Genomic DNA, 55,671 nt, shown 5'->3' with positions numbered 1-55,671 from the left:
GCCGGTTGGGCGATCCATCGGGGATCGTGGGCCGTGTGACCCTGGGTGCGTCAGTCTTGAGGACCTTAAGAATGTCACCGTCTCTCAGCGTGGTCGCCGACAACGACCTGAAAGTCGTCCCCCCCAAGAACGAGACCGTGGCCGAGCGGGTGCGCCGGCTGCAGTCGGAGGCGAAGCAACTCGCCAAGGACCATGTGAAGTCGCTGTCGGCCGCGATGGTCGAACTGGAGCAGCTCGCCGCGGAGATCGCCGAGGGCGGCGACGCCTACGCCCCGGGCGTTCGCGAGGTGGCGCGCCAGCTCGCCGAGGATCTGGACAGTCGCGCGCATACCCTCGACGCCATCGCCGCGCGCACCTGATCCCTTGTCGACGGCCGGCCTGAAGCCCTCCTGCGCCGCGTCGGCGTGATGACGAAGACGATACTCGCCAACGTGCGATGCCGGCGCCAATCTTCCGCGACGTCATAGGCAGGACGTCAAGCCGGTCCGGCACGACCCGGGCCTGGAGGAAGGCGATGAGGAACGACGGTGTCCGGTTTGCGGTCAACCTGGCGATCCTGACCGCGCATCGGCTGGGCGAACCCCGCGTGCTGGAGCTCTCCCCGGATCAGCTTCGCGACCTGCGGGACTCTGCGGATCCCGTCGACTGGGCGCCTGGCGTCCCGGACTGGGCGGGTGGGCCTGGAGCCCGATACCGCGACCTTCGTGTCGCCGAGGCGGCCGGTTCGGTGGGGAGGGTCCTCGCATGGGATCGCGCCCGTGAGACCGAGATGGTGCAGCTCATCCCCTGGTGACCGAGAGCGGGTGACGGAGACCCGGCGGGTGGGAACCGGCGGGTAGGAAAAAGGGCGACGCCTTCGCGCCGCCCTTTCCAAATTCGCAGATCGATCGAAGTCAGAAGACTTCGAACAGTCCCGCGCCGCCCATGCCGCCGCCGATGCACATGGAGACGACCACGTGCTTGGCGCCGCGGCGCTTGCCTTCCTGCAGGACATGGCCCGCCAGGCGCGCGCCGGTCATGCCGAAGGGGTGGCCGATGGCGATGGAGCCGCCGTTCACGTTGTACTTGGCCGGGTCGATGCCCAGCTTGTCGCGGCTGTAGAGGCATTGCGAGGCGAAGGCCTCGTTCAACTCCCACAGGTCGATGTCGTCGACCTTCAGGCCATGCCGTTCCAGCAGGCGCGGGATCGCGAAGACGGGGCCGATGCCCATTTCATCGGGCTCGCAGCCAGCGACGGCCCAGCCCTTGAACACGCCCAGCGGCGAGAGGCCGCGACGCTCGGCTTCCTTGCCTTCCATGATCACAACGGCGGCGGCGCCGTCGGAGAGCTGGCTGGCGTTGCCGGCGGTGACGAAGTTGCCCGCGCCCTTCACCGGCTCGAGCTTGGCAAGGCCTTCGGCCGTCGTGTCGGGCCGGTTGCACTCGTCACGGTCGACGACGTAGTCGACGATCGACTCGGCCTTGGTGGCCTTGTCGACGACCTTCATCTTGGTCTTCATCGGGACGATTTCGTCGGCGAACTTGTTCGACTGCTGGGCGGCCGCCATGCGGCGCTGGCTCTCCAGGGAGTATTCGTCCTGGTACTCGCGGCTGAGGTTGTAGCGCTTGGCCACGATGTCGGCGGTGTCGATCATCGCCATGAAGATGTCGGGCGCGACCTTCAGCAGCTCGGGGTCGAAATTGTCCTTGCCCGCGCCCATGTTCGGCATCGAGATCGACTCGACGCCGCCGGCGACCACCGCGTTCGCGCCGTCGTTGCGGACGTAGTTCGCGGCCATCGCGATCGTCTGCAGGCCCGACGAGCAGAAGCGGTTCACCGTCACGCCCGAGGTGGTGATCGGCAGGCCGCCCAGCAGGCCCGCCTGGCGAGCGATGTTGCCGCCGCCGTGGGCCACGTTGCCCATGACCACGTCCTCGATGTCGGCCGGATCGACGCCCGACTTGGCGACCGCGTGCTTCACGGCGTGGGCCGCCATCGACACGGTGGGGGTCATGTTGAACCCGCCCCGGCCGGACTTGGCCAGGCCCGTGCGGGCATAGGAGACGACGACGGCTTCACGCATTGAATATCCTCCCAACGATGGGTTTTGAGGCCCCGGTCGGGGCTGATGTTGGTCGGGCGCACCATATGCGCGGAGAGGCGCGGTTGGCCAGAGCGTGCGAAAGGGAATCGGGATTCCGATTAAAGCGCCCGCGTCGCAGGGATCTCGCTTGCGTGGCCATCGGCGAAACCCGCTTCCCCTTTCGCGCGCCGCGCACTAGGGGAGCGAAACGATCCGCACCCTTGCGCATGGGGAGTCCGCATGGCGGCCGCTGGGCCCTTCCGTTCCGCCGCCGTGGCGCTGGGGCTGGCGCTTGCCGTCGCCGGTTGCGGCCGCGACGTGGGCGGGGACGCGCCCCCCGAACGCGGCGATCAGGCGGTGGTCCGGGTGGACGGGCAGACTGTCTGGGCCTCGGACGTGAAGCGCGAGGCGGTGGCCCAGGGCCTCATCGGCGAGGGGGAGCCGCTGGATGCGTCGTCCGACCTGTTCCGTCGGATGATGGACGAGGTGGTCGACCAGAAGCTGCTGGCCGCCGAGGCGCGTCGGCGCAAGCTGGACGAGGACCCGGTGGCCCGCCGCCGGCTGCTCGCGGCCGAGGATCGGGTGCTGGGCGACATGCTGGTGCAGGCGACGGTCGCCGACGCCGTCACCGAGGACAACATCCGTCGTCTCTACGAGGAGCAGGAGAAGCTGGCGCGGCGCTCGGAGGAGATCCACGCCCGGCAGATCGTGCTCGCCACCGTCGCCGAGGCCGAACAGGTGAGAAAGCTGATCGCGGCCGGCGCTTCGTTCGAGGCCCTGGCGATGGAGCGGTCGCGCGACGCGGCCACCCGCTTCAATGGCGGGGACCTGGGCTACTTCACCCTGGACGTCATGCCCGAGCCCTACGAGGCGGCGCTCAAGGGCGCCCAGAAGGGGCAGATCGTGGGACCGGCCCCCGTCGAGGGCGGCTTCGCCCTGATCAAGGTCGAGGACGTGCGCCCCGAGCAGCCGATCGCCCTGGAGGCCGCCCGCCCTCAGATCGTCCGTTTTCTCACCTACGACCGCATCCGCGACCTGCTCGAGACGTTGAGGTCCAAGGCCAAGGTGGAAAGCCTGACCAAGCCCAACCCCGACGCGCTCCGCCCCGTCCCCCCCGCCGATGCCTCGAAGGCGCCGGCCCCCAAGACCACGCCTGCGCCCCAGCCTGCGTCCCCGCCCGCCGCCAAGGAGGCCGCCCGATGAGCCGAAAGCCCGCCAAGCCGCCGGTCACGCCCAAGGCCGGAACCGGAGCCGCAAAGGCGGTCTCGGCGTCGAAGGCCGCCCTGGTCGCCGCGAAGCCGGTGGAAGTGGTCGGTCAGACGATCGAACGCGCGCTCGACCCGCTGGCCAGCGCCTTGAAGCGCGCGGCGCTCAAGCGCGCCGACAAGTTCTCGCGGGCGTTCGACAATCCGGACAAGGCGGCGGCGAAGGTCGATGCGGCGAAAGTCGACAAGGCGGCCATGCCCGTTTCCCCCCTGGCCGTCCCGTTCCCCCGGGTGAAGCCGGTGCGCGGGGTGACCTTGGCGACCGCGAGGGCCGGTTTCTACAAGCACGATCGCGAGGATCTGCTGGTGATGGCCTTTCCCCAGGGCGCGAGCTGCGCGGGGGTCTTCACCCGGCATGGTGTGGGCTCGGCGCCGGTCGACTGGTGCAAGCGCCACCTGGAAGCCAGCAAGGGCGAGGGGGTGAAGGCGCTGGTGGTCAACGCCGGCTGCGCCAACTCCTTCACCGGACGGCCCGGAGCCGACGCGGTGCGCCGGGTCGCCTCGGCCGTGGGCAAGCGGTTCGACTGCCGCCAGCGCGACGTGATGGTGGCCTCGACCGGAGTCATCGGCGTGCTGCTGGACGACGCCCGGATCACCGCGCGCCTGCCCGAGGCCGGGCAGCGCCTGTCGGATGATGGCTGGGGCGCAGCGGCCCGCGCCATCATGACCACCGACACCTTCCCGAAGGGCGCTTACGCCGAGGCCGACATCGACGGGACGACGGTGCGGATCGCCGGCATCTGCAAGGGTTCGGGCATGATCGCGCCCGACATGGCGACCATGCTGGCCTTCGTGGCCACCGACGCCGCGATCTCGCCCGGCGCTCTGCAGGCGCTGTGCAACCTCTACACCCGCAACACCTTCAATGCGGTCACGGTGGACGGGGACCGCTCGACCAACGACACGCTGCTGCTGTTCGCCACCGGCCAGTCCGGCGCGCCGAAGATCAGCCGCGCGGGCGACCGCCGCCTGGCCGACTTCCGCGACAAGCTGGAGGGCGTGCTGATGGATCTGGCGCATCAGCTCGTCCGCGACGGCGAGGGCGCGACCAAGTTCATCAAGATCACCGTGACCGGCGCCGAGACGGCGGCGTCGGCGCGGAAGATCGCCCGCTCGGTCGCCGACAGCCCGCTGGTGAAGACCGCCTTCGCCGGCGAGGACGCCAACTGGGGTCGGATCGTCATGGCCGTGGGCAAGGCCGACGAGCCGATCGACCGCGACTCGATGAGCGTGAAGTTCGGACCGCACTGGGCGGCCCAGGACGGTCTGATCGCGGCCAGCTACGACGAGGCCAGGATGAGCGCCTACATGAAGAACGCCGAGCTGGAGGTCACCATCGACGTCGGCGTGGGGCGCGCCAGCTCGACCGTCTGGACCTGCGATCTCACCAAGCGGTACGTCGAGATCAACGGCGACTACCGTAGCTAGCGGCCGTTGGGGACCGTCCGGCCCCCAACGGCCGCTGGAGGCGGCTGCGGCGCCGCGCGGCGGGCGGGCCTGCGACAGTATGTCAGGCGCCCGGAGCGGGACCGTTAACTCGCCGGCGCCCCGGCATGGCCACCATGTCGGTCCATGAGTGCGACCCCTGCGACCAGTTCCCTCACGGAAGGCCAGACGGCGGCGCGTCGCCTGGTCGTGCTGGGCCTCGCGGCGGTGTTCCTTGTCGTGATGGGGGCGCTGGCGCTGCTCGCGGCAGGATCGAAGGCTCTCGACGCGCTCCAGGCCCGCGAGGACCGCGCCCTCGTGACGGGGCTGATCGACCGGCGCCTGCACCGCATGGTCACGGACCTGACCACGTCGACCGTCTGGAACCAGGCCTATCGCGAGCTGCGCCCGGGAGGCGACCCGCGCTGGCTGGACGAGGAGATCGGCAGCTATTTCGCGAACAATCGCGGCCACGACCTGACCCTCGCGCTCGACGCCGCGGGCCGCCCCTTCTACGCCTGGGATCGCGGGGGCCGCAGCGCCCCAGGCGCCTATCCCGAGTTCCTGGCCGACGCGTCCGCGATCATCCGGCAGGCGCGGGTGCTGGAAGCCGGCCGCGGCAGCCGGCCGCCGAACCTCGCCCCCACCGATCCGGCCCTTTCCGAGACCGCCTCCGGGCTGGTCCGATCGGGCGGCGCCATCTACTTCGTGGCGGCCTCCACCGTCACGCCGGAAACCCCGGCGATCGCGCGACAGCCGGGCCCTGCGGCGCTGCTGGTGTCGGCGCAGAGGGTGGAGCGCGAGCTTCCGGCCCTTATGGACAACGTCGGGCTGACGGGGGTCCGCATCGAACACCACGCCTTCGACTCCCCGGCCAGCATCAGCCTCCGCGGCGCCGACGGCCGGATCGTGGGCGGCGTGGCCTGGACCCCGCGCCATCCGGGGCTCGAGGTGCTGGCCGACGCCGCTCCGGTCCTGGCGGGGGGCTTCATCCTGCTGCTGGCGGTGATGGGGGCGCTGGGATGGCAGATCCGGCGGGTGGTCCGGCAGTTCGACGTCTATGAACGGGGACACGCGGCCGCGCTGTACGAACTGGCCTACGCCCGCGACCGGGCCGAGAGCGCCAACGTCGCCAAGAGCCAGTTCCTGGCCAACATGAGCCATGAGATCCGCACACCGCTCAACGGCGTCCTGGGCATGGCCCAGGTTCTGGCCCGCAGCGACCTGTCGCCGGCCGACCAGGAGAAGGTGCGCCTGATCCGCGCCTCGGGCGAGACCCTGCTGGGACTGCTCAACGACCTGCTCGACCTGTCCAAGGTGGAGGCGGGGCGGATGGAGCTTCATCTCCATGAATTCGATCTGGAGGCCGAGGTCGAGGCGGCGACACGGACCTTCGCCACCCTGGCCGCGCAGAAGGACGTCGACTTCGCCATCGATATCGAACGATCGGCCCGCGGGGTCTGGTGCGGCGATGCGGGGCGAATCCGCCAGGTCCTGGCCAACCTCGTCTCCAACGCCGTGAAGTTCACGGCGGAGGGAGAGGTGCGGGTGAGCATCCGCCGCAGCGACGCCGGCCTGGCGATCGCGGTCACTGACAGCGGCTCGGGCATCGCGCGCGATCGCATCTCCCAGCTCTTCCAGCGGTTCTCGCAGGCCGACCCGACGGCCACGCGCAAGCACGGGGGCTCGGGCCTGGGCCTCGCCATCGTGCGCGAACTGGTCGAGCTGATGGGCGGGCGCGTATCGGTGGCCAGCGCCGAAGGGCGCGGATCGGCCTTCACCGTGGAGATTCCGCTGGAGTGGGTCGGTCCCTCGGCGTCGGTTGCGGCCGAACCCGAGACGCAGCGCGAGCTGCCGCCTGTGCGCATCCTCGCGGCCGAGGACAACCGAACCAACCAGCTCCTGCTGGCGGCGATGCTGGAACCCCTGGGCGCGGAAATCCGCCTGGCGGTCGACGGCGCCGAGGCGGTGGCCGCGTTCCAGGCCGAGCGCTTCGATCTGATCCTGATGGACATCCAGATGCCGGTCACGAACGGGGTGGACGCCGCGCGGGCGATCCGGACGCTGGAGGCCGAGCGCGGCCTGGCGCCGACACCCATCCTGGCGCTGTCGGCCAACGTCATGCCGCACCAGATCGAGGAGTATCGAATGGCCGGCATGAACGGCTTCGTGGCCAAGCCGATCGAGATGGCCGTTCTGATCGAGGCGATCGAGCGCGCCCTGACCGAACGCGACGCCGCCCGGCGGGCGGCGGCCTGACCTGCCTCTCAGGGAGTTGTCTCCCAGCGCGAAGCCGCTGGCTTTTCGAACCGCGAACGAACGCGAAAGAACGCGAAGAGGCGCGCTAGCGCCCTCAGAAAACCGCCAAGAGCGCCAAGGCGTCCTGAGCCGGCCCGGGCCTCTTGGCGGTCGTCTTCCCGTGCCTGCGGCGCGCCTCCTCGCGTTCTTTCGCGTTCGTTCGCGGTTCCAAGGACGCTTCATCCGCACGTCGGGTGGCGGACCGATCCTCAGTCGCCCTTCAGCTTGCGGTCGAAGAAGTCCAGGGCGGCCATCGCGCGGTGCATGCGGTTGGCCGGCGTCCAGCCGCCGCGGTGGCGCAGGCCCGGATAGACCATCGTCTCGAACGGCTTGCCGTCGGCCTGGAGGGCGAACATCACCCGCGTGGAATGGTCGAAGGTGACGTTGTCGTCGGCCATGCCGTGGATCAGCAGCAGCGCGCCGGGCTTCAGGCGGTCCAGCCGCGCGACGACCTCGGAGGCGGCGTAGCCCTGCGGGTTCTCGGACGGCTTGCCCATGAAGCGTTCGGTGTAGTGGGTGTCGTAGAGCGTCCAGTCGGTGACCGGCGCGCCCGAGACGCCGGCCTTGAAGGGGCTGTCCGGCGCGGTGAGCAGCAGGAGCGTCATGTAGCCGCCGTACGACCAGCCGGTGACGCCGATCCGCTCCGCGTCCACATAGGGCAGGGTCTTGAGGTAGGCCGCGCCCGCGAGCTGGTCGTCCACCTCGAACTGGCCCAGCCGGCGGTCGATGGCGGTCTTAAACGCCACCGAGCGGTGGCCGACGCCGCGGTTGTCGAGCCGGAAGAGGATGTAGCCGGCGTCGAGCAGGATCTGGTCCTCGGGCGTGTGCCAGTTGGACGCCACGCGCGGGCCCGAGGGGCCGCCGTAGACCTGGACGATCACCGGATATTTCCGCGCGGGGTCGAACCCGGGGGGCGTGCGCATCGACCACCACAGGTCGCTGCCGTCGGCCGCCTTGACCACCCCGAACTCGGGCGTGCGCAGGCGCCCGGTGTAGGGCCAGTAGGGATGGCCCGGCTTCAGGGCGTTCTCCTCGATCCAGCGCACGCGGGTCCCGTCGGCGCGGTAGAGCGCGGTCTGCGGCGGGGTCCTGGGGTCCTCGTAGGTCCCGGCGAAGGCGCCGCCCCGGTCGGCGACGGTGACGGTCCACCAGCCGCCGGCCGGCGTCAGCGGCGTGGGCTCGCCCGCGCGGGCGTACGAGGCGCGCCAGACGCGCCGCTCGCCCGGCGTCTCCCGGAAAGCGGAGAAGACGACGCTCTTCGTGGCCTCGTCCACGCCCTCGATCTCGTGGACCGGCCAGTCGCCCCGGGTGACCTGGCGGATCAGCCGCCCGTCGCGCCCGTGCAGGTAGATGTGGCGGTGGCCCGAACGCTCGGACGACCACAGGAACGAGCCGTCGGCCAGGGGCCGGAAGTCGTCGGTGAGTCCCACCCAGTGCGGGCTGGTCTCGGTGAGGATCACCCGGCTGCGCCCGGTGGCCGGATCGACGGCCAGCAGGTCCAGCCGCCGCTGGTCCCGGCTCTGGCGCTGGACGTAGAGGGCGCCCCCGTCCTTCGCCCAGGCGACGCGGCCGAGGTAGATATCGGTGTCGGCGCCCAGGTCGACCTTCACCCGTGGGCTGTCCAGCGGCTGGACGTAAAGGTCGACCGCGGCGTTCGGCCGTCCGGCGCGTGGATACCTCTGCGGGACCACGCGTGCGCCCGTGGCGTTCACTTCGGGCCGCTCGACCACGTCGACGCCGGTCTGGTCCACGAAGGCGACGGCGACGGCGCGCTCGTCGGGGCTCCACCAGTAGCCGGTGTGGCGGTCCATCTCCTCCTGGGCGATGAACTCGGCCGTGCCCCAGGAGCGCAGCTCGGTTCCCCCCGTGGTCAGGGCGCGCTCGCCGCCGCCGGCCGTGGGCGTGACATGGAGGTTGTCGTCGCGGACGTAGGAGACGTAGGTCCCGCGGGGCGAGATCTTGGCGTCGATCTCGTCGCCGGGCGTGCGGGTGAGCTGGCGGGCCTGGCGCGCCGCCACGTCGTAGACCCAGACATCGCCCTCGACGGGCGCCAGGATCAGCCGGCCCCGCCGGTCCCAGGCATAGTCCACCACGCCGCGGGTCGCGACGCCGGCCCGCTCGCGGCGCGCCTTCTCGGCCTCGGAGAGCTCGCGCTCGGGCGGGGCGAGCTGCTTGCCGTCCAGCAACAGGCGCGGCTCGCCGCCGGCGACGTCGGCGATCCAGAGGTCGCTGACCGTCAGGTCGTCGTCCCGCGTCTTGATATAGGTGACCGAGAGGCCGTCGGGCGACAGCTTCACCCCGCGGGCGCGGGGGCCCGAGATGTCGGGGCTTTCGAAGATCCGCCGGGGCGAAAGTTGCTCGCCCGGGTTCCCGGCCGGAGTCTGAACCTGGGTTTGAGCATGGACGGGGGCGGCGACCACGAGGGCCGCAAGCGCGGCGGCAAGACGTTTCATGCCGGCCGTTGAACAGGGTCGGGCCGCGCTTGACAACCGGGCTTTCGCGCAAGGGTCGTGCCGGTGCGACCGAGCCGCTTGAACATGACCAGGGTCTGTGTCACCTCCCGCAGCATGAGCGAGACGACGTCCGACACGCCGCCCGACCGGCTGAGCGTGGATCCCAACAGCCCCTACTACGACGCCGACGTCCTGGCGCGGAACGTGGGCGTGCGCTTCAAGGGACAGGACAGGACGAACGTCGAGGAATACTGCGTCAGCGAGGGCTGGGTGCGCCTGTCGGTCGGCGCGGCCAAGGATCGCCGGGGCAATGCCCTGACGCTCAAGCTCCAGGGCCCGGTCGAGCCCTATTACCGCGAAGGCTGAGCCGCGCCGGCCAGCGTCGTGAGCGCCCTATGACTGGGCCACGAACCCATACGAAAGGCACGAGCGGCCTGGCCTGAGCGCCGAGCTTCCGCGCGAGCGGAGGCTCTGTCATGCAAGCCACGGAAGGATTCGGAAGGCCGCGGCTTCCATGCCTTCCGTGGTTCTTTCGTGTGGGTTCGTGGCCGATTCCCGTGGGCGTTACCGCGCCCCTTCGGCCCGGAGGAACGAGAGCACCGCGCCCGCGTCCACGTCGCGCGCCACGAAGGCGTCGCCCAGGGCGTGGGCGAGGATGAAGTTGAGGCGACCGCCCTCGGCCTTCTTGTCCTGCCCCATGTGCGCCACGAGGCGGGCGGCCTCGAACGGATGGCCCGCGACCTCGGCCAGCGTGGTCGGCAACCCCGAAGCGGCGATGCCGGCGACGGCGCGCGCCGCGTCCTGGCCCGGGCAGAGGCCCTGGTCTGCGGAGAAGCGGAAAGCCAGGGCCATGCCGGCGCCCACGGCCTCCCCGTGCAGCAGGGCGTCTCCGTAACCGGTCTCGGCCTCCAGGGCGTGGCCGAAGGTGTGCCCCAGGTTGAGGAGCGCGCGACGACCCTGCTCCTTCTCGTCCTCGGCGACGATCTCGGCCTTCATCTCGACCGACCGCGCCACGGCGTGGCCGAGGGCGTCGGGAGCCAGCGCGAACAGGGCCTCGCGATTGCGACCCTGTTCCAGCCACTCGAAGAAGCCGCGGTCGCCCAGGAGGCCGTACTTGATGATCTCGGCGTAGCCGGCGCGCATCTCGCGGACGGGCAGGGTGGCCAGCACCGAAAGGTCCGCCAGGACCAGGCGCGGCTGGTGGAAGGCGCCGATCAGGTTCTTGCCGCGCGGGGTGTCGATGGCCGTCTTGCCGCCCACCGAGGAATCCACCTGGGCCAGCAGGGTTGTGGGGATCTGCACGAAGTCGATCCCGCGCTTGTAGATCGAGGCGGCGAACCCGGCGAGGTCGCCCACGACGCCGCCACCGAAGGCGGTGATCAGGTCGCCGCGGTCCAGCGCCAGCGCCAGCAGACGGTCGCTGAGGTCGGCTAGGCCCTCGAACGACTTGGTCTGCTCGCCCGGCGGCACGATCACGGGCAGCGCCTCGACACCCGCAGCCGCGAGAGCCGCGGTGAGGCGGGCGCCGTGCAGCGCCCAGACCGTCTCGTCGCTGACCACGGCGGTCCGGCCGCGCTTCAGCAGCGGGGCCATCAGGCGGCCCGCCTGATCCAGCAGGCCGTCGCCGACGAGGACGTCATAGGCGCGCTCGCCCAGGCCGACGGGGACGCTGCGGCTCATTCCGCGGTCTCGCGGAAGTGGGCGTTCAGGGCCTCGATCACCTGGGCGACGGTGATGTGGTGGGCGGTGTCCCCGGTCTCCACCACGACGTCGGCCTCGGCGTAGATCGGATAGCGGACCTCGGCCTGGGCCTTGAGAACGTCCAGTGGGTCCTTGTCGGCGATGAGCGGGCGGGTGTCCTTGCGACCGATCCGCCGGGCCAGGACGTCCAGGTCGGCCTTCAACCAGACCGAGATGGCGCGCGTCTTGATCAGGGCGCGGGTGTCGTCGTTCATGAAGGCGCCGCCGCCGGTGGCCAGGACATGGGGCGGCCCCTCCAGCAGACGCGCGATCACGCGGCGCTCGCCGTCGCGGAAGGCAGGTTCGCCCAGGGCCGAGAAGATCTCGGAGATCGAGCGGCCGGCGGCTGCCTCGACCTCGGAATCCGCGTCGCGGAACGGCAGGCCGAGCGTGGTGGCCAGGCGCCGGCCCACGCTGGACTTGCCGACGCCCATGAGACCCACGAGCGCGATGGTGCGGCGGCGAAGCGGTTCGTGCGGATCCATGAGCGTGGCAGGCTTTACACGAGGCTGCGCCCTCGCGCCAACCGGCGCACTCGGGTTAGGCTCGAACCCATGTCGCGTCTGATGCCCCTCGCCGCCGCTCTCGTCCTCGCCGCCTCGACCGCGAGCGTTCCCGCCCGCGCCCAGGTCCTGGCCCAGATCGAGGTGCAGGTGAGCGAACTCGCCGCCCCCGATGCGTTCTCCACACCCGGCCGCGATACCGGCCTGCCGCGGGATCTCTGGCGGGGAACCCCGATGGGCACGGCGAGGACGGTCCTGCCGATGCTGGCGGGCAAGCCGCTCTCCCCGGCGTCGGCGGCGCTGGCGCTTCGTGTCCTGGCGACGGGCGCGCCGGGTCCCGAAGGGGCGCCGGGTGACGAGGCGCTGGCCGGCGCGCGGGCTGGGGCGCTGCTGGCGCTGGGCGACTTCACGGCCGCCGCCCGCGTCCTCGATCGGGCGCCGGGCCAGGACCGCAACCCGGACGTGGCGCGCGCCGCCGCCGAGGCGGCGCTGCTGGCTGACCAGTCCCGCCGGGCGTGCGCCATCGCCGATGGCCTCGCCAGCGGGCGCGGCGACATCTACTGGCTGCGGCTGCGCGCCTTCTGCCAGGCCGAAGCGGAGCAGACGGCCCAGGCGCAGCTCACCTTCGATCTCGCCCAGGCGCAGTCGCGCGACGCGATCTATGGCCGGCTGATGGCCGCCAGGCTCCACGGCTCGGCGGCGGGGGCCGCGTCGCTGCGCAACGGCCTGGACCTCGCCCTGTCGCGGTCGCTGGGCCTGGATCTCTCGGCCGCCAAGCCCGCACCGGCGGTGGCGGCGGCGCTGTCGGGCGAGGCGCCCGCGCCGCCCGTCTTCGACACCTCGGCGATCGACGCCGAGATCGGCGGGTTGGGAGGGGCCATCGCCGCCGGACCGCCGCCGCCGGGCGCCGTCTCGGCCCTGATCGCCGCGGCGCTCGACGCCGATCCCAAGACCCGGACGAGGATGCAGTCGGCGGCGCTCCTGGCGGCGGCGCTGTCGGGCGAGCTGCCGGCGGCCGATCGGGGCCGCATCGCGGCGTTCGCGGTGGCCGAGGGCAAGGCGCCCGCGGGCCGCAACCTGGCCCTGGAGGCGGCGGCCGAGGACCGAAGGGTGGGCGAGGTGGCGCTGCTCGCGCTGTGGACCAGCGCCGAGGCGGGGGCGACGGGCCCGGCGCTGGCCGACCGTGCGCGCATCGTCCGCGCGCTGGCCCGGGCCGGACTCATGGGCGAGGCGCGGTCGTTCGCGCTGGAAGGCCTGGCGGGGCTGAAGTGAGCACGGGCGGTTGGCCTGACGCCTTCCTGGAGATGATGGCCGTCGAGCGGGCGGCCGCACGCAACACCCTGAACGCCTACGCCCGGGACCTGGAGGACGCCTCCGGTTTCCTCGCCCGACGCGGTCGGGCGCTGGGTGACGCCGCCGCCGAAGACGTGGAGGCCTATTTCACCGACCTCGGCGCCCGCGGGTTGTCGCCGGCCACGGCCGCGCGCCGGCGCGCGGCGCTGCGTCAGTTCTATCGGTTCGTGCTGTCCGAAGGCTGGCGCGACGACGACCCGTGCCGTCGCGTCGAGGCGCCCCGGCAGGGCCGGCCGCTGCCGAAGGTGCTGAGCCGCGAGGAGATGGACCGGCTCATCGCAGCAGCGGGCGCGCGGGACGGTCCCCACGGACGCGCCGAGGGGTTGCGGCTGGTCTGCATGGTCGAGCTGGCCTACGCCTCGGGCCTGCGGATCTCGGAGCTGACGTCGCTGCCGCTGGCCGCGCTGGCCCGTGACCCGGCCTATCTCATCGTGAAGGGCAAGGGCGGGAAGGAGCGGTTGGCGCCGCTGAACGACGCGGCCCGCGCCGCGGTGAAGGCCTATCTGGAGGTCCGTAAGGCCTTCCTGCCCAAGGGAGATGCGGACAATCCCTGGCTGTTCCCCTCACGGGGCAAGGCCCGGCGCCTCACGCCCCGGCGTTTCGGCCAGTTGCTGGACGAAGCCGCGGCGGCCTGTGGCGTCGATCCCGAGCGGGTCAGCCCGCACGTGCTGCGGCACGCCTTCGCCACCCACCTGCTGGAGGGCGGCGCTGACCTGCGGGTGGTGCAGACCCTGCTGGGCCACGCCGACATCGCCACGACCCAGGTCTACACCCATGTGGCCTCGGACCGGCTGCGCGAGGTGGTGGCGACGAAGCACCCACTGGCCAAGAAGTGACGCCTTCGCGCCCCCACCGTCGGCTTCGCCGCCACCTCCCCCGCTGACGCGGGGGAGGAGCTGAGCGGTGGAGGGGGCCTCAGCCGGTGATGCGGTAGCGCCGGTCGCCATCGGGGCAGACGCGGACGTAGCGCATGTCGCGGCCATAGGCGTCGACCGGCGCGGGGGCCAGGCGGCAGCCTTCGCGGGTGTAGTAGCTGTTGTCGTAGGCCGACGAGAACCGGCGGCGGCCTTCGCGATAGGGCATGGTCTCGTCGTAGGTGAAGTACGGGCCCCGGCTGTCGCAGCGATACTTGCGGTCGCTGGAGCTGCCGATGGCGGCGCCCAGGCCCGCGCCGACCACCCCGCCCAGGACCGCGCCTTCGGTCCGTACGCCGCTGGAGGCGACCTGCGAGCCCAGGACCGCGCCGGCCAGGGCGCCGATGAGGCCGCCGGCCACGGTGTTGGTGTTGCTGTCGCAGCGGATGTTGGTCGAGGCGTGCTGGCCATAGTAGCCGGCGTAGGGCGGGGGCTGGTTGCCCGTCCAGTAGGCCTCGTCCCAGACCGGGCGGGCGTAGATGCGCGCATAGGCGCCCGAGCCGTGGCGGCGATCGTAGATCTGGCGCGCGCGCTCCCACTCGGCCAGGCGGCGGTCGTAGTCGCGCCGCGCGGCGCGGTGGTCGCGACGGGCCTCGCGGTAGTCGGCCCGCGTATCCTCGTATTGCGCCCGCTGGGCCTCGTAGCGTTCGCGCTGGGCCTCGTACTCGCGTTGCTGGCGCTGATAGTCGTCGGTGGGGCGGTAGGGCTGGGCGGCGGCCGGCAGGGCCGTCGCGATCGCCAGCGCCGAGGCCAGACCGATCCGGGTGGACGTCTTCATGGGGAAACTCCCTGTCGTTCTCGTGGCGGCCAAACGGCCAAGCCCCGCCGGGCGTTCCGTCGCGCGATCCCGGCCGTGGGCTTCCGCGCTTGTGACGGGGGCCGATCACGCCTAATTTCCGCGGCTTCCCGGGGCCCGCCCCACACGACGGATTCCTGAATGGCCGCCCACTACCTCGAGTTCGAGCGCCCCATCGCCGACCTCGAAGCCAAGATCGAAGAGCTGTCGCGGCTTTCCGCCAAGGCGAACGCCGGTTCGTTCGACGAGGAGATCGAAGCGTTGCGGACACGGGTCCAGGATCTTCGCCGCGAGGCCTATGCGAACCTCGACGCCTGGCAGAAGACGCAGGTGGCCCGGCATCCCGACCGGCCGCACTTCATCGACTACGCCGCCGCCCTGATCGATGAGTTCCAGGAGCTGCGCGGCGACCGCAAGTTCGCCGACGATCCGGCGATCCTGGGCGGCGTCGGCCGGTTCCGGGGCCGCGCCGTCGTCGTGATGGGCAACGAGAAGGGCCGGGACACCGCCAGCCGCGTGAAGCACAACTTCGGCTATGCCCGGCCCGAGGCTTATCGCAAGACCGTGCGGCTGATGGAGCTGGCCGAGCGCTTCTCGCTGCCGGTGCTGAGCTTCGTGGACACGCCCGCGGCCTATCCGGGGATCGCATCCGAAGAGCGGGGCGTGGCCGAGGCCATCGCGCGCTCGACCGAGAAGGCGCTGATGCTGGGCGTGCCGATGGTGGCGGTCATCACGGGCGAGGGCGGGTCGGGCGGCGCCATCGCCACCGCCTGCGGCAGCCGCGTGCTGATCATGGAGCACGCCATCTATTCGGTGATCCCGCCCGAGGGGGCGAACTCCATCCTATGGCGTGGGGCGAGGACGGCGGCCGAGGCCGCCAACGCCATGAAGATCACGGCCCAGGATCTCCTGAAGATGAAGGTGGTGGATCGGATCATTCCCGAGCCGCCGGGCGGCGCACATGCCGACTCCGAAACGGCGATCGCCGCCGTGGGCGACGCCGTCGAGGAGGAGCTGGCCGGTCTGGACGGCCTGTCCCCCGACGAACTCCGCGCGCGCCGCGCCGACCGCTTCTACGCCATCGGCCGCAGCGGGCTGCAGTAGCCCTACCTCCCCCGCGCCCATCCCAAGAGATGTCATCCCGGACGGCCCGCAGGGCCGATCCGGGACCCAGCTTCAGCGCGCGGCTCCTGGGTCCCGGCTCTCCGCTCCGCTGCGGCCGGGATGACGGGAGTAGGAACGAAAGAAGCCGCCGGGTCGCCCCGGCGGCTTCGTCGTTTCCGACTTCAGGCGTCGCTTAGAAGCGGGCCGTCAGACCGACCTGCATGTAGCGGCCGATGAAGTCGTAGGTGCCGTAGGCGTTGGCCGAGTTGGTCGCGGCCAGCGGCGGCTTCGTGTCGAACACGTTGCGGACCACGAAGCGCAGACGGGCCTGGTCCAGCACGCCCATGCCGTAGTTCTCGGTCAGCTCGTCGAGCTTCACGGTCACCGACAGGTCATGCAGGAAGTAGTCGTCCACCTTCAGCGGCGTACGGGTTTCGAGCGTGAAGTCGTTGTTGAAGCGCGACTCGTCGATCCAGTTGGTGGTCCACACGAGCGCGAGCGGACCGCGGGAATAGGCCGTTTCCAGCTTCCAGCGCCACTTGGCGTTGCCGATCTCGCCCTGGTCACGGTTCAGGTCGAAGCCGAGGCCGGTGATCGAGGTCTGCTGCTTCTCGACGTGGAACACGTCGAAGTCGAAGGAGATGCGGCCCGGATCGCCATTCAGCCAGGTCGAGAAGACGCCGTCGAGGACGTCCGCCAGGTCGGACTGGTAGTTGATGCCGGCGGTGAACCCTTCGAAGTTGGTGTAGCCGGCGTTGATGTAGCCCTGGCGCGGGCCAGAGGCCGTCTGGCCGTTGCCGACCGCTTCGCCATTGGTCAGGACCTGACCCTGACGGTTCGCCGCGAGCGCCGAGGTGCCCCGTTCGAAGCGGCCGCAAGCGTCAGGCGGGGAGTCGGGCGAGTCGTAGCAAACCTGCAGAATGGCCGCGAGGTTGAAGTTGTTGATCGCGCCGCGCAGATCGATGTCGACCCAGTCGAAGCTGATCGCCAGGCCCGGGATGAAGCTCGGCTGGTAGACGAAGCCGATCGTCCACTGGTCGGCCAGCTCGTTGCCCAGGTTCGGGTTGCCCGCGGTGCTGCCCTGGACCGTGGCGGCCTGGACCTGCGAGGTCAGCGAGAAGTTCGCCGGCAGGCCGAGGGCCTGGAAGGCGGCTTCACAGTTCGCGCGACGGATCGCGGGGCTGGGTCCGCTGTTGATGTTGCGGAAGTCGCAGGGGTCGTTCGCCGTGACGAAGCTGGTCGCCGTGGGCAGGAACAGCTCGGTGATCGCCGGGGCGCGGAACGAGCGGGCCTTCTGGGCCCGGAGCATCAGATCCTTCACCGGATACCAGCGGCCGCCGTAGCTCCAGGCGTCGTCCTTGCCGGCGGTCGAGTGATCGACCTTCCGGTAGGCGCCCTCGAATTCCAGGCGGTGCATGAGCGGGAAGGTGAAGTCACCGCCGAAGACCGGCAGCAGCGATTCCCCGTAGAACTCCTTGGTGTTGAACTTGCCCGTCAGCGGCGTGATGGCCGCCGAACGGCCGACGCCGCGCTCCATCGGGTCGTTGGGGTTGAAGTCCGACTTCTCGTAGCGGGCTTCGAAGCCGACGTTGAAGCTCCACATCCCGGCCGGAAGCTGGAACAGCTCGCCGCCGAAGTTGCCTTCGTACAGGGTCTGGATGCTCTTGTACTCGGACTCGAACTGGACGCCGATGTAGTTCAGCGCCGCCTGGCTGGGGGCGCCGTCGCCGAACATGTTCAGCGGGGCGCAGCCGGCGGCCCGCGCCGTGGCGCTGCGGCAGACGATGGCGCCGCTGGCGTCGCGAATCACGTCGACCGCTTCGAGGAAGCGGGTCTGGATGATGTTCGGCGACTCGAACGAGCCCTTCGAGATGCCCTGGGCGTAGGCCAGGTTCCAGTTGAAGTTCCGGTCCGCGAGCTGGAAGTCGCCGTCGACCGACAGGACCCCGCGGAAGGTGTCACCTTCGGCCCGGGTCTTGTTGTTGCCGATGTCGACCGACGCGCGTTGCAGCCAGAAGATGCCTTCGCCGGGGTTGGCGGCGTCGGCGACCAGGTTGTTGGCCGGGTCGAGCAGGGCGGCGCGGGTCGCGGCCGGCAGGAACGGGTTCGCCGTCGAGAACGCCAGCGAGGCCGAGTTGCCGCCGAACAGGCCGGAGTTGTAGATCGGCTGGTTGAACGGTTCGACCGCCTTGAACTCGGAGTAGTAGAACTCGCCGCTGACGCGGAGGTTGTCGAGCAGGTCGTACTTCACGAACGCCGTGGCGACGTGACGCTTCACCGGCGAGATCAGCGAGCTCAGCTCGGCCAGGTTGAGGCCGTCACCGCCCGAGGCCACCGAGGCCTGGAAGAACTGGCCGGGGTTGTAGGGCTGCAGCACGCCGCCGGGGCCGAACTGGGCGAGCACGCGGCCCGCGCCGTTGGGGTTGGCGATCGTGATGACCTGTGCGGCCGAGATGCTGTTGGAGCGATAGGGCAGGCCGCCCGTGGTCAGTTCCGGGATGCGGCGATCGAAGATGATGATCGCGCCCGGGATGCCGTCGCTGGTGCTGGTGTTCGCCGGGTTGGCGGCGAAGGTGAGCTGCTCAGCCGTACGGGCCCGGTCGGTGAAGGCGAGCTGTCCCGTCTGGTTGTACTCGTAGCTGCCCGACAGGTTGAGCCTGCCGTCGAGGAACGACTTGCCGGCGGTGATGCGGGCGCGCCAGTCGTCATAGCCGGCGTCGGCCCAGCTGTAGCGGCCGTCGATCTCGACGCCCTCGTACTCGGTCTTGGTGATGATGTTGACGACGCCGGCGATGGCGTCCGAGCCGTAGACCGCCGAGCCGCCCGCCTGGATGGTCTCGATCCGGTCGATCAGGCCGGTGGGGATGACGTTCAGGTCGACCTGACCGCCCGGCGCGGCGCCGGTGAAGATCGAGGCCGGGTTGCCGCCCACGAAGCGGCGGCCGTTCACCAGCGTCAGGGTGCGCTGGGTGCCCAGGTTGAAGATGTTGAGGAAGTTGCGGCCGACGCCGAACGAGCCCTGGTCGCCCACGGGGCTGACGGGCACGCCGACCGACGGCAGGTCGTTGAGCGCGTCGGCCACGTTGGTGAAGCCGCGGTCTTCCATGCGCTCGGTGGTGATGACTTGCAGCGGCTGGACCGAGGTCAGGTCCGCACGGCGGATCCGCGAGCCGGTGACGACGATCTCGCCGACGTCCACGGCGGCGTCGCCGCTCTGGGCCTGGGCGATGGTCGGCGCGCCAACGATCGTGGCGCACGCCGCCGACGCGAGAAGCGCGGTTCGAAGCATGGTCCTCATTTCAACTTTCATGTCTGCGGCCCCCCGGCCTGGGAACGTTTGATGGGGCGACGGCCGAAGCCGACGCGCCCGAAACAGGCGCGAAAATCCTCCCGCGCGCCGGCATTTCATCGTCCGACGTACCAGAGGGTCACACCTGTCAAGGTGAGGCGGAAGCTGTCACGCACGCGACATCCGGGCAACGAAAAGCCGCCACACTCCCCCCGAACGGTCGGGTAGTATTACAGTTTTTCCACGATGTGCGGTGTTTCGGCCACACATCGGCCCAGATGAGGTAAAGATAACCTCAACGACCGCAGCTTGGCCGTCGCGGAGACTAGGCTATGCGGCGAAGCGCCTCCGAGAGCTCGTCGACGGTCGCCTCGACTGTGGCCCAGGAACACATGAACCGCACGGCCCCGTCGAGGAACCGATAGGCGCGCCAGCCGGCGGCGTGCAGCGCTGAGAGACGGGCGTCGTCCATCTCGACGAACACGCCGTTGGCCTCCACGGGGTGGCGGACGGGAAAGGGGCAGGCCGCCGCCAGCCGCCGCGCCATGCTGTTGGCGTGGGCGGCGTGTCGCAGGAGCGCGCCGTCTTCCAGCATGCCGATGAAGGGCGCCGCGTAGAAGCGGCCCTTCGACGGCAGTTGCCCGGCCTGTTTGAGGCGCGCGTCGAAGCGTCGGGCCAGGTCGCGGTCGAAGATCACCACCGCCTCGGTGGGGGGCATGCCCGCCTTCGTCCCCCCGACGACCAGGATGTCGACCCCGGCCTTGGGAAGGCCGCGCACATCGAAGCCCGCCGCGACCGCGTTCGCCAGCCTGGCTCCGTCGAGATGCACCCCGTAGCCGCGCGCCTTCACCGGCGCCGCGAGCGCCTCGATCTGCCGGTTCGAATAGACCGTGCCGTATTCGGTGGCGTTGGTGAGCGAGAGCGCCGCGACAGACTGGCGGAAGGAGACGTCGGGCGCGGACAACGGCGCGTCGAGGCCCGCCGGGTCGATCCGGCCCGAAGGCCCGGCGAGACCGATCAGGCCCAGGCCGTGGCCGAAGAAGCCCGGCGCGCCCGTCTCGTCGGTGAGGACGTGCGCGTGCTCGTGCGCCAGAACGGCCTCGAACGGACGGCAGAGGACGGCGAGGGAAAGGGCGTTGGCCGCCGTTCCGGACGCGACGAAGCGGACCTCGGCGTCGGCGTCCAGCCACGCGCGGACGAGGTCGGCGGCCCGGGCGCTGACGGCGTCGGCGCCGTAGCCGGGCGTGAAGCCGCGGTTCGCGTCGAGCAGGGCCGAGACGGCCTCGGGCGCGGCGGGCGCGGTGTTGTCGGAGGCGAAGTCGTAGCGGGCCATGCGCCGGCTATTAGGCGGCCTACTCCCCGCGCGCCAGCTTGCGCGGGTCCAGCTTCTCGGCCGGCGCCAGGCGCATCACCTCGGCCTGGTACTTCTCGTCCTCGCCCAGGGCCAGCAGGGGCGCGGCGTCGGCGCAGGCCTGGAGCAAGGGCTCCACCCAGCGCATGTCGGCCTTGTGGAAGTCGGAGAGGACGTGGCCGTGGACCAGGGCCTTGTCGCCCGGATGGCCCGTGCCCAGGCGGGCGCGGCGGAAGTGGGGTCCGATCTGGGAGGTGATGGAGCGGACGCCGTTGTTGCCGGCGGCCCCGCCTCCGGCCTTCATCCGGAACCGGCCCGGCGCCAGGTCGATCTCGTCATAGAAGACGACCACGTCCGTCGGCGGATCGAGCTTGAAGAACTTGACCGCTTCGCCCACGGCGCGCCCGGCTTCGTTGTAGAAGGTCTGGGGCTTCAGGATCAGTGTGCGGATCGGGCCCTGAGGGGTGTCGATCGCGCCCTCGCTGGCATGGCTCTGGAAACGCGAGCGCGCCGCGGAGAAGCCCCAGCGGCGCGCGATCTCGTCCACGGCCATGAAGCCGATGTTGTGGCGGTTCTTGGCGTAGTTGGGCCCGGGGTTGCCCAGGCCCGCGATGAGCAGCACGGGCGCCCCCCGGGATACAGTATCAGGGGCTGGAGGATCAGGCCTCGCCGCCCTCGGCCGATTCGCCCTCTGCGTCGGCCGTCTCGACCTTGGCGCCGGCGATGGAGACGACCACCAGCTCGCCGTCGATGGCGGCGGTGACGCCCTTCGGCAGCGTCAGGTCGGCGACGCGGATCGTATCGCCGATCTCGCGGCCGGTGAGGTCGACCACGATCTCTTCGGGGATCTGGTCGGCATGGCACGAGACGTTGAGGCTGTGCAGGATCACCGCCAGCGAGCCGCCGCGCTTCAGGCCCGGAGAGGCTTCCTGATTCGCGAAATGCACCGGCACGTCGATCTTGATCTGCTGATGCTCGTCCACCCGGTAGAGGTCGAAGTGCTGCGGCTCGTCGGTGACCGGATGCAGGTCCACCGCCTTGGCGATGACCGGCTGGGTCTCCTCGCCGTACTTCAGGGTGACCAGGTGGCCCAGCAGCTTGCCGGTGTAGAGCGCCTTGCGGAACTCGTTCGACCTCACCGCGATGGCGACGGGCGCCTTGTCGCCGCCGTACAGGACACCCGGGACCTTGCCGTCGCGGCGGGTGGCGCGCGCGCTGCCCGTGCCGGTCTGTTCGCGGACTTCAACGTTCAAAACGATCTCGGCCATGGCCTTGCCTCAAAACGAAGCCGCCGCGCGGCGCGCGCGCGGCGACGGAAATTCGGGACCCGAGCGGGTCGAAAGGGTGCGCGTAGATACACAAAACACTTGGGCCGCGCAACGGGGCCGCGCCGAGGCCGCCCCCGGCGCGGCGCGGGAGCGGCCCGGCGCGGTTCAGCTCTTCTTCGCAGGTTTCTTGGCGGGCGCCTTGGCGGGCGCTTTCTTGGCCGGCATGCCGCGGGCGATCGAGCTGGCGTCGGGCACGAAACGGGGCTCGTGGGGCTCGGGCAGTCCGGCGGCGCGGATCATGCAGCGACCGGTGTCCATCATCGCATGCTGGCCCAGGCAGAACACGTCCTCGTAGTGCGGGCGCGCGACGGCGAGGCACTGGTAGAGGTTGAGCTTCGAGAAGTTCATGCACGAGCCGATGTTGGGTTCGGCCACCAGGCCCATCACCGTTTCCAGGTTGGCGTCCCCCGCTTCGCCCAGCACCGCCAGGGCCGCCAGGGCCAGGCTGCGGATCACCGTGGGGGTGTAGGGCGGGGCGGCCGCCTGGGCGGCGGCGGCATCGAAGGGAGATCCGCCGGTCGAGGCATGCTGCAGGCGGGCCGTCTCATTGGCGTCGCCCGACATCGCTGCGGCCGACAGGCTCTTGGCGCCGGCCAGGCGGGCGTCCCGCCCCGCCACCTCGCCCCGCGACCAGGGCTGCTTCTGGATGTCGTAGGCCGCCTGCTTCACTTGCTTGCCGGCGTCGTAGAGGCGCTGGGCGTCGCCGCCCAGGGCGGCGATGACGTGGCTGGCCGCGGTCTGGGAGCCCGCAAACCCGACCGCGTAGGCCGGGTCCTTCAGCAGTTCGTGGACGATCTGCCGGCGTTGGGCCGGATCACGGGCATAGGCGCGGACTCCGGCGACGAACGCGGGGTCCTGAAGCGCCACGATGGCCCCATAGGCGATCGCGCCCTTCGTGAGCTGCTGCGGTTCGTAGGTCGCGCCCTGACGCAGGGCCCCGGCCACCCCCGCGCCGTCGGTAAAGGCCGGGGCGATGGATGTGGCGGCGCCCAGGTAGCGCCGGTAGGCGCTGGCCATCTCCACGAGTTGCGGCGACAGCATCACCGAAGGCGCCGGCGGCGGTGGCGGCGCGATCGTCTTGGGCTGCTCCGCGCAGGCGGTCAGGACGGCCAGGGCGACGGCGACCGGGAGAGCGTGTCTGGCCTGGAATCGAATCGGCATCAGGCGTTTCCCCCTCTTGCGAGTGGTGAGTTGATGAAATCCCGCCCCCCGAAGGCGGTCCTGGCTTAGCTGCTTCGGGCGCTTCGCGGCAAGCGTGGCCGGGTTCTGACGTCAGTCGAACAGTTTCGACACGCTCTCTTCGTTGGCGATGCGGCGGATCGCCTCGCCGATCAGGCTGGCGCAGCTCACATAGCGGATCTTGCCGCCGTCGCCGGCGCGCTCGGGCGCGGCGATCGAATCGGTCATGACCAGCTCCTTCAGCACCGACGCCTCCACGCGCTCGACCGCTGCGCCCGACAGGACGCCGTGGGTGACGTAGGCCGACACCTCGGCGGCGCCGGCGTCGACCAGCGCCTGGGCCGCGTTGCAGAGCGTGCCCCCGCCGTCGATCATGTCGTCGAACAGGATGCAGCGGCGGCCCGACACGTCGCCGATGATGTTGGCGACCTCGGACTTGCCCGGCCCCGAGCGCCGCTTGTCGACGATGGCCAGTTCGGTGTCCAGGCGACTGGCGACGGCCAGGGCGCGGACCACGCCGCCCACGTCGGGCGAGACCACCAGCAGGTCGCGCCAGCGCTCGTAGTTCTCCTTGATGTCGGCGGCCAGCAGCGGCGCCGACAGCAGGTTGTCGGTCGGGATGTCGAAGAAGCCCTGGATCTGGCCCGAGTGCAGATCCATCGTCAGCACACGGTCGGCGCCGGCCCGGGTGATGAGGTTGGCGACGAGTTTCGCCGAGATGGGCGTGCGGCCGCCGGTCTTCCGATCCTGGCGAGCATAGCCGAAGTAGGGCGTGACCGCCGTGATCCGCCGGGCCGACGCGCGCTTCAGCGCGTCGACGCACACCAGCAGCTCCATGAGGTGGTCGTTGGCCGGATAGCTGGTCGACTGGAGGATGAAGACGTCTTCGCCCCGGACGTTCTCGTCGATGGTGACCCAGACCTCGTTGTCGGCGAACCGCTTCACCTGGGCCCGGCAGAGGGGAACGTCCAGGTGGTTGGCCACCGCCTGCGCCAGCGTGCGATTGGAGTTGCCGGCGAGCAGCTTCATCGGAGCCTCGAATGTGCGGTGACGGCGCGCTTTTAGCAGGCGCGCGGCTGGGGGCAAGGCCGGATCACACCGGCTCTATTGGCGTCGGGGCCCTGCAACGGCTATGCGGGAGATCGACGCCGCGTCCGACGCCCGCCCCCGGAGCCGAATGCCCCACCATACGCCGCTGATCGCCACCATCGTCGCCGGCCTGTCGATCGCGTTCGCGCTCGGCGCCCTGGCGCATCGGCTGCGGATTTCGCCCTTGGTGGGGTATCTTCTGGCGGGCGTCCTGGTGGGACCGTTCACCCCGGGCTTCGTCGCCGACCAGAGCCTGGCGACGGAACTGGCCGAGATCGGCGTGATCCTGCTGATGTTCGGGGTCGGCCTCCACTTCTCGCTCAAGGACCTGCTGTCGGTCCGGGCGATCGCGATCCCCGGCGCCCTGGGCCAGATGGCGGCGGCGACGCTGCTGGGCATGGGGCTGGCCTATTTCATGGGCTGGAGCCTCGTGGCGGGCCTGGTGTTCGGGCTGGCGCTGTCGGTGGCCAGCACCGTGGTGCTGCTGCGCGCGCTGCAGGAGCGGCGGATCATCCAGACCGACCGGGGCCGGATCGCCGTGGGGTGGCTCATCGTCGAGGACCTGGCGATGGTCCTGGCCCTGGTGCTCCTGCCGGCCCTGGCCGGGGCGCTGACGGCGTCCGAGTCGGCTCCGGACCCCGTCCAGGGCTGGGTCATCCCGCTGGGGGTCACCATCGGCAAGGTCCTGGCCTTCGTGGCCTTCATGCTGATCGTGGGGCGGCGGGTGATCCCGTGGATCCTGCACTGGGTCGCGCACACGGGCTCGCGGGAGCTGTTCCGCCTCGCGGTCTTCGCGATCGCGCTGGGCGTGGCGTTCGGGGCCGCGACGCTGTTCGACGTCTCGTTCGCCCTGGGCGCCTTCTTCGCCGGCATGATCCTGGCCGAATCCGAACTCAGCCAGCAGGCCGCCGAGGAGACGCTGCCCCTGCGCGACGCCTTCGCGGTGCTGTTCTTCGTCTCGGTGGGGATGCTGTTCAACCCGTCGGTGCTGCTGGAGCAGTTCTGGCCGCTGCTGGCCACCGTCCTGATCATCGTGGTGGGCAAGTCGGCGGCGGCCTACTGGATCGTGCGGGCGTTCCGGCACAATAGCCAGACGGCGCTCACCATCGCCGCGTCCCTGGCCCAGATCGGGGAATTCTCGTTCATCCTCGCCGGCCTGGGCGTGGGCCTCAACCTGCTGCCCGAAAGCGGCCGGGACCTCATCCTGGGCGGGGCGATCATCTCGATCCTGCTGAACCCGCTGATCTTCGCCGTGATCACGCGCTCGCGCTCGAAGATCGTCGCCGTGGAGGCGGGGGCGCCCCAGCCGGCCAACGACTTCCTGCCCACCGCGCTGACCGAGCACGACATCGTCGTGGGATTCGGCCGCGTGGGCGCCGCCCTGGCCGAGGGGCTGGAGACGGCGGGGCGGCCCTTCCTGGTGCTGGAACTGGACGAGGTGGCCCGCAAGCGCGCCAAGGAGAAGGGCTTCGAGGTCCTGGCCGGCAACGCCGCCGACCCGCGGGTCCTGGCCGCGGCCGGCATCGCCAGCGCCCGGCGGATGATCGTGACCGTGCCCAACGGCTTCGAGGCCGGGGGCATCGTGCAGGAAGCCCGGAAGGTGAAGCCTGATATCGAGATCATCGCCCGCGCGCACTCGGACGCCGAGATGGAGCACCTGACGAAGCTGGGCTGCGACATGCCGATTTCGGGCGAACGGGAGCTGGCGGCCGCGATGCTGGGCCGGTTGCGGCCGGCGCGCGAGCCGGCGGGCGAGACGGCTCTGGCCGGCCCGGCGGTGACGCCGGAGGGGCGGCCGATCCTGAGCGATGCGGAATGGGCGCTGCTGTCCAGCGCGCGCCTGGACGGATTGTCGGCCGGCCAGCCGGTGCCGCGGGCGACGCTGTTCGAGGGCGCGGAACGGGTCGGACGCTTCGACGAAGCGCAGCTCGCCGACGCCGTGGCCGGGCTGGCGGCCAAGAGCCTGCTGCGCGCGTTCGGCGACGGCAGCGTCGAGCTGACCCGCTCGGGCATGCTCCTGGCCGCCCGCGCCCCGGTCTACTGAGCGCGGCTCACGCCGCGAGGACGATGGCCGACAGCAGCCGGCCGTAGTCGGGCTCTCCCGCCTTGAAGGCGCGCCGGTTCGAGAAGAACAGGTCGGGCTCGGCGCAGGTGTCGTGGCCAATCCATTCGCAGTCCTCGACGCCCGCGGCCCGCAGCCGCGCCAGCACGAACGCCGGCAGGTCGAACTGCCGCTTGTCGGCCGCGACGCCCGGCGAAAAGAAGCGCGCATGGTCCGGGTCCGCCTCGAGGAAGCGCGCCTCGTACTCCAGGCCGACCTCGTAGGAGGCCGGGCCGATGCAGGGGCCGACAGCGGCGGCGATGCGATCGCGCCGGGCGCCCAGCGCCTCCATCCGATCCAGAGCCGCCTCGACGACCCCGGTCAGGGCGCCCTTCCAGCCCGCGTGGGCCGCGCCGACGACCCGCGCCTGCGGGTCGGCCAGCAGGATGGGGGCGCAGTCGGCGGCCAGCGCGCCGCAGACGATCCCCGGCGTCGCGGTCGCCACCGCGTCGCCTTCGCCGGGCCGGTCGGCCCACGGCCCCGACACCGCGAAGGCCGTGGCGGAATGGACCTGATAGGCGGTGACCAGCGTCCCGCCCAGGTGCTCGGCCGCGCGGCGGCGGTTCTCGGCGACGGCGTGGGGATCGTCGCTGGAGCCCACGCCCACGTTGAGGCTGGCGTATATCCCCTGCGAGACGCCGCCCTGGCGCGTGAAGAAGGCGTGGCGGACGCCCGGCAGGACCAGGCGCGGCGAGGTGAGGACGGGCAGGGCGGACATCGGACCTCAGTCCTCCTCGAAGGCCGGCGGGCGCCAGCCCGGCGAATGCAGGCAGCACACCTTGAAGAGATCCCCCATCTGGTCGGCGCCAACCAGCCGGTTGAGCTGGCGGCCGATCACCGCGGCCTTGTCGGGCCGGGCGCGCAGCAGGGCTTCCGCGCGCTCGCCGATGCCCATGCGGGCGAGGAACCGCGCCTGGCTCTGGATGGCGGCGGCCGCGCCCGCGCGCCCGGCCGCCGCCATCACGGCGGGGAAATCGGCATGGACGGTGAGGTCGGCCTCGCCCGGGCAGGCCAGCGGGTCGGTCCGCTCGTGCCGCCGCAGGGCCTGGAGCGTGTCGCCGAAGCCGGGCGTATCCCGGCCGTAGTCGATGAGCAGCGCCGCCCCCCGGTCGCGCGCGAGCCGCCCGCCCAGGGCCGAGCCCAGGGCCTCCTGCGCCGCCGAGACTTCCAGCACGGCCCCCTCGCGGGCGTCGGGCAGGCCTCCAGGGGCCGGGACGCGGGCGAACGTCAGGGCGCCGTCGCGATCCAGCCCCACGACCTGTTCCGTCCAGCCCAGCGGCCCCCGTACGAACTGCCGCGCCGGGAGGCAGTCGAGAAGCTCGTTGGCCACCAGGATCAAGGGGCGCCCGCCCGGGACCTCGTCGAGCGAACCCGCCCAGCGGACCCGCGGGCCGGGCCGTTCGCCCAGCCGCTCGCGCTGCCGGGCCCGCAGCGGCCCCGAGGTTTCGACCAGCCAGACCTCGGCGGCGTCCAGGAACCCCGGCGCCGCGCGGGCGGCGCGCAGGAGGTCGTCCATGAGCGTTCCGTCGCCTGGGCCCATCTCGACCAGGACGATGTCCCTCGGTTCGCCCAGGAGGCTCCAGGCCAGCGCCGACCAGACGCCGATCAGTTCCCCGAACATCTGGCTGACGAGGGGCGCGGTCACGAAGTCGCCGGCCTCGCCCAGGGCCGGGCGCGTCGCGTAGTAGCCGCCCCGGGGATCGTGCAGGCAGGCGGTCATGTACTGGGCGATCGTGAGCGGCCCGTCCTGGGCGATCTGGGCCGCCAGACGCTCGCGCAAGGGAAGGTCCCGTCGCGGGTTCACGCCGGCTGATCGGCCCTGCCCGCGGGCAGGGCGGCGGCCGGCAGCGCCGGGGGCAGGGGCTCGCGCATTCCGCGCCAGATGAGCCAGAGGCCGCCCAGCACCATCGGGATCGACAGGATCATGCCCATCGTCAGGCCCAGCGGCAGATTCTCGAGGCCGGCGTCGGGCTCGCGCACCGTCTCGATGGCGATGCGGAAGACCCCGTAGAACAGGACGAAGATGCCCGCCACCACGCCGCGCCGGTTCCCGAGCTTCGCGCCGTGGGTCGCCCAGCGCAGGATCAGGAACAGGATCAGGCCCTCGAACAGCGCCTCGTAGAGCTGACTCGGATGACGCGCGACCATGCCGGCCGGGCAGTAGCCGAAGTCCTTCTGGATCTGGTCGTTGCAGAAGACCACCGCCCAGGGCAGGTCGGGCGCCGGCCGGCCCCACAGCTCGCCGTTGATGAAGTTGGCGCAGCGTCCGAGGAAGTGGCCGATCGGATACGCGGGCGCCACCACGTCGGCGATCCGCAGCAGGTCCAGCCGGTTGCGCCAGGCGAACAGCACCATGGCGATCGTCACGCCGATGGCGCCGCCGTGGAAGCTCATCCCCCCCTCCCAGACGCGGAGGATGCTGAGGGGATCGGCCGCGACGTCGGAGAGGGGCTGGTAGAACAGCACATGCCCCATCCGGCCGCCGCCGATGACGCCGAGCGCGATCCAGAGCACCAGGTCGTCCATCTGCTCGGAGGTGAGCGGGGCGGGACGGTGCGTCCACAATGCGGGGTTTCGAAGCAGGCCCACCGCATAGCGCCAGCCCAGCAGGATGCCCGCCACATAGGCCAGGGCGTACCAGCGTATGGCGAAGGGGCCGAGCTGGACGAGGACCGGATCGATCTCGGGGAAAGGCACTTGGCGGCGGCTCCAGCGTTCTCACCCAGCGACTTAGACGAGAAGGCCTTCGCTTTCATCCCCCGAGCGCCCATATATGCGAGGCTGGCGGGCCCTTCCCGCGGAACGAAGACCTGAGATGCAGACCCAGAATCCGATCCTCGACGAGATTTCCAAGCTGACCACCGCCGCCATGGGACTGGCCCAGGCCGCGGGCGAGGAGGCCAAGGCCGCCTTCCGCAGCCAGACCGATCGTCTGGTGGCCGAGATGGACCTCGTGCGGCGCGAGGACTTCGATGCGCTCAGGGCCGAAGTCGCCGCGCTGCGGGCCGAAATCGACGTCCTCAAGGCCGCCAAACCCACCCGCAAGGCGCCCAAGGCGCCTTGAGTGCGATTCGCGTCACGCGAAAGCTGTTCGCGCGACGGAAGAACGCAGTGACACTCTCATTCAGAAACGGTTTAGGTTCGATATTGCGGACGATTCGGGGGCGGCGCTCTGCTCCCCGTCCGAGTCGAAAGGGGTCTTGAATGGACACCTCGCAGACCGACGAAAGCGTCGTCCTGACGAATGATCCGCTCGACGTGGTCGAGAACGTGCTCACCGCCGAGAACCTTCCGTTCGACCGGACGGAGGACGGCGATCTCGCGTTCAGCCTCGCGGGCGACTGGAAGGACTACGAGCTCTGGTTCGCGTGGCGGCCCGAGGGCGATACGCTCCAGCTCTGCCTCTCGATGGACCTCGCGGTGCCGCGTGCACAGTGCCAGACCGCCCAGGAACTCATCGCGACGATCAACCCCCGCGTGTGGCTCGGGCACTTCGAGCTCTGGGACGAGGGCGAGGTCGTCTTCCGCCACGGCATGGCGCTGATGAGCGGCGAGCAACCCAGCCTGGCCCAGGCGGCGGCGATGATCGACGTGGCGGTGGAGGCGGCGGACCGCTTCTTCCCGGCCTTCGATTTCCTCCTGCGCGGCGCCAAGACGCCTCAGGAAGCCATCGCGGCCTGCATGTTCGAGACCGTCGGCGAGGCCTGATCGCCGGGCCGTTCCGCCGCCCTACTCCAGGCCGAGCACCTTCCTGAGGAACTGGACCTCGACGGCGCGCACGGCCTCCTGGTTGGCCTTCTTCTGGATGCCGTGCCCCTCGTCGTGGGCGACCACGTACCAGACCTCGGTTCCTTGTGCGCGCAGGCGGGCGACCATCTGGTCGGACTCCGACTTGGGCACGCGAGGGTCGTTGGCGCCCTGGAACACCATCATCGGCTTCGTCATCCGGTCGGCGTAGGCGGTGGGCGAGATCCTCTCGAACACGGCCCGCATCTTCGGATCGCGCTCGTCGCCGTATTCGGCCCGGCGCAGGTCGCGGCGGTAGCCCTCGGTGTTCTGTAGGAAGGTGATCCAGTTCGAGATGCCGTAGAGGTCGATGGCGCCGGCGATCCGCTGGCCATAGCGGCCCGCCACGGCCAGCACCATGTAGCCGCCGTACGACTGGCCGACCACGGCCACGCGGCCGGCGTCCAGGTCGGGCTGCTTGGCCACCCAGTCCAGCAGGGCGCCGATGTCCCGGACCGAGTCCTCGCGCTTCTCCGCGTTGTCCAGCCCGAGCCACGTCTTGCCGTATCCCGACGAGCCGCGGACGTTCGGGAAGATCACCGCCGCGCCCAGCTCGTTCACCCACGACTGGCGCCGGGGACTGAAGCTGGGCAGTTCCTGCGCCTCGGGGCCGCCGTGGATCTGGATCACCACCGGCAGCTTCGCGCCTGGTTCGGCGGCCGGCCGGTAGATGAAGGCCGGGATCTGGCGCCGGTCGAAGGTCGGGTAGCGGAACAGCGTGGGCTCCACGAGCTTCGCCGGGTCCAGGCCGCCCAGTTCGCTTTCGGTCCAGCGGGTCAGCCCGCCCGATCCGACGTCCCAGCTCCAGGCGTCGCCCGACCGGGTTGGCGTGGAGAGGCTGAAGCCGATCCGCGTTCCATCGGGCGAGAACTTCGCCGCCGTCAGCACCCCCTTGGGCAGATCCGGGCCGGGCAGGGTCCGGCCGGTCGTCACGTCGCGCAGCACCAGCCGGGAATAGCCATCCTCGTTCACCGTCACCGCGACGGTGCGGCCATCCGGGCTGAGATCGAACGCCTCGGCGCCCCAGGCGGGCCGGGGATCCAGGGCCCGCACCCGGCCTGAGGCCACGTCGATGACCACAGGCCGGGCGAACTCGGCGCCGTCGTCCGAGAGCGTCAGCACGGCGCGGCCGCCCTCCAGGAACGCGCCGCCTTCGTAGCCGATCTTGCGGCCCGTGGGGCCGATCGGGACCAGGGCGCCCGTCGCCACGTCCAGCACGAACAGCTCGACGTGGTTCGCCGCGTTGTAGCGCGACACCAGCACGCGGCTTCCGTCGGCAGTGATGTCGAGCGGCGCGACGGCGCCTCGGCCCTCGTGGATCACGCGGCGGCCTTCGGGCCGGGCGGGATCGGCCAGCAGGATGTCGTAGTCGGGATCGCCGGGCGTCACCTGGCTCCACGCCACCGCGCGGCCGTCCTTGCGGAACACGAAGGCCTGGTTCCGCGTCCCGGGCGCGGTGAGCTGTATCTCGCGCCCGGAGAGGTCGCGCAGGAAGGCCTGGTAGTATTCGGCCCCGCCGACGTCGCGCGGATAGAGGTAGCGGCCGTCGCCGCCCGGCACAGCCCGGGCGGTGTTGATGGGCTCGCCGAAGAAGGTGAGCTGGGTGCGCGCGCCCAGGGGGCTGGCGACACGGTGGATCTGGTTGGTGTCGCCGAAGCGGGTGGAGACCAGCATCGAGCCGTCGGGCAGCCAGTCGCGGAACACCGCCGCGCGGGCGCTGTAGTAGGGCGCGATCGCCGCCTGGAGCCCCGCGGGCATGGGCGGGACGCCCTCGTAGACGATGGCGCCAGCCTCGCGCCGCTCGACCTGGGCTGCGGCCGGTCCGCAGGCGGCCAGGGCCAGGCTCAGGGAAAAGGCCGCGGCGAGGGCGGGACCGGCGGGGAGAGGGCGCAGGGTCATTCGAAGTCCAGGTCCGGCGTGAACGGGCCGGCGAGGCAAGCGCGGCCGGGCGGCGGCGTCAATCGGGACGCGTCGCGCATCCGGGTTTTTGCCGTTCGGGGTCTTGCATGCGGGGTTTTGCCGTCCGCAGCCCTCGGCTAAGCGTTGGGCGATGAGCACACCGATCCTGATGCTGGGCGCCGGGCGCATGGGCGGGGCGATGATCGAGGGCTGGCTGGCCGCCGGCGCCTTCGACGGCCGCGAACTGATGGTCCGCGATCCCCATCCCGGTTCCGTGGCCGAGCGGGCTGCGCGCGCCGGGGCGCTGGTGAACCCGCCCGACGCCGACCTGGCGCGCGCCAGCACGGTCGTGCTGTCGGTGAAGCCGCAGGTCTGGCGCGACGTGGCGGCCGAGACGGCCGCCTGGCTGGGCTCGGGCGCGGTGGTGGTCTCCATCTGCGCCGGCGTGCGCTCGGGCGACATCGCCAAGGCGTTCGGCGGGCGCCCCGTCGCGCGGGTCATGCCCACCACGGCCGCCGCCATCGGCCAGGGCACGGCCAGCCTGTTCGCCGACGACCCGGCGGCGCGGGCGCGGGCGCGGGCGCTGTTCGAGCCGCTGGGCGCGGTGGTCGACCTGCACGACGAGAGCCTGATGCACGCGGCGACCGCGGTGTCGGGTTCGGCGCCGGCCTACCTCTACGCCTTCATCGAGGCCCTGGAGGCTGCCGGCGCGGCCGGCGGGCTCGCGCCCGAGGATGCGAAGCGGCTGGCGCGCTCCACCCTGACGGGGGCCGCAGCGCTATTGTCGCACACGGGCGAGGACCCGGCCGAGCTGCGCCGGCAGGTGACCTCTCCCGGCGGCACCACCCAGGCGGCGCTCGAGGTCCTGATGGGCGAGGAAGGCCTTCCCGGCCTGCTGGAAGACGCGGTGGCTGCCGCCGTCCGCCGCTCGAAGGAGCTGGGCGGCTGAGGGAGGGGCCGCGCCCGCTTAGCTCCGTCGCCAGGTCTGGGCCTGGCAGACCATGAGGACGCAGCCTTCCACCTTCAGCGTGCCGTTGGGGTTGACCGAGAGCTTGCTGTCGTAGGTCCTGCCGCTGTTGGGGTCGTAGATCTTCCCGCCCGTCCAGCGGCCGGGGCCGGCGGCCTTGAAGTCGCGGATCATCGGCAGTCCGAGGATCGGCCGCGTCTTGAGCGTCGGGTCGGGGTTGTTCTGGTCGGTCGCCTTGGCGTCGGCGGGGTTCTTGAGCCAGGAAATGGCGCCGCACACCCGGTCGGCCTTCCCCGGGCAGGGGGCGATCCGGATCTTGCCGGAGCCGTCCGGCGTGAGCCACTCGCCGTGGACGGGGTCGGCGGCGGCCGAACCCGCCGTCAGGGTCAGGGCGGCTATGGCGACGGCGGCGATGCGCATGAACATGTTCCCCCTCGATGTCTTGCCGGCCACGCTGAGCCGGACGCCTGAACCGCGCGTGAACGCCGTCATCCCGGCAGCCGGATCACGGCGCGCAGCCCGCCCAGGGGCGAGCGGTCCAGCACGATGTCGCCGCCGTGGCCGCGGGCCACGTCGCGGGCGATGGCCAGGCCCAGGCCCACGCCCTTGGTGTTCTGGTTGCGGGCCTCGTCCAGCCGGGCGAAGGCCTTGAACGCCTCCTCATGGCGTTCGGCCGGGATGCCGGGTCCGTCGTCGTCCACCGTGATCTCGATTCCGCCGCCGGCGCGTTCCGCCGTGACGACGAGATGTTCGCCGTGGGCCGCGGCGTTCATCACCAGGTTCGACAGCGCCCGCTTCAGCGCGTTGGGCCGTGCGGTGGCGGACAGGTCCGGATCGGCCTCGACGCGGACCTGGGCGCCCAGGCGGCGGGCGCCTTCGCTCACCGTCTGAATCAGCGGCAGCAGCTTCACCGACTCGGCGGCTTCTCCGCCTTCGCCGCGGGCGAAGGCGAGGTATTCGTCGATCATGTGCTCCATCTCGGCGAGGTCGCGTTTCATGTCGGCGTTGCGGCTGCTGGGCTCGGCGAGCGCCAGGGCCAGCTTCAGGCGGGTCAGGGGCGTGCGCAGGTCGTGGCTGACCGAGGCGAGCAGGGCGGTGCGCTGCTCGATATGGCGCTGGATGCGCGCGCGCATGTCGAGGAAGGCCGTGGCCGCGCGCCGCACCTCGCGGGCGCCGTGCGGCTTGAAGGCCGGCGCGTCGGCGCCGCGCCCGAAGGCCTCGGCGGCGTTGGCCAGGCGCTCGATGGCGCGCACCTGGTTGCGGATGAAGAGGATCGCCACGGCGGTCAGCATCACCGTGGCGACGGCCAGCCACAGGACGAAGATGTGGCCCTGGGTGGCGAAGGCCCGCTCCCGCGGGGCCAGTACGCGCATCACCCCGCCGGGCACGTCCACCCGGATGTCGACGTAGGCCGGGTAGCGGGTGGTGTCGAACCAGAAGGGATCGTCCAGCCGCCCGGACAGGGCGCGGTCCAGCGAACGGTCGATGGGGGCGAAGAAGGGCTCGATGATCACCGGCGGGTCGCGGCGCTTGGCGGGGAGCTGGCGGCCGGGCTGCAGGGCGATGGAAAGGCCCAGGGACTCCTCCGCGCGCTGGGAAAGCCGGGCGAAGTTCCCGGGGCCGGGATCGTCCTTGTAGCTCTCCACGGCCCAGGCGATGTCGCCGGCCAGCCCTTCCGACAGGCGATGGGTCACCGTCTGCCAGTGGGCGTCGAAGAAGACGTAGGTGACCGCCACCTGCATCAGGGCCACCGGCAGCACGATGATCAGCAGCGAGCGCGCGAAGAGCGTCGCCGGCAGCCGCCGCTTCAGCCACCGGACGAGCACGCGGAAGGAGGAGGGGAGCTTCACCTTCCGAGCCCTCCACACTTCCCTTCCCACGCCGTGGGAAGGGGGGACCGCTCGCCCAAGAGCGCGCGGTGGGAAGGGCAAGCGGCCAGCGGGGCGGGTCGATCCGCACAGGGGCTCATCGGATCAGGCCGATGCTCGGCGCTTGAGGCTTGCCCTCTCCACCACGCGCTCGGAGCTTGTCCTCGGGTCGGCCTTCGGCCGAGCCCGGGGCGCGCGCGGTCCCCCTCTCCCGCTTCGCGGGAAAGGAAAGTGGCCATCACCCCCATCAGTCCGGCGCCAGACGGTAGCCGACGCCGCGAACGGTCTGGAGGTAGCGCGGCGTCTTGGGGTCGTCCTCGATCTTGCGGCGCAGGCGGGTGACCTGCACGTCGACGGCCCGGCCCGAGGGGTCCACCGAGTCCCTGGCCAGTTCCAGCCGGTCCACCGCTTCGTGCGGGGTGCGGGCGAGCTGACGCAGCAGCGCCACTTCGGCCTCGGTCAGGCGCACAGGCTCGCCCGAGCACGTGAGTTCGCCGCGCTCGGCGTCGAAGGCGCAACGGCCCAGAGACAGCTCCCCCCCCGGCTGGGACCGGTCCTGGGTGCGGCGCAGGATGGCCTCGATCCGCAGCAGGAGCTCCTCCGGCTCGAACGGCTTGCCCAGGTAGTCGTCGGCGCCCAGCCTCAGCCCCTCGATCCGGTCTCCCGCCTCGGTCTTCGCCGTCAGCATCAGCACCGGCGTGCGGCCCGGGGCGCCGCGCTGATCCCGCAGCCAGCGGGTGAGGGAATAGCCGTCCTCGCCGGGCATCATCACGTCGAAGACCGCGAGGTCGAAGTCCAGGGCGCCGATCAGCCGGCGCGCCGGCGCGCCGCCGGCCGCCGCCGTCACCCGGAAGCCGGCGCGGGTCAGGTATTCCTTCAGGAGGTCGCGGATGCGGTCGTCGTCGTCGACGATCAGCAGGTGCCGCGTGCGGGCAGGCGCGTCGGAGAGGCTCATCCGGCGTCCAATTCGTTTGACGCCGGGCTTCGCGACAGGTTCAAGAGGCGCATTCGAAAGGAGGCTTTCCCCTCATGTCCCTGGTTCCCTTCGACGATCGCGACGGCTGGATCTGGCTGGACGGCCAGTTCGTACCCTGGCGCGAGGCGAAGGTGCATGTCCTGACCCACGGCCTGCACTATGCGTCGGCCGTGTTCGAGGGCGAGCGGATGTACGGGGGCGAGATCTTCGAGCTGACGGCGCATACCGAGCGTCTCTTCAAGTCCGCCGAGATCCTGGACTTCGAGATTCCGTTCACGGTGGCGCAGATCGACCAGGCCTGCAAGGACACCTGCGCGAAGAACGGCCTGACCGACGCCTACGTCCGCCCGATCGCCTGGCGCGGGACCGAGATGATCGGCGTCTCGGCGCAGAACACGAAGATCCATGTCGCCATCGCGGTGTGGGAATGGCCGTCCTACTTCTCGCCCGAGGAGAAGGCCAGGGGCATCCGCCTGACCTGGGCCAAGTACAAGCGGCCCAGCCCCGAGACCGAGCCGGTCCACGCCAAGGCCACCGGCCTCTACATGATCTGCACCATCTCCAAGCACGCCGCGGAGAAGGACGGGTACACCGACGCCATGATGCTCGACTATCGCGGCTACATCGCCGAGAGCACGGGCTCGAACGTCTTCTTCGTGAAGGACGGGGTGATCCATACGCCGACGCCGGACTGCTTCCTGAACGGCATCACCCGCCAGACGGTGATCGGGCTGGCGAAGCAGAAGGGCATCGAGGTGGTCGAGCGCCACATCCAGCCCGAGGAGCTGGCCGGATTCACCGAGTGCTTCGTCGTGGGCACGGCCGCCGAGGTTACGCCCGTGGCCGAGATCGGCGAGTATCGCTTCACGCCCGCGGCCCTGTCTCTGGGGCTGATGGACGACTACGCCCGCCTGGTGCGGCGCGAGCTGGTCCCGGCCTGAGGGCGACGCCGAACCTGTCGCCAAGCTGAACAAGGGACTCCGGGGTCGTTCAGGCCCAGGCCCCTAGGTTCGTCTCCACGATACGACGGACATGCGCCCCCGCAGGTCCGGCAAGGCAAGGAGAACGAGCCATGACGAACAAGCTGATCAAGACCGCGATGGTTCTCACGGCCGCGGGCGCCGTCGCCCTGCCGGCCTCGCAGGCGGCCGCCGCCTCGAAGGGCGAGAGCGCCCTGATCGGCGCGATCCTGGGCGGCGTCGCCGGCGCCGCCATCGGCAACGGCAAGACCGAGGGCGTGGTCCTGGGCGCCGTCGCCGGCGCGGCCGTCGGCGCGGCGGTGAACAAGGACAACGACCGGCGCCGGGATCGCTACGGCTACGGCTATCGCGACAGCCGGCCCTACTACGGCGACAGCCGCTACCAGGCCTACGACCGCGGCGGCTACGGCTATCGCCAGAACAGCTCCCGCTACGGCTACGACCGCTACGACAGCGGCTATCGCCGCCGCTGATCCCGACCCTTTGCACGCCGTCCAGGGCGCCGCGGAAGCGGCGCCCTTTCTCTTTGGGTTCGCGCCCATGCCGCCGGTCATGCGGAAACGCATAGCGATCAGGCGAAATCGCTGATCTATGCAGCGTTCAGATCGTGCTATCTAATCATTGTCCAGATTGGACGCGGGGCGGATCGGCCGCCCTGTCCCGGATTGGAGAGGAACGAGATGTCGACCCTGATGAACCGCCTGTTGGACACCGTCGTGTCATTTGCCTTCGTCGGCCTGGCGCTGACCGTCGCCGGCGCGACCGCCGTCATCGGCGCCTGAGCTCCATGCGCCGCATCGCGCGCCTCGCCTGGAAGCAAGGGCGAGGCGCCTGCGGGCTCTCGGCCCCGCCGTCGTAGAGTTGTCTCCGAATCGGACCTATATTTTCTCCAGTCACGTCGATTTCTTTGCCGTCTGGAGGTGCGTCTTCAGTCCAAAGTTGCGCGTCATAGCCGCCCTCGAGCGTCTGCGGAGGGCCTGTCATGCAGGTGCTTAAGGCTCCGCCCTCAGGCTGGCCCTGCCTCGTCCTGAACGCCGATTTCAGGCCCTTGTCCTACTATCCGCTGTCGTTGTGGCCCTGGCAGGAGGTCATCAAGGCGGTGTTCCTGGATCGCGTCGACGTGGTCTCGACCTACGATCAGGAGGTCCATTCCCCCTCGTTGGCGATGAAGCTGCCCAGCGTGGTGTCGCTGAAGCAGTATGTGGCCCAGGACCGGCCGCCCGCCTTCACGCGCTTCAACGTCTTCCTGCGCGACAGCTTCACCTGCCAGTACTGCTCGGCCGACTCGGACCTCACGTTCGACCATGTGATCCCCCGCTCGCGCGGCGGCCGCACGACCTGGGAGAACATCGTCGCCGCCTGCGCGCGCTGCAACCTGACCAAGGGCGGACGCATGCCGCACGAGGCCCACATGCACCCGCGGCTGAAGCCGCGCCGCCCCAGCGCCTACGAACTCCAGGAACGCGGCCGCCGTTTCCCGCCGCACCACCTGCACGAGAGCTGGCTGGACTACCTCTACTGGGACATCGAGCTGGAGGCCTGAAGCGGGCCGCAGACAGCCTCAGGCCAGCAGGCGGCGGACCACGGCCTCGACCACGGCCTGGGTGCGCTTGGGCGTCAGCCCCTGTTCGCGGCGCAGGCGTGACCAGGTCTCGAAGCTGAGGGCGAGGTCCAGCGCTTCCAGGGTGTCGCGATCGCGGCGCACCGGCGCCGGAAGTTCGGCTTCGAGCCGCTCGCGCAGCTCCACGACCAGGCTGTTGTAGTCGGTGCCCAGGAACTTGGAGCGGTGGCGGAAGGCGTCGCCCGCCCGCTTGAAGGGGGCCATCTTCTCGTAGGCGCGGATGCGGCGCCCGGCCATCTCGAGCACGCGCCCCTGCCAGTCCTGGGCGGCGAGGGGGCCCAGGAAATCACCGCGGACCTCCTTCGCGATCACGGCCGAGATCTCGCGGTACAGGCTGTCCATGTCCTGGAAGTGACGGAAGACCGTGCGCAGGCCCACCTCGGCGCGGCTCGCGACCTGCTCGGCGCTGGGGGCCACTTCGCCGGAATGGACGATCTCCATCATCGCCCGGACGATCTTCGCGCGGTTGTCCTGACCCCGCCGCCGGCGGCCGTCGGAATGGTCGGCGGGGATGCCTTCGGAACCGGGCGTGAGGCCGGGAGCGGATGTCATGACCATGATCTGCCCGCCTTGCCGCCCCCTGTCGAGACCGAGGCGTCCGCGTCGTCGGCCATTCGCACCCGATCTCCGCTTGTAGTGACAGCTATAGTGTCACTATATGGCGCGGTACGGAGCATGACGAGAGGGTCGAGGAGAGGACATGGAGGTTCTGCGCACGCCGGACGCCCGGTTCGAGGGGCTGCCGGACTGGCCCTATGAGCCCCGCTACAGCGAAGTGAGGGATGCGGACGGCGCGCGCCTGCGGCTGCACTACGCGGACGAAGGCCCGCGCGACGGCGCGCCCGTCCTGCTGATGCACGGCGAACCCTCGTGGGCGTACCTCTACCGCCACATCATCCGGGGTCTGGCCGAGAAGGGTCATCGGGCCATCGCGCCCGACCTGATCGGCTTCGGCCGGTCGGACAAGCCCGCCCGACGCACCGACTACACCTACGAACGCCACGTGACCTGGATGAGCGACTGGTTCCGGGCGATGGACCTGAAGGACGTCACGCTCTTCTGCCAGGACTGGGGTGGCCTGATCGGCCTCCGCCTCGTGGCGGCCTTTCCCGAACGCTTCGCGGGCGTGGTGGTGGCCAACACCGGCCTGCCGATCGGCTCGGGCATGACCGAAGGCTTCAAGTCGTGGCTGGAGCTGAGCCAGACCATTCCGGTCATGCCGATCGGCGGCCTGATCAACATGGGGTCCGCCCGGGCGCTCACCGACGCCGAGGTCGCGGCCTATGACGCGCCGTTCCCGGATGACACCTACAAGGAAGGCGCCCGGCAGTTTCCGACCCTGGTTCCGGTGACGCCCGAGCATGCCTCGGTCGAGGAGAACCGCGCGGCCTGGAAGGCGCTGGAGGCGTTCCGGAAACCCTTCCTCACGGCGTTCAGCGACGGCGACCCCATCACACAGGGCGGCGAGGCGCTGTTCCAGGCGCGGGTGCCGGGCGCGAAGGATCAGCCGCACACCATGCTGCACGGCGGCCATTTCCTGCAGGAGGACAGCCCCGGGCCGATCGTCGAGATCCTCGACGCCATGATCCGCCGCCGGGCCTGATGGACGAGTTGGAGGGAGGAGAAGCCATGAAGGTCGTCAATGCGGTCCATCCGGAGCCGAAGCAGGCGATGCAGTTCTTCGCCGGTCCCGAGGACGGGCCGTTCGTGATGGTCAACCTTTTGAAGTTCAAGGAGAAGGCCGAGTATCCGGACGGTTCGGATTCGCATCTGACCGGCCTGGACGCCTACAACCGCTACGCCGCCGAAGTGCGCAAGCTGGTCGAAGGCCTGGGGGGGCGGATCCGCTTCAACGGCTTCGTCACCGGCCTGCTGCTGGGCGAGGTGGAGGAACTCTGGGACGCCGTCGGCCTCGCGGAATATCCGTCGCTGAAGGCCTTCCAGGCCATGGCCATGTCGCCCGAGATGCAGGCCATCGACCATCACCGCAAGGCGGGGTTGGCGGGCCAGCTCAACATCAAGACCAAGCCGGGCGTCGGCTTCGAATAGCGGGGGGCGGAGACGCGTGGGCGCGCGGGGGGCGCGTCCACGCGTCACGACGTGCGTCAGGCCGCTCGCCTCCGCAGGGCGATGGCCAGGAAGATGAGCGCCAGCGCTGCGGTCGCCGGGCTGGCGTAGTGTTCGGGCGGGTGATGCTGGCCACCCGGTTTCAGGACCCAGGCGTGGAGGGTCATCAGTGTGCGCTCCACGGCCAGCAGCAGAAGGAACAGCGGCGTGAGCGCCCGATAGCGCAGGGCCACGGCCGCCATCGCCAGGCCGAAGGCGATCTGGGTCGAGCCCTGCCAGGCGAAGATGCTGATCACCAGGTCGCGCCGGTCGCCCAGGTCCAGCCCGGCGATCGCTTCGGCGCCGCCGTCCGGCAGGAAGCTGTGGATCGCGCCGGGCCCGATGGAGAAGACGGCGCAGACGCCGAGGAAGATCGAGGCTGCACGGCTGGCCGACCTGTCGGCCGGGCTGGGGGGTGGAAACAGCCTCACGGCGTCGTGCGCTCCAGCACGATCTCCGCGATACGCCGCCCGTGCGTGTCCTGCAGGAAGTGGCCGGCGTCGGGCAGCAGGTCGAAGGTCGCCTGAGGATAGTGCGCCGCCCACGCGCGCCCCCAGGCTTCGGTGAAGGTCTTGTCGGCGCCGCCCCACACGAAATGGATCGGCTTGCGCCAGCGCAGGAGCGTTTCGAAGTGGCGCGCCTGATCCTCGGCGGCCCCGCCCGCGGGGTTGTCGAAGGGCAGGCTGAGGGGGAACCGGCGAGGGCCGGCGTGGCCGGGTCGGCCCAGTCCTGCGAAGGGCGCGTCATAGCCCCGTCGCGCCTGATCGCCCGTCTCGGACAGCGCCGGATATGCGCCCGTCTGGGCGATGCCATAGAGGTCGCGTGCGGCCATGTGGCCGAGGCTGATCATCATGAACCAGCCCAGACTGACCCGTTCGGGCACGTTCTCGGCGAAGAAGCCGCCGGGCCGCCATATCTCGTTCCAGCGCAGGAGTTCCGGCTCGTAGGCGTAGCCGTGGTGGTGCAGCCAGGTGTTCATCACCACGAGCCGGGAGAACCTCTCAGGCTTCTCCGCCGCCTGGGCCAGTCCGATGGGGCCGCCCCAATCCTGGCAGAAGAGGGTGATGTCCGTGAGGCCCAGGCCGTCGATCAGGGCCGTATGCGCCGCCCGATGGCGGCGGATGGAGTACCATCCGTCGTCCACGGGTTTGTCCGACCGGCCGAAGCCGATGTGGTCGGCCGCCACGCATCGCCAGCCGGCTTCGACCAGACGGGCGATGATATGCCGGTTCAGATAGCTCCACGTCGGCATGCCGTGCATCAGCAGGGCGAGGGGACCGTCGCGCGGCCCCTCGTCGACGTAGTGCATCCTCAGGCCCTCGAACTCGACGTAGTTCGGGGCGTAGGGATAGTCGGGCAGATCGGCGAAGCTCTCCTCAGGCGACCTGAGGAACGCCACGCCGTCCGCCGTGGTCAGCGGCCGCAGCATGACGGGGCCTCAGTTGTCCCAGAGGATGTACTCGTCGTTCTCGCCGTAGGGCGACCCGCCGACGCGATCCACATAGACGGCTCCCTGGAGCAGAGACGGCCACATCGACTTCGCCATCTCGGCTTCCCGGGCCTTGAGCAGCCCCAGCATCTGCTGGACGCGCGCCGGCTCCGACGCCGCCAGATCCTTCTTCTCGGTGGGGTCTTCGGCCAGGTTGAAGAGCCAGACCTTGTCGTTGCGGTCGCCGTTGAGCTGCAGCTTCCAGTCGCCGTCGCGGATCGCGCGGTACTGGCCCGAGCGCCAGAACAGCGTCTGGTGGGGTCGGCCCTGGGCGCGGCCCTGGACGAACGGAAGCAGGTCGACGCCGTCGATCGTGCGGTCGCTCGGCGCCTGTCCGCCGCCGGCCGCGACGGTGGTCGAGAACAGGTCCACGTGCGCTACCGGGTAGGGGAAACGCGCGCCCGCGGGGATCGCCGCCGGCCAGCGCATGAAGTACGGCGTACGGATGCCGCCTTCGAAGAACGTCGACTTGAAGCCGCGGAACGGCGCGTTGACGCCCTCGATCCCGATATAGCCCGCGCCACCGTTGTCGGAGGTGAAGATCACCAGGGTGTTCTGGTCGAGACCCTCGTCCTTCAGCGCCTGGAGGATGCGGCCGATGTTGTCGTCGAGGTTCTTGATCATGGCGCCATAGACCCGCTCGCGATGCAGCGAGATCGAGGGCAGGGCGTCATAGTCCGACTTCTTGGCCTGCAGGGGCGTGTGCGGCGCGTTGGGCGCCCAGTACATGAAGAACGGCCGGTTCCTGTTCGCCTTGATGGCGGCGATCGCCTCGTCGGCCAGGTAGTCCGTCATATAGCCGCGCGGCTCGAACATCGGGCTGCCGTTGTACTGGACGCCGTACGGCAGGTTCGGCCACAGGAACTTGTCGATGGGGTCCCAGTCCTGCTTGGCGTTGACGACGTCGGGATCCTTCTCGGGAAGGAACATCGATCCGCCCGAGATGAAGCCCAGGCTTTCGTCGAAGCCCTGTTCCTCGGGGCGCGATCCCTTCTCGCCGCCCAGGTGCCACTTGCCGAGGTGGATCGTGTGGTAGCCGCGCGTCTTCAGGGCCTCGGCGATCGTGATCTCGCTGGTGGGCACGCTCAGCATGTTGGACGCACTGCGGCTGTCGTCCTTGCCGCCCGAGGGCATGTCCTTGACGCGGTCCTGGAAGAACCGCGGCTTCACGGGCGAACCGGGCTCGGGATTGGTGCCGACCATGCGCTGGAAGGCGATGGGGGCCGGGGTGAACTCGAAGCCGAAGCGCGTCGCATATCGGCCGGTCATGAGCGCGGCGCGCGACGGGGCGCAGGTGGCGTTGCCGGTGTAGCCCTGTTCGAAGGTGACGCCTTCCCGGGCGATGGAGTCGATATGCGGCGTCTGCACCGCGCCGTTGCCGACGCCGCCGTGCAGCGAGATGTCGTTGTAGCCCAGGTCGTCGACCAGGATCAGGATGACGTTCGGCGGCCGTTCGCCCGTGGGCGGCTGGGCCGGGCCCTGCGCCCAGGTCACCGGCCGGTTCGGCTCGACGGGGGGCATCCGGGACTTGGCGACCATCGACAGGATCGTGGTCCGGTTCATGTAGGCCAGGCCCCCGGCCGCCACCAGTGCGACCGCGCCGGCCGCAAGCCATGTCCTCAGTCTCACGTGACGTCCTCCCAACCCGTTCCTGATCGTTGGGATGGGTTATATAGTGACATTGAGCATGTCGCTAGACGGCCTGGGCGCGATCGGGCCCGGATCAGGCGAGCGGCAGCGTGACGCGGGCGACGAGGCCGCCTTCGGGTCGCGCGGACAGGGTGACGTCGCCGCCGTGCGCCCGCGCGGTCGAGCGGGCGATGGGCAGGCCCAGCCCGATACCGCCGGCGTCGAGATTGCGCGACGTGTCGGTGCGGTAGAACGGCGCGAACGCCCGCTCGAGGTCCTCGGGGGACAGGCCGGGTCCTGTGTCGGCGATCTCCACCACCGCGTGGCCGTCGACGCGCGCGACGCTGAGGCGCGCCTGGCCGCCGTACTTCACGGCGTTCTCCACGAGGTTCACGAACAGGCGCTGGAGCGCGACGGCGTCGCCCTCGACCGTCACGGGCTCGGCGTCGTCCGGTCCGCTGTCGGCCAGTTCGACGTCCCACCCCATCATCGCGGCGTCGTCGGCGACGACCTCCACCACCGACAGCAGGTCCAGAGGTTCGCGCCGGCGCGGGGCCCCCTCGTCGCGGATGAAGGTCAGCACACCCTGGATCATCTGCTCCATCTGGCCCACGTCGGCCAGGACTCCCTGGCGGACGTCGGGGGGTGCGCGCTCCAGCTTGAAGCGGATGCGGGCGAGGGGCGTGCGCAGGTCGTGGCTGATCGCGCCGACCATCGCCGTGCGGTCGTCGATGAACCGCCGAAGGCGGGCCTGCATGTCGTTGAAGGCGTCGGCCGCCGCTCCGATCTCGGCCGGTCCCGAAAGGGTCATCTGCGGCGCCAGGGGGTCGCGTCCCAGGCGCTCCGCGGCCTGGCCGAACCGCTTCAGCGGCGCCGTGATCCGGCGCGCGAAGAGCAGGCCCGCCGGCGCCACGACGGCGAATCCGGCCGCCAGCACCAGGAAGAGGCGCCGCTGCCACTCGGTGGGGAAGGGTTCGGGAGAGGTCCGGACCACCGTCCAGCGTCCGTCGGGCCGGCGCAGAGCAGCCTTGAAGTCGCCCATCACCAGCTCTCGGGCGCCGTGCCCCCGTTCGCCGGCGGGCGGGATCGGCCCAGACGGCCGATCCTGACGGGATCCTCCGACCGGCGGTCCGTCGGGAGGAGGGGACGGCGGGGCGGGCGGGGGCCCGTCCCGCCCACCGTGCGGAGGCAGGGCCTGGCGCATGCCGCGCTCGGGTTGCAGCAGCCGTTCGAACCGTCCCGGCAGGCGTGGGGCGAAACGCACGTCGGCCCGCGGACGCCCCAGTTCGGCGGCGAGCGCCTCGGCCGCCCACGCCCGGCGGCGCGACATGGGCCGGACCTCGGGGGGCGTGTCGACGACCTCGCGCAGGAGAGGGCGCCCCAGCCGGGCTTCGAGGGCGCCGCCGTTCAGCGCCTCGGCGATCTCGGCGATCCGGTACAGCGGCGGACGGGGCGGCGGCAGGAGGGCCACGGCGGCGAAGACCACGAGATGGGTCGCCACCAGGCAGGCGCCGATCAGGGCCACGAGCTGCAGGCCGATGCTGACCCGCAGGCGGCGGGGCGGGCTCATGGCCGGGTCACGGCGACGTCGAACATGTAGCCCGCGCCCCGGACCGTCTTGATGATCTCGCCGTCGCTGCAGGCGTGGAGCTTTCGGCGCAGCCGGCTGATCTGGACGTCGACCGCCCGGTCGAAGACGTCGACCTCCTCGCCGCGGGCGATGTCGAGAAGCTGGTCTCGCGAGAGGATCCGCTGAGGATGGTCGAGGAAGGCGGACAGCAACGAATATTCGCCGGACGTCAGCAGGATGGTGGCGCCGTTGGGCGCGCGGAGCTGGCGGCGCAGGGCGTCGACGGTGAAGCCCTGGAACCGATAGGCCTTGCCCCGCTTGGGCGCGCCGCCGCGCACTTCGTCAAGGCGCCGGAACACCGCGCGCACGCGCGCGAGCAGTTCGCGCGGGCTGCACGGCTTGGCTAGATAGTCGTCGGCGCCCAGTTCCAGGCCCAGCACACGGTCGATCTCCTCGCCCATGGCGCTGACCATGATGATGGCCGGGCCGCCCTCGGCCGCCAGGCGGCGGCAGATGGACAGTCCGTCCTCGCCGGGCAGCATCACGTCGAGCACGACGAGGTCGATCGGCGCCGATTCCAGCGCCCGGTCCATCGTCCGCGCGTCCGCGGCGGCGTGGACCTGGTAGCCGTGCTCCGCCAGGTAGTCGACGATCTGTCCCCGCAGGTCGGTATCGTCGTCGACCACCAGGATATGGCGGGCCGTCAGGGCGGGGGATTCTGCCGTCATGCTGGGCCTCTCGGCGCGGACTGTGGCGCCGTCATCACGACTTCGCCACATTCGCATCGCCGCGGCGGCCGTCAGCCGGGTTCATGGCCGGGGGTCCGGAGGCTGGGCGGCGGATCGCATCGTGGGCGAACTCCTTCCTTGTCGTGTCCGCCAGGATTCCACGGGTGCGGCTGCGGGTGATGGCGGCGCGCGCGTCATCCCTGAAATCTCGCTGCAAGGCGGTGAGCCGGTATCGCGGCAAGGCGCGTGCGCCGCTCTCGCCCGCCGCTCGACGCGAGGGTCACATTGCGCCTGTGTTTCGAAAACGGCGGCGGCCGCCTCAGTTCCGCGCGTATCGGTCACGCTTGCGCCCTATGTCCGCCGCATCCGGCGTCGAATGTAGGGACGTCGGCGGCGGGTTTTCCTCCCCCACACCCGGTCCCCGACCCCGCCGGCCGTCTCTCCCGACGGCCTCCGGAACGCGGCTCCCCCAGTCCTTCCCCCCAACCTGGGGGAGCCGCAGACCGCTCTCTCCATATTTCCCGGCCCCCATTTTCTCGGCACAGGCGAGTCCTATTGCCAAGGTTAATTTCCGACCTAACGGTGGTTTGTACGGGCGTAGGCCGGAGACGGCGCTTCGCCTTTCGGGGAGAACGGGAAAGACACGGGGGTAGAGATACGGTGCTTCATTTCTTTGGAAACATGACTCGCGGGCTGACGTCCGGGGGGACGAAGGTCGCGGTGGGGGCGGCGGCCGTGGCTGCGGGCCTTGCCTTCGCGCCGATGGCCCAGGCGGCCACCTACATCATGCAGAACGGGACGATGGACAGCCCGCGCACCCTGAACATCGCCGGCATCGGCAATGTGAAGGCCACGCCGGTCCAGTTCGACGGCTATATCGACGACGTGGTGGATCAGCCCTTCGACAACCTCGTCGCCTTCTGCGTCGACGTCTATCACGCGATCACGCTGACGGACTACGACCCCGACCTCAAGTACACCGACACCATTCCGCTCACGACCGACTCTCAGTGGGACGGCTCGCCCAAGGTCCTGACCAACCAGGAGATCCTCCAGATCGGGCGGCTGGTGAACTACGGCACCAACGTCTTCTACAACGCGCCGGGCGGCGCGGCCCGCTACGACGAACTGGCCGCGGTCCAGGGCGCGATCTGGCAGGTGGTGTCGGGCCTCAACGTCACCAGCACCAACGCGACGCTGAACACCCGCATCGATAACCTGGCCGGGCTGAGCTACATGAGCTTCTTCAACACCGGCTATGGCCATGTCCACAGCGGCATCAAGTTCCTGACGCCGTTCACCGACAGCCGGGTCTATCCCGACAAGAAGCTGACCCAGGCGTTCGCCATCGCCGCGGTGCCCGAGCCCGCGGCGTGGGTGATGATGATCGGCGGCTTTGCCTGCGCCGGCGCCATGCTGCGCCGCTCGCGCCGCCAGGCCTTCGCGGCCTGAACAGGTATCCCTCGCAGACGGGACGCGTCACGCGCCCCGTCTGCGAGGGTTGGCCCGCTTCCTGCTCCTGCCGGCGAAAACCGACGGCAGGAGCTTCGAAGTGTCCCGTTTCAATGCAGTCCAGTCCGCCTCGCTCGCCCTGAAGGGCGCGCTGCCGGCGCTGGCTTTCGCCTGCACCATGGCGATGAGCGCGCCGGCGCAATCGGCGGAGTATTTCCTGCAGTCCGCCACGATGGACAAGTCACGGACCGCGACGATCAGCGGGCCGGGCCTGAATCAGACCGTCTACATGGCGCCGCTGTACTTCACCGCCTACGAGGGCACGGCGGCCGTCGGCGATTCGTTCAACTTCGTCGGCTTCTGCGTGGACATCTTCCACTCGATCAGCACCGGCACGCTGAACCTCAAGTACGATGACGAGAACGCCCTCGAGACGGATTCGAAATACCTGACGTCGACGCCGTTCGCCGGCGGCACGCCGCTGAGCGACCAGCAAGTGCTCCAGGTCGGCCGGCTCGTGAACTACGGTACGCTCGTCTACGATCAGGCGGCGTCCAGCACGAGCAAGATCAACACCTTGGCCGCGCTCCAGGGCGCGATCTGGCGCGTCATCAATCCGGGCTACACCGTCACCAGCGGCAACGGTGCGGTGAACAGCCTGATGGGCGACTTCGCCTCGGCGAACTACATGGACTACCTGACGGGCTACGGCCACGTGAACAGCGGCATCACCTTCATCTCCGAGACCGGCAAGTACGGGACGAAGGGCGCCCACCAGAGCTTCGCCATCGCCGCAGTGCCGGAGCCGGCGACCTGGGCGCTGTTGATCGGCGGCTTCGGCATGGCCGGGGCGATGCTGCGTCGCGCCCGTCGCCAGCAACCGGCCCTGGCGCTGGTCCGGGCCTAGCGGAAGACGTGGATTCCGCCGGCGCCCCCACCCGGGGCCTCGGCGAGTCCGCGGATCTCCAGGGCCGCCTGGCGGGCGCCGCATACGCAGCGCAGACGGTGCTCCAGATCCTGGAGCGTCTGGCGGCTCAGGCCCTGGTCCAGCCAGGGGCTGGGATCGACCACCGCTTCGCGCCCGCAACCGCAGCGCGCCCAGAGGCTGGACCGCGCCGCCGTGGCCCAGCCCAGGCGCGCCTCGCCCACCGTCCAGTCACGGCTGAATTGCTGTCGGCTTCCGTCCGCCATGATTCAACTCCCTGACGCGAACAAAAGCAGAACTCAAGGCGTCTGGCGAGTCCTTACCGGAAGAATTCATGAGTCGTCCCGGCCAGCGTCTATCGAGAGCGCAGCCGAAGCGGCCCATCGCTCGGCGAACGCATGGAGGGGCAGGAACGATTCCATGAGTTCGACGCCCTGGGGCGTCAGGGCGCCGGTCTGGAACGCGGGGCGGAACGGGCGCTGCTCGCCGCCGTCGAGGCGCGGCCGCTTCGCGGACGTCACGCCGGGGCCGGGCGACCTCAGAGCTTCTCGCTGATCCTGATGGCGGCGCGGCACCCGGCCTGGATCACGGCCGAGAGCAGGCCGTAGGCCGGCGCCTCGCGGGCGCCGTCTTCCACGGCGGCGTCGCGGTGAGCCAGCTCGTCGTCGCGGAACGCGGCGAGCTGGGCGGCGAGCTCGGGTTCGCGCGATTCCAGCTCGGCGACCTGATGGGCGTAGTGTTCGCCGATCACGGTCTCGACGGCTTCGGTGCAGGCGTGGGCGGCCTTCTCGCCCATGAGCGCCGTGGCGGCGCCCAGGCCAAATCCGGCGAGCCGCCAGACAGGGGCCATGAGGGTGGGGCGAACGCGCCGGTCCTTGAGGAGCGTCTCGAACCGCGCGAGGTGCTCGCCCTCTTCCGCCGCCATCCTGCCGAACCGTTCGGCCAGGGCCTCGCGGCCGGGCGCGACGCCCATCACCGCCTGCTGGCCGCGGTAGATCTGGACGGCGGCCAACTCGCCGGCATGGTCCACCCGCAGGATCTCGGCGAGCCGGGCCGCGGTCGCGCCACGGCCGGGGCGAGGGGGCGTCGGGCGTGAGGTCGTCGCGCGGTTCATCGCTTGCTCCGTTCGCGCAGGGCGGCCATCGCGCTCAGGATCGCGAGCCCCAGAGAGATCAGCGCGTTCCACCCCGCCATCGACAGGCCCGCGAAGATCCATGCGGCCTCGTCGCAGGCCGGAGCGCGGACGGGCGCGCCTTCCAGGAAGGCGGAGAGGTCGGCGGCGCTCACCCCGCCCGCAGTGACGGCGCAGGCCGAGGGGCCGGGCCAGAACTTCCATTCGACGCCGGCGTGATAGGCGGCGACCCCCGCCCCGACGAGGAAGACCAGGCCCAGCACCCAGCAGGTCGCCGCGCGCCACCGCGGACCGCCCGGCATGCGGACGAGCACCATGAAGGCCGCGCCCAGGGCCAGGGCGGCCCAGTAGGCCTCGCGCTGGCGCAGGCAGAGCATGCAGGGCGCATAGCCGCCGAATGTCTCGAAGGCGTGGGCCGCCGCCAGCATGCCCGCGGCCGCGAGCACAGCGCAGAGCCGCCAGCGGTCGAGGATGTGTCGCAGGGCAGTGGTCATCGGCCCGCCCTTATGGACCAGTCCCGGCGCCTAGAAAACGAACTTCAGGAGCACGATGCCGCCGACGAGAAGGGCCAGAAGCAGGATCGAATACAGGTTCAGGCGCCGCTCGAACTCCTGGAGCATGGCCGGCCCGAAGTATTTGAGGATCGCGGCGACGGCGAAGAAGCGGACGCCGCGGGTGAGGACCGAGGCCCAGATGAAGGTGAACAGGTCGAATCGCGCCAGGCCCGCGGTGATCGTCACCAGTTTGTAGGGGATCGGCGTGGCCCCCTTGATGAGGATGACGGCCAGGCCCCACTGATCGAACCACTTCTGGAACTCGGCCTGGCCCTCGGGATGCCCGAACAGCCGCAGGATGACGAGGCCCAGCGGCTCCAGCCAGACGCCGATGGCGTAGCCGAGCAGGCCGCCGGCCACGGATGCGGCCGTGCAGATGGCGGCGTAGACGAACGCCTTGTCGCGGCGGGCCAGCACCATCGGCGCCAGCATCACGTCGGGCGGGATCGGGAAGAACGAGCTCTCGGCGAACGAGACGGCGGCGAGGGACGCCGGCGCGTGACGCGAGCCGGCGAGCCGCATCGTCCACTCGTAGATCTTTCGGAACATGGGCGATCCAGGGAGAAACCGGCGCCCTGCCTAGCAGCGCTCGCGCCGGATGTCGCCCAGGCACGAGATGTGGTCCAGACACGAGGGTAGGGCAGGGCAAGCGCCCGGCTTTGGCATCCGACTTGCAATTAACTCTCAAAAGCAAGTATCGCCGTTGCGAACGACTCGCAAATGGGGATGATCGTGCGCAGCATTCTGTTCGGGGCGACGGGCATGGTCGCAGTCCTGTCGGCGCCGGTGATGGCGTGGGCCGAGGTCGGCGCCGGGGAGGTGGGCGCGCCCAACCAGCTGGAAGAGATCGTCGTGACCGGCGAGAAGGCGTCCCGGTCGCTGCAGGACACGGTGGCCAGTGTCGCCGTCGTCGGCGCCAGGCAGATCGAACAGGAGAACCTGCAGGGGCTGTTCGATGTGGTCGACCGCACGGCCAACGTCTCCCAGACCTACGGCCCCTCGGGCTTCACGATCCGCGGGATCAGCAACACCAACGTCTCGGGCGGCGGCAGCGGCGGCCTGGCCAGCGTCTACGTGGACGGCGCGGCCATACCCGAGCGCCATCTCAACGCCACGCCCCTGGACATGTGGGACGTCGCCCAGGTCGAGGTGCTGCGCGGCCCGCAGTCGACGCTCCAGGGCCGCAACGCCCTGGCGGGCGCCATCGTCATCCGCACCCAGGACCCGACCTTCGAATGGACGGGGCGGGCGCGGGCGATCGTGACGGACGCCGACGACCGCACGTTCTCCATCGCGGGCGGCGGTCCGATCGTCGCCGACCAACTCGCCGTGAGGCTGTCGGTCGAGGATCGAAAGGCGGACGGCTTCATCTACAACACCACCCGGCGGGAGAACGAGAACCCCCTGGATTCCACCACCGTCCGCGCGAAGGTCCTGATAACGCCCTCGGCGCTGCCCGGCCTGCGCCTGCGCACCGTCTGGACGCACGACGAGCGCGACGGCGGCTACATCTTCACCTACGCACGGACCGACGTCCCCGACGCGTTCGACAAGCGCGTCTCGGAGGACGACAGCCCCAACGCCAGCAAGGGCAAGACCGACGTGCTGGGCCTGGAGGCCGACTACGACCTGAGCGAGCGGCTGACCCTGACGGCCGTCACGGCCTATACGCGCTCGAAGACGCTCCAGTCCTATGATGGCGACGGGACGGCCCTGAACCTGTCCTACGGCGTCCAGGACGAACTGGACCGCACCATCTCGCAGGAGGTCCGCCTCAACTACGACGGCGCGCGCCTGAGCGGCCTCCTGGGCGGCTATTTCGCGCGGCGCGAACGCGACTACACGCTCGCCAGCCGCACCAATGTGCCAACGCCGGCTTCGACCCTGATCGGGGTGCTCACCGGCCCGCCGTTCGGCCTGGACGCCGCGACCGCCCAACTGGCCGCCGGGCTGTACGTCCAGGCCCTGCCCGTCATTCCCGTCGACTACGCGGCCGTCACGGGCGAGACCGTGACCACCGCCGCCCTGTTCGGGGACATGCGCTTCCAGTTGACCGACAGGCTCTCGCTGCTCGCCGGCTTCCGATACGACCGCGAGACCAACGACCAGGCGAACGTCCAGACCGCGGACTTCGTCGGGGCCTATCCCGACCCTGCGCTCTACGGCGCCTTCGCCCCGGTCATCGGCGGGCTGAACCAGGTGGTCGGCCTGTTCGTGGCCCAGGCCAGCGCCTCGGCGCCGCCGGCGAAGCGGACGTTCGAGGCCTTCCTGCCGAAGGCCGGCCTCAAGTACGACGTCACCGACGACGTCGCCCTGAGCGTCGTGGTCCAGCGCGGCTACCGCTCGGGCGGATCGTCGATCAACATCGCCCGATCGACCGTCGTCGCCTACGATCCCGAATACACTTGGAACTACGAGGCCGCCCTGCGCTCGGCCTGGCTGGACGGCGCGCTGACGGTCAACGCCAACGCCTACTACGTGACGTGGCGCGACCAGCAGGTGAGCGTGAACCTGGGCCTGAACCTCTACGACTACCAGACCGCCAACGCCGGCCGATCGCATCTCTACGGCTTCGAGGTGGAGGCCCGGCACCGGCCGAGTTCGAACCTCGAGGTCTACGCCTCGCTGGGCCACAGCCGCACCGAGTTCGACGAATTCCAGGTGGCGGTGGGCACGACGGATATCGACCTCACCGGCTCGGAATTCGCCTATGCTCCCCATTGGACCTGGGCGGTCGGAGCCAACTATCGCTGGGACAACGGGTTCGCCGTGAACGTGAACGCCAACCGCCGATCCGCCGCGTTCGGCGCGACGGGGGTCAACCAAGCGATCTACGCCATCAAGGGCCGTACGCTGGTGAACGCGCGGGTCAGCTACGCCCACGGCCCGTGGGAGGCGGCGGTCTTCGCCCGCAATCTCTTCGACCAGGCCTACACGCAGTACCAGATCACTTCGACCCAGCGCGCGCTGTTCGGCGACCCGCGCGTGATCGGCGCCAGCCTGGAGGCCCGCTGGTGACGGACGCCGCGCCCGCGCTCGCACCGGCCGTTGCGACCGTCGTGCTGCTCGCGGCGGGGCTGCTCGCGGCGGGGCTTCTGCGGCGCGCCTGGCGGCGGCGCGAGCCGTCGCGGCCCTGGCTGATCCTGGGGAGCTGGATGATCGTCGCCGCGATCGTCCTGGCCTCCGGTCCGTGGCTCGGGCCCGTGCGGGGGCCCGCGATGGCGCTGGCGGTCATGCCGCTGGCCGTCCTGGGCCTCGTCGCGGCGGGCGTCCAACTGCGGAATGCGCGCGTACGACCGCCGCGCGAGCCGGCCCTGGAGCCGTCGGAACGGGCGTCCAAGGCCTGGCGGGGCTGGCTGAGGGTGCTGCTGGCCGGACCGATCGGCGGCGTCGCCGCGATGGGCGTCGCCCTGGCCTGGACGATCTGGGCGCCCGGCGCGCCCCAGACCCGGATGGTCGTGGGGGGACTGCTGGTTCCCGTCCTCTGGGGCGGCGCGATGGCCTGGACGCTGGCCGACGACAAGATCCTGCGCGCCACCGCCGTGCTGGCGGGCGTGACCCTCGTCACCTTCACCGCCTCGATCCTGAAGGGCTTCTCATGACGCCTGGCAAGCCCATCTGGCCCCGCGTTCCCAGCGGCTTCGTCCGCGCGGTCCTGGCCGGCCATTCCGCCCTGGGCCTGGCCTTCGCGGCGCTGATCTATCTCGTCTGCTTCTCGGGGACCGTGGCGGTCTTCGTCGACGAGTTCCGCCGGTGGGAGCGGCCTGACGTGGCGCCTGTGGCGGCGGTCTCGCCCGAGGCGCTCCAACGGGCGGCCAGCGAGGCGGTGGCCCGCTACGGCAAGGCCGAGCACGTCTTCATCTATCCGCCGACGGCGGCGGCGCCGCGGCTGCGCATCTACGTCGATCCCGAGAAGGGCGAGGACGCCCAGATGCTGGCGGGACCCGACGGCCGCGCCCTGGGCGACCTGGGGACGGACTGGTCCGAGTTCATGGCGCGCCTGCACATCAACCTTCACCTGCCCCAGACCTGGGGGATCTTCGTCGTCGGCCTGACGGGCGTGGCCCTGCTGTCGTCGCTGATCTCGGGCCTGTTCGCCCATCCGCGCGTCTTCCGCGACGCCTTCCACCTGCGCTGGGGCGGATCGAAGCGCCTCCAGGAGGCCGACCTGCACAATCGCATCGGGGTGTGGGGCCTGCCGTTCCACGTCATGATCTCGCTGACGGGGGCGCTCCTCGGCCTGACGACCATCGTGGTGGGCGTGCTCGCCCTGGCCGTGTTCAAGGGCGACACCGAGAAGGCGTACGCCCTGTTCCTGCCGCCACATCCGGCGGACGACCCGCGGCCGGCGCCGATGCCCGACATCGAACGCGCCCTGGCCAACCTGGCGCGCATGGCGCCCGGCCAGGCGCCGACCCTGGTCGGCCTGGAGCATCCGGGCGAACGCGGCGGCGGCATCCTGATCATCGCCGGGACCGACGACCGAACGCTGAGCCGCGGCGACAGCCACGTCTTCGACGCCCGCGGCGAGCCGATGGCCGACCAGGACCCGGGGCGCGGCACCCTGGGCGCGGCGATCCTCCAGGCCATCGGCCAGCTCCATTTCGGCTGGTACGGCGGGCTCGCGGTCAAGGCCGTCTATGGCCTGCTGGGCGTCGGGATCACGGTGGTGACCGCCAGCGGCGTGGCCATCTGGCTCGCGCGCCGGCGCGCCAGGGGCCGGCCCGCGCCGCGCTGGGAGCGGGTCTGGATCGCGGCGGCCTGGAGCCAGCCGTTCGCCTACGCCGCCTCGGCGCTGGCCGCCGTGCTCGCGGGCGCGCCGCCGCTGCCGGTGTGGGGCGGGGCGACGGTGGCGGCGCTGGCGGGCGCCCTCGTCTGGACCCCGGCGCGGCTCTCGCGCCGGCTGCGGCTGGCCGCCGGCGCCCTGCTCGGCCTCCTGGGCACGGCGCACATCGCGCTCTGGTGGGGACGCATCGCCGATCCCGTGGCCTGGGGCGTGGACGTCGCCCTCATCCTGCTGGCGCTGGGTCTCCTGACCTCGGCCACCCGGCTTCGCCCGGCGCCGGCCGCCCTCGCCGCGGAGCCTGCGGAATAGTCGAGGCCGCCCGCCGCCGGACGCCTCCGTCCCGCCCCGGCCTGCCGCCGCGTCGCCACCGAACCCCGCCTCGCGCGTTCTCTCCTGGCGTCTCTATCGCCATATAGTTTCATATGATACTATATGGGCAGGCTCAGGAGATTCCCCCATGACCGCTCAGACGACCGTTTCCGCCGCCCAGGCCGCCCCTGCGGGCGACCTGTTCGAGAATCCGCTCGGCACCGACGGCTTCGAGTTCGTCGAGTTCACGTCGCCCGAGCCCGAGCGGCTGAAGGACCTGTTCGAGAAGATGGGCTTCACGGCCGTATCGAAGCACCGGTCGAAGAACGTGCTGCGGTTCCGCCAGGGCGACATCAACTTCATCCTCAACATGGAGCCCGCCGGCCAGGCGGCCGACTTCCGCGCCGCCCACGGCCCCTCGGCCAACGCCATGGCCTTCCGCGTGCGCGACGCGGCCAAGGCGTTCCGGCTGGCGGTGGAGCGCGGCGCAACGCCCGTGGAGGGGCCCGTCGGCCCGATGGAGTTGAACATCCCCGCCATCCAGGGCATCGGCGGCTCGAACCTCTACCTCGTCGACCGCTATGGCGCGCAGGAGATCTACGACGTCGATTTCGTCCCGATTCCGGGCGCCGAGGCGTTGGTG

Annotated in this window: 52 protein-coding genes (1 of these 52 cut by a window edge); 24 read left to right on the top strand and 28 right to left on the bottom strand. The window is 70.7% G+C overall.

Annotated elements, in window-relative coordinates; all coding sequences use genetic code 11:
* The first annotated feature begins 71 nt into the window (after positions 1 to 71).
* Together WG212_RS13855 and WG212_RS13850 are read left to right on the top strand one after the other, a co-directional pair.
* The gene (locus WG212_RS13855) at positions 72 to 359 is read left to right on the top strand and encodes a hypothetical protein (RefSeq protein ID WP_337187693.1); all 288 of its coding nucleotides are present in this window, start codon (positions 72 to 74) and stop codon (positions 357 to 359) included.
* 155 nt (positions 360 to 514) lie between these two features.
* Positions 515 to 793 (top strand): hypothetical protein, encoded by a 279-nt coding sequence (locus WG212_RS13850; RefSeq protein ID WP_337187692.1) that lies wholly within the window; start codon positions 515 to 517, stop codon positions 791 to 793.
* A 100-nt stretch (positions 794 to 893) separates the two neighbouring features.
* Here WG212_RS13850 and WG212_RS13845 read toward each other — a convergent pair whose 3' ends face one another.
* Positions 894 to 2,063 carry an acetyl-CoA C-acyltransferase gene (locus tag WG212_RS13845; protein WP_337187691.1) on the bottom strand — a complete coding sequence of 390 codons (1,170 nt, stop codon included), beginning with the start codon at positions 2,061 to 2,063 and terminating at the stop codon, positions 894 to 896.
* 240 nt (positions 2,064 to 2,303) lie between these two features.
* Between WG212_RS13845 and WG212_RS13840 the strand changes: the two genes are divergently transcribed.
* The 3 genes from WG212_RS13840 to WG212_RS13830 all read left to right on the top strand — a co-directional run bounded on the left by WG212_RS13840 (position 2,304) and on the right by WG212_RS13830 (position 7,012).
* Complete coding sequence (locus WG212_RS13840; protein WP_337187690.1) at positions 2,304 to 3,266, top strand: peptidylprolyl isomerase; 963 nt, start codon at positions 2,304 to 2,306, stop codon at positions 3,264 to 3,266.
* Complete coding sequence (gene argJ, locus WG212_RS13835) at positions 3,263 to 4,756, top strand: bifunctional glutamate N-acetyltransferase/amino-acid acetyltransferase ArgJ (RefSeq protein WP_337187689.1); 1,494 nt, start codon at positions 3,263 to 3,265, stop codon at positions 4,754 to 4,756. The genes WG212_RS13840 and argJ overlap by 4 nt, the downstream gene beginning before the upstream one ends.
* 144 nt (positions 4,757 to 4,900) lie before the next feature.
* Positions 4,901 to 7,012, top strand: coding sequence for an ATP-binding protein (locus WG212_RS13830; RefSeq protein ID WP_337187688.1), 2,112 nt, complete (start codon positions 4,901 to 4,903; stop codon positions 7,010 to 7,012).
* Positions 7,013 to 7,260: 248 nt separating this feature from the next.
* Here the strand turns inward: WG212_RS13830 and WG212_RS13825 are convergent, their stop codons facing one another.
* Positions 7,261 to 9,504, bottom strand: a complete 2,244-nt coding sequence (locus WG212_RS13825) for a S9 family peptidase (RefSeq protein WP_337187687.1) — start codon at positions 9,502 to 9,504, stop codon at positions 7,261 to 7,263.
* 84 nt (positions 9,505 to 9,588) lie between these two features.
* Between WG212_RS13825 and WG212_RS13820 the strand changes: the two genes are divergently transcribed.
* Positions 9,589 to 9,870 carry a DUF3297 family protein gene (locus WG212_RS13820; RefSeq protein WP_337187686.1) on the top strand — a complete coding sequence of 94 codons (282 nt, stop codon included), beginning with the start codon at positions 9,589 to 9,591 and terminating at the stop codon, positions 9,868 to 9,870.
* Between the two features lie 198 nt (positions 9,871 to 10,068).
* Here the strand turns inward: WG212_RS13820 and aroB are convergent, their stop codons facing one another.
* Together aroB and WG212_RS13810 are read right to left on the bottom strand one after the other, a co-directional pair.
* Positions 10,069 to 11,184: a 3-dehydroquinate synthase gene (aroB, locus tag WG212_RS13815; RefSeq protein ID WP_337187685.1), complete on the bottom strand. Its 1,116-nt coding sequence runs from the start codon at positions 11,182 to 11,184 to the stop codon at positions 10,069 to 10,071.
* Entirely contained in the window at positions 11,181 to 11,729 is a 549-nt protein-coding gene (locus tag WG212_RS13810; RefSeq protein ID WP_337187684.1) for a shikimate kinase, read from the bottom strand. The genes aroB and WG212_RS13810 overlap by 4 nt, the downstream gene beginning before the upstream one ends.
* Positions 11,730 to 11,798: 69 nt before the next feature.
* Between WG212_RS13810 and WG212_RS13805 the strand changes: the two genes are divergently transcribed.
* Together WG212_RS13805 and WG212_RS13800 are read left to right on the top strand one after the other, a co-directional pair.
* The gene (locus WG212_RS13805; protein WP_337187683.1) at positions 11,799 to 13,019 is read left to right on the top strand and encodes a hypothetical protein; all 1,221 of its coding nucleotides are present in this window, start codon (positions 11,799 to 11,801) and stop codon (positions 13,017 to 13,019) included.
* Complete coding sequence (locus WG212_RS13800; RefSeq protein ID WP_337187682.1) at positions 13,016 to 13,936, top strand: tyrosine recombinase; 921 nt, start codon at positions 13,016 to 13,018, stop codon at positions 13,934 to 13,936. The genes WG212_RS13805 and WG212_RS13800 overlap by 4 nt, the downstream gene beginning before the upstream one ends.
* Before the next feature lie 79 nt (positions 13,937 to 14,015).
* Here WG212_RS13800 and WG212_RS13795 read toward each other — a convergent pair whose 3' ends face one another.
* Positions 14,016 to 14,792, bottom strand: a complete 777-nt coding sequence (locus WG212_RS13795) for a glycine zipper 2TM domain-containing protein (protein WP_337187681.1) — start codon at positions 14,790 to 14,792, stop codon at positions 14,016 to 14,018.
* A 159-nt stretch (positions 14,793 to 14,951) separates the two neighbouring features.
* On the opposite strand from WG212_RS13795, the gene WG212_RS13790 reads away from it, so the two are divergent.
* Complete coding sequence (locus WG212_RS13790) at positions 14,952 to 15,914, top strand: acetyl-CoA carboxylase carboxyltransferase subunit alpha (RefSeq protein ID WP_337187680.1); 963 nt, start codon at positions 14,952 to 14,954, stop codon at positions 15,912 to 15,914.
* A 193-nt stretch (positions 15,915 to 16,107) separates the two neighbouring features.
* Here the strand turns inward: WG212_RS13790 and WG212_RS13785 are convergent, their stop codons facing one another.
* The 6 genes from WG212_RS13785 to WG212_RS13760 form a co-directional block, all read right to left on the bottom strand.
* Positions 16,108 to 19,203 carry a TonB-dependent receptor gene (locus WG212_RS13785; protein ID WP_337187679.1) on the bottom strand — a complete coding sequence of 1,032 codons (3,096 nt, stop codon included), beginning with the start codon at positions 19,201 to 19,203 and terminating at the stop codon, positions 16,108 to 16,110.
* 325 nt (positions 19,204 to 19,528) lie between these two features.
* A complete protein-coding gene (locus WG212_RS13780) occupies positions 19,529 to 20,536 on the bottom strand; it encodes a beta-eliminating lyase-related protein (RefSeq protein ID WP_337187678.1) in 1,008 nt (335 codons plus the stop codon).
* A gap of 19 nt (positions 20,537 to 20,555) precedes the next feature.
* Entirely contained in the window at positions 20,556 to 21,176 is a 621-nt protein-coding gene (gene pth, locus WG212_RS13775; RefSeq protein ID WP_337187677.1) for an aminoacyl-tRNA hydrolase, read from the bottom strand.
* A gap of 37 nt (positions 21,177 to 21,213) precedes the next feature.
* Positions 21,214 to 21,822, bottom strand: a complete 609-nt coding sequence (locus WG212_RS13770) for a 50S ribosomal protein L25/general stress protein Ctc (protein ID WP_337187676.1) — start codon at positions 21,820 to 21,822, stop codon at positions 21,214 to 21,216.
* 165 nt (positions 21,823 to 21,987) lie between these two features.
* Positions 21,988 to 23,043, bottom strand: coding sequence for a hypothetical protein (locus WG212_RS13765; RefSeq protein WP_337187675.1), 1,056 nt, complete (start codon positions 23,041 to 23,043; stop codon positions 21,988 to 21,990).
* 111 nt (positions 23,044 to 23,154) lie between these two features.
* Positions 23,155 to 24,090, bottom strand: coding sequence for a ribose-phosphate pyrophosphokinase (locus tag WG212_RS13760; protein ID WP_337187674.1), 936 nt, complete (start codon positions 24,088 to 24,090; stop codon positions 23,155 to 23,157).
* 148 nt (positions 24,091 to 24,238) lie between these two features.
* On the opposite strand from WG212_RS13760, the gene ybaL reads away from it, so the two are divergent.
* Positions 24,239 to 26,194, top strand: coding sequence for a YbaL family putative K(+) efflux transporter (gene ybaL, locus WG212_RS13755; RefSeq protein WP_337187673.1), 1,956 nt, complete (start codon positions 24,239 to 24,241; stop codon positions 26,192 to 26,194).
* 7 nt (positions 26,195 to 26,201) lie between these two features.
* Here the strand turns inward: ybaL and pgeF are convergent, their stop codons facing one another.
* Genes pgeF through lgt form a run of 3 tightly spaced genes read right to left on the bottom strand, consistent with a single transcriptional unit; the run spans position 26,202 to position 28,948 of the window.
* Complete coding sequence (gene pgeF / locus WG212_RS13750) at positions 26,202 to 26,969, bottom strand: peptidoglycan editing factor PgeF (RefSeq protein ID WP_337187672.1); 768 nt, start codon at positions 26,967 to 26,969, stop codon at positions 26,202 to 26,204.
* Positions 26,970 to 26,975: 6 nt separating this feature from the next.
* A complete protein-coding gene (locus WG212_RS13745) occupies positions 26,976 to 28,031 on the bottom strand; it encodes an SAM-dependent methyltransferase (protein ID WP_337187671.1) in 1,056 nt (351 codons plus the stop codon).
* Between the two features lie 20 nt (positions 28,032 to 28,051).
* Positions 28,052 to 28,948 carry a prolipoprotein diacylglyceryl transferase gene (gene lgt / locus WG212_RS13740; protein WP_337187670.1) on the bottom strand — a complete coding sequence of 299 codons (897 nt, stop codon included), beginning with the start codon at positions 28,946 to 28,948 and terminating at the stop codon, positions 28,052 to 28,054.
* Between the two features lie 118 nt (positions 28,949 to 29,066).
* On the opposite strand from lgt, the gene WG212_RS13735 reads away from it, so the two are divergent.
* Together WG212_RS13735 and WG212_RS13730 are read left to right on the top strand one after the other, a co-directional pair.
* Positions 29,067 to 29,315 (top strand): accessory factor UbiK family protein, encoded by a 249-nt coding sequence (locus tag WG212_RS13735; protein WP_337187669.1) that lies wholly within the window; start codon positions 29,067 to 29,069, stop codon positions 29,313 to 29,315.
* A gap of 140 nt (positions 29,316 to 29,455) precedes the next feature.
* A complete protein-coding gene (locus tag WG212_RS13730) occupies positions 29,456 to 29,959 on the top strand; it encodes a YbjN domain-containing protein (protein WP_337187668.1) in 504 nt (167 codons plus the stop codon).
* A 21-nt stretch (positions 29,960 to 29,980) separates the two neighbouring features.
* Here the strand turns inward: WG212_RS13730 and WG212_RS13725 are convergent, their stop codons facing one another.
* Positions 29,981 to 31,936: a S9 family peptidase gene (locus tag WG212_RS13725; protein WP_337187667.1), complete on the bottom strand. Its 1,956-nt coding sequence runs from the start codon at positions 31,934 to 31,936 to the stop codon at positions 29,981 to 29,983.
* Between the two features lie 151 nt (positions 31,937 to 32,087).
* On the opposite strand from WG212_RS13725, the gene proC reads away from it, so the two are divergent.
* Positions 32,088 to 32,885 carry a pyrroline-5-carboxylate reductase gene (gene proC, locus WG212_RS13720; protein WP_337187666.1) on the top strand — a complete coding sequence of 266 codons (798 nt, stop codon included), beginning with the start codon at positions 32,088 to 32,090 and terminating at the stop codon, positions 32,883 to 32,885.
* 18 nt (positions 32,886 to 32,903) lie between these two features.
* Here proC and WG212_RS13715 read toward each other — a convergent pair whose 3' ends face one another.
* The 3 genes from WG212_RS13715 to WG212_RS13705 all read right to left on the bottom strand — a co-directional run bounded on the left by WG212_RS13715 (position 32,904) and on the right by WG212_RS13705 (position 35,726).
* Positions 32,904 to 33,329, bottom strand: coding sequence for a DUF2147 domain-containing protein (locus WG212_RS13715; protein WP_337187665.1), 426 nt, complete (start codon positions 33,327 to 33,329; stop codon positions 32,904 to 32,906).
* Positions 33,330 to 33,391: 62 nt separating this feature from the next.
* Positions 33,392 to 34,753 (bottom strand): ATP-binding protein, encoded by a 1,362-nt coding sequence (locus WG212_RS13710; protein WP_337187664.1) that lies wholly within the window; start codon positions 34,751 to 34,753, stop codon positions 33,392 to 33,394.
* A 265-nt stretch (positions 34,754 to 35,018) separates the two neighbouring features.
* Complete coding sequence (locus WG212_RS13705; protein WP_337187663.1) at positions 35,019 to 35,726, bottom strand: response regulator transcription factor; 708 nt, start codon at positions 35,724 to 35,726, stop codon at positions 35,019 to 35,021.
* Between the two features lie 74 nt (positions 35,727 to 35,800).
* On the opposite strand from WG212_RS13705, the gene WG212_RS13700 reads away from it, so the two are divergent.
* From WG212_RS13700 to WG212_RS13690, 3 genes are all read left to right on the top strand, one after another.
* A complete protein-coding gene (locus WG212_RS13700; protein ID WP_337187662.1) occupies positions 35,801 to 36,688 on the top strand; it encodes a branched-chain amino acid aminotransferase in 888 nt (295 codons plus the stop codon).
* 131 nt (positions 36,689 to 36,819) lie between these two features.
* On the top strand, positions 36,820 to 37,200 hold the full coding sequence (locus WG212_RS13695; protein ID WP_337187661.1) for a glycine zipper 2TM domain-containing protein: 381 nt from the start codon (positions 36,820 to 36,822) through the stop codon (positions 37,198 to 37,200).
* Positions 37,201 to 37,709: 509 nt separating this feature from the next.
* Positions 37,710 to 38,270 carry an HNH endonuclease gene (locus WG212_RS13690; protein ID WP_337187660.1) on the top strand — a complete coding sequence of 187 codons (561 nt, stop codon included), beginning with the start codon at positions 37,710 to 37,712 and terminating at the stop codon, positions 38,268 to 38,270.
* 18 nt (positions 38,271 to 38,288) lie between these two features.
* Here the strand turns inward: WG212_RS13690 and WG212_RS13685 are convergent, their stop codons facing one another.
* Positions 38,289 to 38,906, bottom strand: a complete 618-nt coding sequence (locus WG212_RS13685; protein ID WP_337187659.1) for a TetR/AcrR family transcriptional regulator — start codon at positions 38,904 to 38,906, stop codon at positions 38,289 to 38,291.
* 142 nt (positions 38,907 to 39,048) lie between these two features.
* Here WG212_RS13685 and WG212_RS13680 point away from each other — a divergent pair, with 142 nt between their 5' ends.
* Complete coding sequence (locus tag WG212_RS13680) at positions 39,049 to 39,951, top strand: haloalkane dehalogenase (protein ID WP_337187658.1); 903 nt, start codon at positions 39,049 to 39,051, stop codon at positions 39,949 to 39,951.
* A 26-nt stretch (positions 39,952 to 39,977) separates the two neighbouring features.
* Positions 39,978 to 40,397 carry a DUF1330 domain-containing protein gene (locus tag WG212_RS13675; RefSeq protein WP_337187657.1) on the top strand — a complete coding sequence of 140 codons (420 nt, stop codon included), beginning with the start codon at positions 39,978 to 39,980 and terminating at the stop codon, positions 40,395 to 40,397.
* A gap of 56 nt (positions 40,398 to 40,453) precedes the next feature.
* Here WG212_RS13675 and WG212_RS13670 read toward each other — a convergent pair whose 3' ends face one another.
* From WG212_RS13670 to WG212_RS13650, 5 genes are all read right to left on the bottom strand, one after another.
* A complete protein-coding gene (locus WG212_RS13670; protein ID WP_337187656.1) occupies positions 40,454 to 40,885 on the bottom strand; it encodes a hypothetical protein in 432 nt (143 codons plus the stop codon).
* Positions 40,882 to 41,883 (bottom strand): alpha/beta fold hydrolase, encoded by a 1,002-nt coding sequence (locus WG212_RS13665; RefSeq protein ID WP_337187655.1) that lies wholly within the window; start codon positions 41,881 to 41,883, stop codon positions 40,882 to 40,884. Before WG212_RS13665 ends, WG212_RS13670 begins: the two co-directional genes overlap by 4 nt.
* Positions 41,884 to 41,892: 9 nt before the next feature.
* Complete coding sequence (locus tag WG212_RS13660) at positions 41,893 to 43,572, bottom strand: sulfatase-like hydrolase/transferase (RefSeq protein WP_337187654.1); 1,680 nt, start codon at positions 43,570 to 43,572, stop codon at positions 41,893 to 41,895.
* A gap of 94 nt (positions 43,573 to 43,666) precedes the next feature.
* Positions 43,667 to 45,142 (bottom strand): ATP-binding protein, encoded by a 1,476-nt coding sequence (locus WG212_RS13655; protein ID WP_337187653.1) that lies wholly within the window; start codon positions 45,140 to 45,142, stop codon positions 43,667 to 43,669.
* Positions 45,139 to 45,870: a response regulator gene (locus tag WG212_RS13650; protein WP_337187652.1), complete on the bottom strand. Its 732-nt coding sequence runs from the start codon at positions 45,868 to 45,870 to the stop codon at positions 45,139 to 45,141. Before WG212_RS13650 ends, WG212_RS13655 begins: the two co-directional genes overlap by 4 nt.
* Positions 45,871 to 46,551: 681 nt before the next feature.
* Here WG212_RS13650 and WG212_RS13645 point away from each other — a divergent pair.
* Together WG212_RS13645 and WG212_RS13640 are read left to right on the top strand one after the other, a co-directional pair.
* A complete protein-coding gene (locus WG212_RS13645; RefSeq protein WP_337187651.1) occupies positions 46,552 to 47,322 on the top strand; it encodes a PEPxxWA-CTERM sorting domain-containing protein in 771 nt (256 codons plus the stop codon).
* 100 nt (positions 47,323 to 47,422) lie between these two features.
* Positions 47,423 to 48,229 carry a PEPxxWA-CTERM sorting domain-containing protein gene (locus WG212_RS13640; protein ID WP_337187650.1) on the top strand — a complete coding sequence of 269 codons (807 nt, stop codon included), beginning with the start codon at positions 47,423 to 47,425 and terminating at the stop codon, positions 48,227 to 48,229.
* Here the strand turns inward: WG212_RS13640 and WG212_RS13635 are convergent.
* The 4 genes from WG212_RS13635 to WG212_RS13620 form a co-directional block, all read right to left on the bottom strand.
* Positions 48,226 to 48,513 carry a hypothetical protein gene (locus tag WG212_RS13635; RefSeq protein WP_337187649.1) on the bottom strand — a complete coding sequence of 96 codons (288 nt, stop codon included), beginning with the start codon at positions 48,511 to 48,513 and terminating at the stop codon, positions 48,226 to 48,228. The two genes, WG212_RS13640 and WG212_RS13635, sit on opposite strands and share 4 nt — an antisense overlap.
* 272 nt (positions 48,514 to 48,785) lie before the next feature.
* Positions 48,786 to 49,361 carry a demethoxyubiquinone hydroxylase family protein gene (locus WG212_RS13630; RefSeq protein ID WP_337187648.1) on the bottom strand — a complete coding sequence of 192 codons (576 nt, stop codon included), beginning with the start codon at positions 49,359 to 49,361 and terminating at the stop codon, positions 48,786 to 48,788.
* On the bottom strand, positions 49,358 to 49,873 hold the full coding sequence (locus WG212_RS13625; RefSeq protein ID WP_337187647.1) for a disulfide bond formation protein B: 516 nt from the start codon (positions 49,871 to 49,873) through the stop codon (positions 49,358 to 49,360). The genes WG212_RS13630 and WG212_RS13625 overlap by 4 nt, the downstream gene beginning before the upstream one ends.
* 30 nt (positions 49,874 to 49,903) lie before the next feature.
* Entirely contained in the window at positions 49,904 to 50,482 is a 579-nt protein-coding gene (locus WG212_RS13620; protein WP_337187646.1) for a YqaA family protein, read from the bottom strand.
* A 177-nt stretch (positions 50,483 to 50,659) separates the two neighbouring features.
* On the opposite strand from WG212_RS13620, the gene WG212_RS13615 reads away from it, so the two are divergent.
* The 4 genes from WG212_RS13615 to hppD all read left to right on the top strand — a co-directional run.
* Positions 50,660 to 52,951, top strand: coding sequence for a TonB-dependent receptor (locus tag WG212_RS13615; protein WP_337187705.1), 2,292 nt, complete (start codon positions 50,660 to 50,662; stop codon positions 52,949 to 52,951).
* The gene (locus WG212_RS13610; protein ID WP_337187645.1) at positions 52,948 to 53,535 is read left to right on the top strand and encodes a hypothetical protein; all 588 of its coding nucleotides are present in this window, start codon (positions 52,948 to 52,950) and stop codon (positions 53,533 to 53,535) included. Before WG212_RS13615 ends, WG212_RS13610 begins: the two co-directional genes overlap by 4 nt.
* The gene (locus tag WG212_RS13605; protein WP_337187644.1) at positions 53,532 to 55,028 is read left to right on the top strand and encodes a PepSY-associated TM helix domain-containing protein; all 1,497 of its coding nucleotides are present in this window, start codon (positions 53,532 to 53,534) and stop codon (positions 55,026 to 55,028) included. Before WG212_RS13610 ends, WG212_RS13605 begins: the two co-directional genes overlap by 4 nt.
* A gap of 148 nt (positions 55,029 to 55,176) precedes the next feature.
* Positions 55,177 to 55,671, top strand: the 5' end (the start) of a protein-coding gene (gene hppD / locus WG212_RS13600; RefSeq protein ID WP_337187643.1) for a 4-hydroxyphenylpyruvate dioxygenase. Its footprint extends 621 nt past the window's final position; the window shows 495 of its 1,116 coding nt (coding positions 1-495); it begins with the start codon at positions 55,177 to 55,179; its stop codon lies beyond the right edge, outside the window.

This window comes from Phenylobacterium sp. (assembly GCF_037189685.1).
Lineage (GTDB): Bacteria > Pseudomonadota > Alphaproteobacteria > Caulobacterales > Caulobacteraceae > Phenylobacterium.
Note: the sequence above shows the minus strand (reverse complement) of the source record. Positions and strands in the feature narration are given on the sequence as shown.

Coding starts and splice junctions, on each gene's coding strand:
- WG212_RS13855 (WP_337187693.1), top strand. CDS start 72: ATGTCACCGTCTCTCAGCGTGGTCGCCGACAACGACCTGAAAGTCGTC.
- WG212_RS13850 (WP_337187692.1), top strand. CDS start 515: ATGAGGAACGACGGTGTCCGGTTTGCGGTCAACCTGGCGATCCTGACC.
- WG212_RS13845 (WP_337187691.1), bottom strand. CDS start 2,063: ATGCGTGAAGCCGTCGTCGTCTCCTATGCCCGCACGGGCCTGGCCAAG.
- WG212_RS13840 (WP_337187690.1), top strand. CDS start 2,304: ATGGCGGCCGCTGGGCCCTTCCGTTCCGCCGCCGTGGCGCTGGGGCTG.
- argJ (WP_337187689.1), top strand. CDS start 3,263: ATGAGCCGAAAGCCCGCCAAGCCGCCGGTCACGCCCAAGGCCGGAACC.
- WG212_RS13830 (WP_337187688.1), top strand. CDS start 4,901: ATGAGTGCGACCCCTGCGACCAGTTCCCTCACGGAAGGCCAGACGGCG.
- WG212_RS13825 (WP_337187687.1), bottom strand. CDS start 9,504: ATGAAACGTCTTGCCGCCGCGCTTGCGGCCCTCGTGGTCGCCGCCCCC.
- WG212_RS13820 (WP_337187686.1), top strand. CDS start 9,589: ATGACCAGGGTCTGTGTCACCTCCCGCAGCATGAGCGAGACGACGTCC.
- aroB (WP_337187685.1), bottom strand. CDS start 11,184: ATGAGCCGCAGCGTCCCCGTCGGCCTGGGCGAGCGCGCCTATGACGTC.
- WG212_RS13810 (WP_337187684.1), bottom strand. CDS start 11,729: ATGGATCCGCACGAACCGCTTCGCCGCCGCACCATCGCGCTCGTGGGT.
- WG212_RS13805 (WP_337187683.1), top strand. CDS start 11,799: ATGTCGCGTCTGATGCCCCTCGCCGCCGCTCTCGTCCTCGCCGCCTCG.
- WG212_RS13795 (WP_337187681.1), bottom strand. CDS start 14,792: ATGAAGACGTCCACCCGGATCGGTCTGGCCTCGGCGCTGGCGATCGCG.
- WG212_RS13790 (WP_337187680.1), top strand. CDS start 14,952: ATGGCCGCCCACTACCTCGAGTTCGAGCGCCCCATCGCCGACCTCGAA.
- WG212_RS13785 (WP_337187679.1), bottom strand. CDS start 19,203: ATGCTTCGAACCGCGCTTCTCGCGTCGGCGGCGTGCGCCACGATCGTT.
- WG212_RS13780 (WP_337187678.1), bottom strand. CDS start 20,536: ATGGCCCGCTACGACTTCGCCTCCGACAACACCGCGCCCGCCGCGCCC.
- WG212_RS13770 (WP_337187676.1), bottom strand. CDS start 21,822: ATGGCCGAGATCGTTTTGAACGTTGAAGTCCGCGAACAGACCGGCACG.
- WG212_RS13765 (WP_337187675.1), bottom strand. CDS start 23,043: ATGCCGATTCGATTCCAGGCCAGACACGCTCTCCCGGTCGCCGTCGCC.
- WG212_RS13760 (WP_337187674.1), bottom strand. CDS start 24,090: ATGAAGCTGCTCGCCGGCAACTCCAATCGCACGCTGGCGCAGGCGGTG.
- ybaL (WP_337187673.1), top strand. CDS start 24,239: ATGCCCCACCATACGCCGCTGATCGCCACCATCGTCGCCGGCCTGTCG.
- pgeF (WP_337187672.1), bottom strand. CDS start 26,969: ATGTCCGCCCTGCCCGTCCTCACCTCGCCGCGCCTGGTCCTGCCGGGC.
- WG212_RS13735 (WP_337187669.1), top strand. CDS start 29,067: ATGCAGACCCAGAATCCGATCCTCGACGAGATTTCCAAGCTGACCACC.
- WG212_RS13730 (WP_337187668.1), top strand. CDS start 29,456: ATGGACACCTCGCAGACCGACGAAAGCGTCGTCCTGACGAATGATCCG.
- WG212_RS13725 (WP_337187667.1), bottom strand. CDS start 31,936: ATGACCCTGCGCCCTCTCCCCGCCGGTCCCGCCCTCGCCGCGGCCTTT.
- proC (WP_337187666.1), top strand. CDS start 32,088: ATGAGCACACCGATCCTGATGCTGGGCGCCGGGCGCATGGGCGGGGCG.
- WG212_RS13715 (WP_337187665.1), bottom strand. CDS start 33,329: ATGTTCATGCGCATCGCCGCCGTCGCCATAGCCGCCCTGACCCTGACG.
- WG212_RS13705 (WP_337187663.1), bottom strand. CDS start 35,726: ATGAGCCTCTCCGACGCGCCTGCCCGCACGCGGCACCTGCTGATCGTC.
- WG212_RS13700 (WP_337187662.1), top strand. CDS start 35,801: ATGTCCCTGGTTCCCTTCGACGATCGCGACGGCTGGATCTGGCTGGAC.
- WG212_RS13695 (WP_337187661.1), top strand. CDS start 36,820: ATGACGAACAAGCTGATCAAGACCGCGATGGTTCTCACGGCCGCGGGC.
- WG212_RS13690 (WP_337187660.1), top strand. CDS start 37,710: ATGCAGGTGCTTAAGGCTCCGCCCTCAGGCTGGCCCTGCCTCGTCCTG.
- WG212_RS13685 (WP_337187659.1), bottom strand. CDS start 38,906: ATGGTCATGACATCCGCTCCCGGCCTCACGCCCGGTTCCGAAGGCATC.
- WG212_RS13680 (WP_337187658.1), top strand. CDS start 39,049: ATGGAGGTTCTGCGCACGCCGGACGCCCGGTTCGAGGGGCTGCCGGAC.
- WG212_RS13675 (WP_337187657.1), top strand. CDS start 39,978: ATGAAGGTCGTCAATGCGGTCCATCCGGAGCCGAAGCAGGCGATGCAG.
- WG212_RS13665 (WP_337187655.1), bottom strand. CDS start 41,883: ATGCTGCGGCCGCTGACCACGGCGGACGGCGTGGCGTTCCTCAGGTCG.
- WG212_RS13655 (WP_337187653.1), bottom strand. CDS start 45,142: ATGAGCCCGCCCCGCCGCCTGCGGGTCAGCATCGGCCTGCAGCTCGTG.
- WG212_RS13650 (WP_337187652.1), bottom strand. CDS start 45,870: ATGACGGCAGAATCCCCCGCCCTGACGGCCCGCCATATCCTGGTGGTC.
- WG212_RS13645 (WP_337187651.1), top strand. CDS start 46,552: ATGACTCGCGGGCTGACGTCCGGGGGGACGAAGGTCGCGGTGGGGGCG.
- WG212_RS13635 (WP_337187649.1), bottom strand. CDS start 48,513: ATGGCGGACGGAAGCCGACAGCAATTCAGCCGTGACTGGACGGTGGGC.
- WG212_RS13630 (WP_337187648.1), bottom strand. CDS start 49,361: ATGAACCGCGCGACGACCTCACGCCCGACGCCCCCTCGCCCCGGCCGT.
- WG212_RS13625 (WP_337187647.1), bottom strand. CDS start 49,873: ATGACCACTGCCCTGCGACACATCCTCGACCGCTGGCGGCTCTGCGCT.
- WG212_RS13620 (WP_337187646.1), bottom strand. CDS start 50,482: ATGTTCCGAAAGATCTACGAGTGGACGATGCGGCTCGCCGGCTCGCGT.
- WG212_RS13615 (WP_337187705.1), top strand. CDS start 50,660: ATGATCGTGCGCAGCATTCTGTTCGGGGCGACGGGCATGGTCGCAGTC.
- WG212_RS13605 (WP_337187644.1), top strand. CDS start 53,532: ATGACGCCTGGCAAGCCCATCTGGCCCCGCGTTCCCAGCGGCTTCGTC.